The sequence below is a fragment of the Mesorhizobium sp. 01N446 genome (genome assembly GCF_056399285.1).
Map to the genome: position 1 here is coordinate 727,432 of NZ_JBFTRA010000002.1, position 53,415 is coordinate 780,846.

The 53,415-nt window shown below is 63.0% G+C and carries 61 protein-coding genes, 1 tRNA gene, 2 pseudogenes and 1 riboswitch (2 of these 65 cut by a window edge); of the genes and pseudogenes, 31 read left to right on the top strand and 33 right to left on the bottom strand.

From position 1 onward, the window contains the following. Positions 1 to 378: the 3' end of a sensor histidine kinase gene (locus AC1DPX_RS11800; RefSeq protein ID WP_477236742.1), read on the top strand. The gene continues 693 nt to the left of window position 1, outside the view; only the last 378 of its 1,071 coding nucleotides appear in the window; its start codon lies beyond the left edge, outside the window; its stop codon occupies positions 376 to 378. A gap of 6 nt (positions 379 to 384) precedes the next feature. Here AC1DPX_RS11800 and AC1DPX_RS11805 read toward each other — a convergent pair whose 3' ends face one another. The 4 genes from AC1DPX_RS11805 to AC1DPX_RS11820 form a co-directional block, all read right to left on the bottom strand. Next, positions 385 to 870, bottom strand: coding sequence for a pyridoxamine 5'-phosphate oxidase family protein (locus AC1DPX_RS11805; RefSeq protein ID WP_477236743.1), 486 nt, complete (start codon positions 868 to 870; stop codon positions 385 to 387). 447 nt (positions 871 to 1,317) lie between these two features. Next, a complete protein-coding gene (locus AC1DPX_RS11810; protein WP_202359378.1) occupies positions 1,318 to 1,482 on the bottom strand; it encodes a DUF3309 family protein in 165 nt (54 codons plus the stop codon). Between the two features lie 292 nt (positions 1,483 to 1,774). Beyond that, the gene (locus AC1DPX_RS11815; RefSeq protein WP_202358919.1) at positions 1,775 to 2,428 is read right to left on the bottom strand and encodes a hypothetical protein; all 654 of its coding nucleotides are present in this window, start codon (positions 2,426 to 2,428) and stop codon (positions 1,775 to 1,777) included. A gap of 517 nt (positions 2,429 to 2,945) precedes the next feature. Next, complete coding sequence (locus AC1DPX_RS11820; RefSeq protein WP_202358918.1) at positions 2,946 to 3,641, bottom strand: methyltransferase family protein; 696 nt, start codon at positions 3,639 to 3,641, stop codon at positions 2,946 to 2,948. A gap of 208 nt (positions 3,642 to 3,849) precedes the next feature. Here AC1DPX_RS11820 and AC1DPX_RS11825 point away from each other — a divergent pair, with 208 nt between their 5' ends. Continuing rightward, entirely contained in the window at positions 3,850 to 8,634 is a 4,785-nt protein-coding gene (locus AC1DPX_RS11825; RefSeq protein WP_477236745.1) for a tetratricopeptide repeat protein, read from the top strand. Positions 8,635 to 8,676: 42 nt separating this feature from the next. Here the strand turns inward: AC1DPX_RS11825 and AC1DPX_RS11830 are convergent, their stop codons facing one another. The 4 genes from AC1DPX_RS11830 to AC1DPX_RS11845 all read right to left on the bottom strand — a co-directional run bounded on the left by AC1DPX_RS11830 (position 8,677) and on the right by AC1DPX_RS11845 (position 11,920). Beyond that, entirely contained in the window at positions 8,677 to 9,693 is a 1,017-nt protein-coding gene (locus AC1DPX_RS11830) for an ABC transporter substrate-binding protein (protein ID WP_202358916.1), read from the bottom strand. Then, a complete protein-coding gene (locus AC1DPX_RS11835) occupies positions 9,686 to 10,453 on the bottom strand; it encodes an ABC transporter ATP-binding protein (protein ID WP_477236747.1) in 768 nt (255 codons plus the stop codon). Before AC1DPX_RS11835 ends, AC1DPX_RS11830 begins: the two co-directional genes overlap by 8 nt. Continuing rightward, entirely contained in the window at positions 10,450 to 11,268 is an 819-nt protein-coding gene (locus tag AC1DPX_RS11840; RefSeq protein WP_477236749.1) for an ABC transporter permease, read from the bottom strand. Before AC1DPX_RS11840 ends, AC1DPX_RS11835 begins: the two co-directional genes overlap by 4 nt. 43 nt (positions 11,269 to 11,311) lie before the next feature. After that, positions 11,312 to 11,920, bottom strand: coding sequence for a YkoF family thiamine/hydroxymethylpyrimidine-binding protein (locus AC1DPX_RS11845; protein WP_477236751.1), 609 nt, complete (start codon positions 11,918 to 11,920; stop codon positions 11,312 to 11,314). After that, a riboswitch (TPP riboswitch) is annotated at positions 11,911 to 12,024 on the bottom strand. Its footprint overlaps the gene before it by 10 nt. A 195-nt stretch (positions 12,025 to 12,219) precedes the next feature. On the opposite strand from AC1DPX_RS11845, the gene AC1DPX_RS11850 reads away from it, so the two are divergent. After that, on the top strand, positions 12,220 to 12,528 hold the full coding sequence (locus AC1DPX_RS11850; RefSeq protein ID WP_477236753.1) for a hypothetical protein: 309 nt from the start codon (positions 12,220 to 12,222) through the stop codon (positions 12,526 to 12,528). A 218-nt stretch (positions 12,529 to 12,746) separates the two neighbouring features. Here the strand turns inward: AC1DPX_RS11850 and msrA are convergent, their stop codons facing one another. Then, positions 12,747 to 13,265, bottom strand: coding sequence for a peptide-methionine (S)-S-oxide reductase MsrA (gene msrA / locus AC1DPX_RS11855; RefSeq protein WP_477236755.1), 519 nt, complete (start codon positions 13,263 to 13,265; stop codon positions 12,747 to 12,749). Positions 13,266 to 13,440: 175 nt separating this feature from the next. Continuing rightward, positions 13,441 to 14,988, bottom strand: coding sequence for a glycosyltransferase family 39 protein (locus AC1DPX_RS11860; protein ID WP_477236757.1), 1,548 nt, complete (start codon positions 14,986 to 14,988; stop codon positions 13,441 to 13,443). A 198-nt stretch (positions 14,989 to 15,186) separates the two neighbouring features. Between AC1DPX_RS11860 and AC1DPX_RS11865 the strand changes: the two genes are divergently transcribed. Continuing rightward, positions 15,187 to 15,894 carry a hypothetical protein gene (locus tag AC1DPX_RS11865; protein ID WP_477236759.1) on the top strand — a complete coding sequence of 236 codons (708 nt, stop codon included), beginning with the start codon at positions 15,187 to 15,189 and terminating at the stop codon, positions 15,892 to 15,894. A 93-nt stretch (positions 15,895 to 15,987) separates the two neighbouring features. Here the strand turns inward: AC1DPX_RS11865 and AC1DPX_RS11870 are convergent, their stop codons facing one another. Beyond that, on the bottom strand, positions 15,988 to 16,458 hold the full coding sequence (locus AC1DPX_RS11870) for a GNAT family N-acetyltransferase (RefSeq protein ID WP_477236761.1): 471 nt from the start codon (positions 16,456 to 16,458) through the stop codon (positions 15,988 to 15,990). Between the two features lie 846 nt (positions 16,459 to 17,304). On the opposite strand from AC1DPX_RS11870, the gene AC1DPX_RS11875 reads away from it, so the two are divergent. Further along, positions 17,305 to 17,511, top strand: coding sequence for a hypothetical protein (locus AC1DPX_RS11875; protein WP_202358907.1), 207 nt, complete (start codon positions 17,305 to 17,307; stop codon positions 17,509 to 17,511). A gap of 69 nt (positions 17,512 to 17,580) precedes the next feature. Here AC1DPX_RS11875 and AC1DPX_RS11880 read toward each other — a convergent pair whose 3' ends face one another. Both AC1DPX_RS11880 and AC1DPX_RS11885 read right to left on the bottom strand, forming a co-directional pair. After that, positions 17,581 to 17,913: a hypothetical protein gene (locus tag AC1DPX_RS11880; protein ID WP_477236763.1), complete on the bottom strand. Its 333-nt coding sequence runs from the start codon at positions 17,911 to 17,913 to the stop codon at positions 17,581 to 17,583. Continuing rightward, positions 17,906 to 18,301: a hypothetical protein gene (locus AC1DPX_RS11885; protein WP_477236764.1), complete on the bottom strand. Its 396-nt coding sequence runs from the start codon at positions 18,299 to 18,301 to the stop codon at positions 17,906 to 17,908. Before AC1DPX_RS11885 ends, AC1DPX_RS11880 begins: the two co-directional genes overlap by 8 nt. Positions 18,302 to 18,394: 93 nt before the next feature. Between AC1DPX_RS11885 and AC1DPX_RS11890 the strand changes: the two genes are divergently transcribed. The 3 genes from AC1DPX_RS11890 to AC1DPX_RS11900 all read left to right on the top strand — a co-directional run bounded on the left by AC1DPX_RS11890 (position 18,395) and on the right by AC1DPX_RS11900 (position 19,889). Beyond that, positions 18,395 to 18,811 carry a hypothetical protein gene (locus AC1DPX_RS11890; RefSeq protein WP_477236766.1) on the top strand — a complete coding sequence of 139 codons (417 nt, stop codon included), beginning with the start codon at positions 18,395 to 18,397 and terminating at the stop codon, positions 18,809 to 18,811. Positions 18,812 to 19,192: 381 nt separating this feature from the next. Beyond that, positions 19,193 to 19,462, top strand: coding sequence for a hypothetical protein (locus AC1DPX_RS11895; protein ID WP_202358861.1), 270 nt, complete (start codon positions 19,193 to 19,195; stop codon positions 19,460 to 19,462). 121 nt (positions 19,463 to 19,583) lie between these two features. Next, on the top strand, positions 19,584 to 19,889 hold the full coding sequence (locus tag AC1DPX_RS11900; RefSeq protein ID WP_202358860.1) for a hypothetical protein: 306 nt from the start codon (positions 19,584 to 19,586) through the stop codon (positions 19,887 to 19,889). Positions 19,890 to 19,894: 5 nt separating this feature from the next. Here the strand turns inward: AC1DPX_RS11900 and AC1DPX_RS11905 are convergent, their stop codons facing one another. Then, a complete protein-coding gene (locus AC1DPX_RS11905; protein WP_477236768.1) occupies positions 19,895 to 20,320 on the bottom strand; it encodes a DoxX family protein in 426 nt (141 codons plus the stop codon). A 221-nt stretch (positions 20,321 to 20,541) separates the two neighbouring features. On the opposite strand from AC1DPX_RS11905, the gene AC1DPX_RS11910 reads away from it, so the two are divergent. From AC1DPX_RS11910 to AC1DPX_RS11930, 5 genes are all read left to right on the top strand, one after another. Continuing rightward, positions 20,542 to 20,910, top strand: coding sequence for a VOC family protein (locus tag AC1DPX_RS11910; RefSeq protein ID WP_477236770.1), 369 nt, complete (start codon positions 20,542 to 20,544; stop codon positions 20,908 to 20,910). A 585-nt stretch (positions 20,911 to 21,495) separates the two neighbouring features. Next, entirely contained in the window at positions 21,496 to 21,675 is a 180-nt protein-coding gene (locus AC1DPX_RS11915; protein WP_027052489.1) for a DUF3606 domain-containing protein, read from the top strand. A gap of 205 nt (positions 21,676 to 21,880) precedes the next feature. Then, a complete protein-coding gene (locus AC1DPX_RS11920) occupies positions 21,881 to 22,336 on the top strand; it encodes a GFA family protein (RefSeq protein WP_477236772.1) in 456 nt (151 codons plus the stop codon). Between the two features lie 119 nt (positions 22,337 to 22,455). After that, positions 22,456 to 22,692, top strand: a complete 237-nt coding sequence (locus AC1DPX_RS11925) for a DUF982 domain-containing protein (protein ID WP_477236774.1) — start codon at positions 22,456 to 22,458, stop codon at positions 22,690 to 22,692. A 21-nt stretch (positions 22,693 to 22,713) separates the two neighbouring features. Beyond that, on the top strand, positions 22,714 to 22,959 hold the full coding sequence (locus AC1DPX_RS11930; protein ID WP_477236776.1) for a DUF982 domain-containing protein: 246 nt from the start codon (positions 22,714 to 22,716) through the stop codon (positions 22,957 to 22,959). Between the two features lie 49 nt (positions 22,960 to 23,008). Here AC1DPX_RS11930 and AC1DPX_RS11935 read toward each other — a convergent pair whose 3' ends face one another. Then, entirely contained in the window at positions 23,009 to 23,146 is a 138-nt protein-coding gene (locus tag AC1DPX_RS11935; RefSeq protein WP_477236778.1) for a hypothetical protein, read from the bottom strand. A 90-nt stretch (positions 23,147 to 23,236) separates the two neighbouring features. Beyond that, positions 23,237 to 23,533 (bottom strand): hypothetical protein, encoded by a 297-nt coding sequence (locus tag AC1DPX_RS11940; RefSeq protein WP_477236780.1) that lies wholly within the window; start codon positions 23,531 to 23,533, stop codon positions 23,237 to 23,239. A 145-nt stretch (positions 23,534 to 23,678) separates the two neighbouring features. Between AC1DPX_RS11940 and AC1DPX_RS11945 the strand changes: the two genes are divergently transcribed. Then, positions 23,679 to 24,581, top strand: coding sequence for an alpha/beta fold hydrolase (locus tag AC1DPX_RS11945; RefSeq protein ID WP_477236782.1), 903 nt, complete (start codon positions 23,679 to 23,681; stop codon positions 24,579 to 24,581). Here AC1DPX_RS11945 and AC1DPX_RS11950 read toward each other — a convergent pair. Next, complete coding sequence (locus AC1DPX_RS11950; RefSeq protein WP_477236784.1) at positions 24,578 to 25,114, bottom strand: MgtC/SapB family protein; 537 nt, start codon at positions 25,112 to 25,114, stop codon at positions 24,578 to 24,580. The two genes, AC1DPX_RS11945 and AC1DPX_RS11950, sit on opposite strands and share 4 nt — an antisense overlap. A 461-nt stretch (positions 25,115 to 25,575) precedes the next feature. Between AC1DPX_RS11950 and AC1DPX_RS11955 the strand changes: the two genes are divergently transcribed. The 3 genes from AC1DPX_RS11955 to AC1DPX_RS11965 all read left to right on the top strand — a co-directional run bounded on the left by AC1DPX_RS11955 (position 25,576) and on the right by AC1DPX_RS11965 (position 26,871). Continuing rightward, complete coding sequence (locus tag AC1DPX_RS11955; protein ID WP_477236786.1) at positions 25,576 to 25,872, top strand: hypothetical protein; 297 nt, start codon at positions 25,576 to 25,578, stop codon at positions 25,870 to 25,872. Between the two features lie 37 nt (positions 25,873 to 25,909). Beyond that, positions 25,910 to 25,983: transfer RNA gene (locus AC1DPX_RS11960), tRNA-Gln, on the top strand. Positions 25,984 to 26,664: 681 nt separating this feature from the next. Next, positions 26,665 to 26,871, top strand: coding sequence for a hypothetical protein (locus AC1DPX_RS11965; protein ID WP_202358852.1), 207 nt, complete (start codon positions 26,665 to 26,667; stop codon positions 26,869 to 26,871). Between the two features lie 236 nt (positions 26,872 to 27,107). Here the strand turns inward: AC1DPX_RS11965 and AC1DPX_RS11970 are convergent, their stop codons facing one another. Both AC1DPX_RS11970 and AC1DPX_RS11975 read right to left on the bottom strand, forming a co-directional pair. After that, positions 27,108 to 28,277 (bottom strand): sensor histidine kinase, encoded by a 1,170-nt coding sequence (locus AC1DPX_RS11970; RefSeq protein WP_477236788.1) that lies wholly within the window; start codon positions 28,275 to 28,277, stop codon positions 27,108 to 27,110. A 76-nt stretch (positions 28,278 to 28,353) separates the two neighbouring features. Then, the gene (locus AC1DPX_RS11975; RefSeq protein ID WP_202358850.1) at positions 28,354 to 28,593 is read right to left on the bottom strand and encodes a hypothetical protein; all 240 of its coding nucleotides are present in this window, start codon (positions 28,591 to 28,593) and stop codon (positions 28,354 to 28,356) included. 229 nt (positions 28,594 to 28,822) lie between these two features. Between AC1DPX_RS11975 and AC1DPX_RS11980 the strand changes: the two genes are divergently transcribed. The 3 genes and pseudogenes from AC1DPX_RS11980 to AC1DPX_RS11990 form a co-directional block, all read left to right on the top strand. Beyond that, the gene (locus tag AC1DPX_RS11980) at positions 28,823 to 29,170 is read left to right on the top strand and encodes a hypothetical protein (RefSeq protein ID WP_477236790.1); all 348 of its coding nucleotides are present in this window, start codon (positions 28,823 to 28,825) and stop codon (positions 29,168 to 29,170) included. 194 nt (positions 29,171 to 29,364) lie between these two features. Further along, the gene (locus AC1DPX_RS11985; RefSeq protein WP_477236792.1) at positions 29,365 to 30,369 is read left to right on the top strand and encodes an aldo/keto reductase; all 1,005 of its coding nucleotides are present in this window, start codon (positions 29,365 to 29,367) and stop codon (positions 30,367 to 30,369) included. A 169-nt stretch (positions 30,370 to 30,538) separates the two neighbouring features. Beyond that, positions 30,539 to 30,898: pseudogene (locus tag AC1DPX_RS11990) on the top strand (DUF1236 domain-containing protein); the annotation flags it as partial. 216 nt (positions 30,899 to 31,114) lie between these two features. Here AC1DPX_RS11990 and AC1DPX_RS11995 read toward each other — a convergent pair. Next, positions 31,115 to 31,345, bottom strand: a complete 231-nt coding sequence (locus AC1DPX_RS11995; protein ID WP_202358846.1) for a hypothetical protein — start codon at positions 31,343 to 31,345, stop codon at positions 31,115 to 31,117. Positions 31,346 to 31,574: 229 nt separating this feature from the next. Between AC1DPX_RS11995 and AC1DPX_RS12000 the strand changes: the two genes are divergently transcribed. The 4 genes from AC1DPX_RS12000 (at position 31,575) to AC1DPX_RS12015 (ending at position 36,961) form a co-directional block, all read left to right on the top strand. Beyond that, positions 31,575 to 33,725: a caspase family protein gene (locus tag AC1DPX_RS12000; protein ID WP_477237497.1), complete on the top strand. Its 2,151-nt coding sequence runs from the start codon at positions 31,575 to 31,577 to the stop codon at positions 33,723 to 33,725. 84 nt (positions 33,726 to 33,809) lie between these two features. Then, complete coding sequence (locus tag AC1DPX_RS12005) at positions 33,810 to 34,175, top strand: hypothetical protein (protein ID WP_477236794.1); 366 nt, start codon at positions 33,810 to 33,812, stop codon at positions 34,173 to 34,175. Between the two features lie 120 nt (positions 34,176 to 34,295). Then, positions 34,296 to 34,751 carry a hypothetical protein gene (locus AC1DPX_RS12010; RefSeq protein WP_477236796.1) on the top strand — a complete coding sequence of 152 codons (456 nt, stop codon included), beginning with the start codon at positions 34,296 to 34,298 and terminating at the stop codon, positions 34,749 to 34,751. Beyond that, complete coding sequence (locus tag AC1DPX_RS12015; protein ID WP_477236798.1) at positions 34,748 to 36,961, top strand: glycosyltransferase; 2,214 nt, start codon at positions 34,748 to 34,750, stop codon at positions 36,959 to 36,961. Before AC1DPX_RS12010 ends, AC1DPX_RS12015 begins: the two co-directional genes overlap by 4 nt. 43 nt (positions 36,962 to 37,004) lie before the next feature. Here the strand turns inward: AC1DPX_RS12015 and AC1DPX_RS12020 are convergent, their stop codons facing one another. After that, a complete protein-coding gene (locus AC1DPX_RS12020; protein WP_477236800.1) occupies positions 37,005 to 37,421 on the bottom strand; it encodes a phosphotransferase in 417 nt (138 codons plus the stop codon). A 7-nt stretch (positions 37,422 to 37,428) separates the two neighbouring features. After that, positions 37,429 to 37,902, bottom strand: coding sequence for a phosphotransferase (locus AC1DPX_RS12025; RefSeq protein ID WP_477236802.1), 474 nt, complete (start codon positions 37,900 to 37,902; stop codon positions 37,429 to 37,431). 277 nt (positions 37,903 to 38,179) lie between these two features. Between AC1DPX_RS12025 and AC1DPX_RS12030 the strand changes: the two genes are divergently transcribed. Continuing rightward, positions 38,180 to 39,664, top strand: a complete 1,485-nt coding sequence (locus AC1DPX_RS12030; RefSeq protein WP_202358840.1) for a hypothetical protein — start codon at positions 38,180 to 38,182, stop codon at positions 39,662 to 39,664. Positions 39,665 to 39,781: 117 nt separating this feature from the next. Here the strand turns inward: AC1DPX_RS12030 and AC1DPX_RS12035 are convergent, their stop codons facing one another. Continuing rightward, entirely contained in the window at positions 39,782 to 40,258 is a 477-nt protein-coding gene (locus AC1DPX_RS12035; protein ID WP_477237525.1) for a hypothetical protein, read from the bottom strand. On the opposite strand from AC1DPX_RS12035, the gene AC1DPX_RS12040 reads away from it, so the two are divergent. Beyond that, positions 40,192 to 40,572 carry a LysR substrate-binding domain-containing protein gene (locus AC1DPX_RS12040; RefSeq protein ID WP_477236803.1) on the top strand — a complete coding sequence of 127 codons (381 nt, stop codon included), beginning with the start codon at positions 40,192 to 40,194 and terminating at the stop codon, positions 40,570 to 40,572. The two genes, AC1DPX_RS12035 and AC1DPX_RS12040, sit on opposite strands and share 67 nt — an antisense overlap. Positions 40,573 to 40,723: 151 nt before the next feature. Here AC1DPX_RS12040 and AC1DPX_RS12045 read toward each other — a convergent pair whose 3' ends face one another. From AC1DPX_RS12045 to AC1DPX_RS12065, 5 genes are all read right to left on the bottom strand, one after another. Continuing rightward, entirely contained in the window at positions 40,724 to 42,706 is a 1,983-nt protein-coding gene (locus AC1DPX_RS12045; protein ID WP_477236805.1) for an AI-2E family transporter, read from the bottom strand. A gap of 209 nt (positions 42,707 to 42,915) precedes the next feature. Continuing rightward, entirely contained in the window at positions 42,916 to 43,989 is a 1,074-nt protein-coding gene (locus AC1DPX_RS12050; protein WP_477236807.1) for a D-alanine--D-alanine ligase family protein, read from the bottom strand. Positions 43,990 to 44,004: 15 nt separating this feature from the next. Next, complete coding sequence (locus AC1DPX_RS12055; RefSeq protein ID WP_477236809.1) at positions 44,005 to 44,622, bottom strand: C39 family peptidase; 618 nt, start codon at positions 44,620 to 44,622, stop codon at positions 44,005 to 44,007. A 152-nt stretch (positions 44,623 to 44,774) separates the two neighbouring features. Continuing rightward, complete coding sequence (locus AC1DPX_RS12060; protein WP_477237499.1) at positions 44,775 to 45,245, bottom strand: hypothetical protein; 471 nt, start codon at positions 45,243 to 45,245, stop codon at positions 44,775 to 44,777. Positions 45,246 to 45,504: 259 nt separating this feature from the next. Further along, positions 45,505 to 45,933, bottom strand: coding sequence for a VOC family protein (locus AC1DPX_RS12065; RefSeq protein ID WP_477236811.1), 429 nt, complete (start codon positions 45,931 to 45,933; stop codon positions 45,505 to 45,507). 335 nt (positions 45,934 to 46,268) lie between these two features. On the opposite strand from AC1DPX_RS12065, the gene AC1DPX_RS12070 reads away from it, so the two are divergent. Continuing rightward, the gene (locus AC1DPX_RS12070; protein WP_244730820.1) at positions 46,269 to 46,526 is read left to right on the top strand and encodes a hypothetical protein; all 258 of its coding nucleotides are present in this window, start codon (positions 46,269 to 46,271) and stop codon (positions 46,524 to 46,526) included. 24 nt (positions 46,527 to 46,550) lie between these two features. On the opposite strand, the gene AC1DPX_RS12075 is transcribed toward AC1DPX_RS12070, so the two are convergent. The 3 genes from AC1DPX_RS12075 to AC1DPX_RS12085 all read right to left on the bottom strand — a co-directional run bounded on the left by AC1DPX_RS12075 (position 46,551) and on the right by AC1DPX_RS12085 (position 49,205). Continuing rightward, positions 46,551 to 47,750 (bottom strand): aminotransferase-like domain-containing protein, encoded by a 1,200-nt coding sequence (locus AC1DPX_RS12075; RefSeq protein ID WP_202359373.1) that lies wholly within the window; start codon positions 47,748 to 47,750, stop codon positions 46,551 to 46,553. Between the two features lie 133 nt (positions 47,751 to 47,883). After that, a complete protein-coding gene (locus AC1DPX_RS12080; protein ID WP_477236813.1) occupies positions 47,884 to 48,336 on the bottom strand; it encodes an N-acetyltransferase family protein in 453 nt (150 codons plus the stop codon). 116 nt (positions 48,337 to 48,452) lie between these two features. Then, positions 48,453 to 49,205 (bottom strand): pyridoxamine 5'-phosphate oxidase family protein, encoded by a 753-nt coding sequence (locus AC1DPX_RS12085; protein ID WP_477236815.1) that lies wholly within the window; start codon positions 49,203 to 49,205, stop codon positions 48,453 to 48,455. 5 nt (positions 49,206 to 49,210) lie between these two features. Between AC1DPX_RS12085 and pdxR the strand changes: the two genes are divergently transcribed. Beyond that, complete coding sequence (gene pdxR / locus AC1DPX_RS12090) at positions 49,211 to 50,653, top strand: MocR-like pyridoxine biosynthesis transcription factor PdxR (RefSeq protein WP_477236818.1); 1,443 nt, start codon at positions 49,211 to 49,213, stop codon at positions 50,651 to 50,653. A 3-nt stretch (positions 50,654 to 50,656) separates the two neighbouring features. Here the strand turns inward: pdxR and AC1DPX_RS12095 are convergent, their stop codons facing one another. Further along, positions 50,657 to 51,154, bottom strand: coding sequence for a hypothetical protein (locus tag AC1DPX_RS12095; protein WP_477236820.1), 498 nt, complete (start codon positions 51,152 to 51,154; stop codon positions 50,657 to 50,659). 134 nt (positions 51,155 to 51,288) lie between these two features. Here AC1DPX_RS12095 and AC1DPX_RS12100 point away from each other — a divergent pair, with 134 nt between their 5' ends. After that, positions 51,289 to 51,855 (top strand): DUF922 domain-containing Zn-dependent protease, encoded by a 567-nt coding sequence (locus AC1DPX_RS12100; RefSeq protein WP_477237501.1) that lies wholly within the window; start codon positions 51,289 to 51,291, stop codon positions 51,853 to 51,855. 6 nt (positions 51,856 to 51,861) lie between these two features. Here AC1DPX_RS12100 and AC1DPX_RS12105 read toward each other — a convergent pair. Further along, positions 51,862 to 52,394: pseudogene (locus AC1DPX_RS12105) on the bottom strand (RBBP9/YdeN family alpha/beta hydrolase). Positions 52,395 to 52,501: 107 nt separating this feature from the next. Between AC1DPX_RS12105 and AC1DPX_RS12110 the strand changes: the two are divergent. Together AC1DPX_RS12110 and AC1DPX_RS12115 are read left to right on the top strand one after the other, a co-directional pair. Continuing rightward, positions 52,502 to 52,990, top strand: a complete 489-nt coding sequence (locus AC1DPX_RS12110; RefSeq protein ID WP_477236822.1) for an Lrp/AsnC family transcriptional regulator — start codon at positions 52,502 to 52,504, stop codon at positions 52,988 to 52,990. A gap of 289 nt (positions 52,991 to 53,279) precedes the next feature. Further along, positions 53,280 to 53,415: the beginning of a cytochrome-c peroxidase gene (locus AC1DPX_RS12115; RefSeq protein WP_477236824.1), read on the top strand. It continues 1,118 nt past the right edge of the window; the window shows 136 of its 1,254 coding nt (coding positions 1–136); the start codon lies at positions 53,280 to 53,282; its stop codon lies beyond the right edge, outside the window.

Sequence of the window (53,415 nt, forward strand, 5' to 3'; positions counted from 1 at the left end):
ATCGGCGAGACCCAGCCGATCGAGGTCACCGTTGCGGCGGAGGACGGCAGGATTGACTCGCATCGTGCCGTCAGCCTCGGCCTGATCGTCACCGAACTTGTCCTCAACGCCATCAAATATGCCTTCCCGCAGGAGAAGACCGGCGCCCGTATCCAGGTTACCTTCGAGACAGCAGGCAGCGACTGGAAATTGACTGTTTCGGACAACGGCGTCGGCAAGATCGCCAATGACGTGCCGAGCAAGGGGCTTGGAACAGCCATCGTCGAGGCGTTGGTGAGGCAGCTGGATGCCCGGGTGGAAACCATCAGCGACACCGACGGCACAAGCGTCTCGGTCACCCGGGCAACATTCACGTCACGGGTGCCGCGCGCGGCGTAAGAACCGCTACCACGAGGCCTGCCTTCCCGACATCGTCTCGATCCTGATCTGATAGAACGGATGGCTGCCCGAGGGCGCCAGAGTATCGCCGGGCTTCAGTGCTCCCGGCTCCCACCAATTCGCATGCGTGGCAAGAAGCGACCAGGCAAGCTGGCGGTCGCTATCGACCGGAACAGTCATCCTTTCGACACCGGTCATGCCGGCATCCGCATCAGGCGCTTTGGGCAACTCCTCGAACACGCCTTCCACCACGACGCTCTTCCAGCCATTGACACCGCCGACGTCGTCGACCTGAAGGCAGACATGGGGATTGGTCCGCATCCAGTCGACTTTCCTGCCGGGAAGCGAGAAACTGAAAATAGAACTCTCGCCGTAGGCGAAATGGACCGGCACCACATAGGGTTTTTGATCACGCACGCAGGCCAGGCGACCAAGGCGTTGCGTCTTCAAAAGGGCGACGCAGTCCTGCCGCGTCATCTCCTTGATGTTCATCAAATCCTTCTTCCTGTTCAGGCCCCGCGATCGATGCGGCGTATCACTTTGATAGCCTCTGCGTCCGCGATGCCGATCAAGGCCTCTACGCCCTGGGTGGTTTCGATGTGGCCGCGATCCCCCCATGACGTGAAGATCATCGCGAATTTCGCGGACTGTCCTTCTGGACATTGGGCAGCCTTCCGCAAACTCAACTGTCTCGACGCAAGCCGGTTCCCCCGGCTTCAACGCGAAAGCCCGCTCCGGGATGCCGGAGCGGGCCTTGGAGGAGGATGAAGGGGTGGGACCCTCTCCTCTTGTTTCCACGGGGGGTGTGGACCGAAATCACCATATGCGAATCCTGCTGGACACAGGATCACAAGCCGGCGAGCTTTCATCACAATCCGTTGCGCCCCGGCCTCGCCGGGGTCACGAGATCGCGATCACCCCCGACGACTTGCGGGTCAGCTAGATGCGCCCAAGCACGACAAGGATGATGATGATCAGCAGCAAGAGCCCCAGCCCGCCGCCGCCATAGTAACCCGTTCCATAGAACGGTCCGCCGCCGAGGCCGCTGAAGCCGCCAAGCAGCGCAATGACAAGAATGATGATGAGTATCGTGCCTAAGCTCATGGTTCCCGCTCCTGTGGGCGCTTGATCGCCGGTTTGAGCACCGCCGGACGCGGTGTTTCGAAGACGAGAACGTTCGAGCAGCCCTACTGTTCCGCCCGATCGCGGCAGGGCATGCGCGTGGAAAGGAAGTTTGCCGGAAACGAAAAGGCCTGATCGTCCCGGCAGGGTCTCGAAATCACTGAATCCGCAGAAGCCCGCCGACATGGCGGGCTTCCGACCGGCCGGAGGCCAGGAGAGTGCGGTCAGAGCCTCACGGCTGGTTCTGCACTCGCGTTCCTGGCGGTGCTCATCCTCAGCGGCGGGCAATCAGCAGGCAGAGCTGGCGCAGATCGCGATCATAGGTGCCTTCGCTGCTGAGCACGTCGACGCAGCGCTTCTTCATGCGCGCCACCTTGCTGTCCGACATCTGGGCCGCGACTCTCGACAGGTTCGGATGGCTGGGGTTCGAGAGATTGCTCGGGTTGGACGGATTTGACGAATTGCTGGGATTGGTTCCGCCACCGATGCCCAGGCCGACACCGGCGCCGATGCCGCCGGTGCCACCGACATTGGCGCCGAGTCCGGCGCTGATGCCGTTCGAGCCGCCGATATTGGCGCCGGCGCCGGCATTGATGCCACCACTACCTCCGACATTGGCGCCGAGCCCGGCACTGACGCCGCTGGAACCGCCGACGTTGGCGCCTGCGCCGGCATTGATGCCACCACTACCTCCGACATTGGCGCCAAGCCCGGCACTGACGCCGCTGGAACCGCCGACAGAAGCGCCGGCACCAGCGTTGACGCCACCGCTGCCGCCGACCGAAGCGCCGACGCCGGCATTGACGCCGCCGCTGCCGCCCACCGAGGCGCCGACGCTGAGCCCAGCTGCGCTTGCCGGCATGGAAAGAACGAGGACCATTGCACTACCCGCTAACACATTGGCGACTGTTCTGATGGTGAAAGCCATAACACTCTCCTGTTGTCGTTGCGCTAAGGCAGTCGGCGCAAAGCCGATTGCAGATTCAGCTACGTGGCAGGTGAGATTCGGTTTCAAATCGCAGAAGCTTGCTAAAGCGATGGTTTTTGTTGATAAAACTCAAAGACTATTATAGTAATAAAACTATAATACACATGTAAAAGATATTTTCTATTTCAAGACGATATTATCGATATAAATCGTCATTGCCAAACCAAAACCGATTCCTGGGGCCTACTCGCATTGTTGCCGGCATACATCCCCGCCAGCGTCTGGCCCTGAAAATCGGGGAGCATTCACTGCTCAGGATGGGCCGCGCCTGTCAGCAAGCTGAAACACCCAGCGCGCGTCAGCAATTTCAGGAAAACGGGACCAGCTTCACGGGGGGATGTGTCAACACAAGGAGATAAAACGGTCAGGGTTTCTGTGAAGCGGTGACCCGCTCGGGCAAGCTCTGTAGCCAATCCCAAACAGGATCGACCACCCCCGGCTTCTTACCGTGTTGCCCTCAGAATACCCGGTAGAACAGCCTGTAGCGCACACGTTCCATGTAAGCGCGATACTCCGGCTCGGCGGCCAGCAACGCTTCCTCGCGCAGGATACGGTACAGCTGCATATAGGTGATGACCGCATAGACCGCGAGATTATGGAAGGAAAAGGCCGACAGCAGATAAAGCACATGGCCGGCGAGGTAGCCGGCATAGATCGGGTGCCGAACGATCCGGTAGGCGCCGCCCGTCATCACGCCGCGATTGCCAGGCAGGATGGCGAAGGAACGGCCAAGCGATATCTTGCCCCAGATGACAAACAACAGCGCAACGAATTGCAGCGGCGCGGCGAAATAGACGGGAACAAGCGCGATGCCAGGCTGGAGGCTGATCAACGCAACACCGAAACTGGCGGTCACGGAGACGATGACGGTAAGCGGGTTCCAGTCACGCGTCACCGGGCGCCGCGACAGAAGCAGCCAGGTGAAAGTGAGTATCTCGGAAATCGCCACCAGCGCGGCGTTGAGCCTGGTCGGATCCTCCACGAGCTGAGACACGCCGCGATAGACGAACAGCCCCGCGCAGGCCAGCGCACAGAGGCGAAAGAAGCCTTCACGCAGGTCGACCAGTATGTCATGCCTTCGCGCGGCGGAGAAAAATCCGCCCTCATTGTTATGCGATAACGCTTCACTTTTTGACGTGAGCAACGCAAGCACCCCGGTGATCCCTCGAAGGGACCATTGCACGCAACCATTGCCGGGGGGTTAACCGGCAAGATCGGAAAGATGCCAACCGGAATTTGCGTGGAGCATGCATGTTTCGACGGCGCTACAATTTATGCTTGCATTTTTGGAACAAATAAGGAACAATACTCGGATTAACCGCTGAGGCGGACCAGGATTTTTGGGGGGGAGGACCAGCGATATGGCGAGCTGGAGAGGCGCACGGCTGCCTGCCGTCGCGATCGGATTGCCTGTGCCGATCAAGCTTTCGCCCAGCCGGCTGTTGGCTGGGCTCGCGGTCATTCTTGCCCTCAACATATCGGCGCTCGCGGCTGAGAAGGATTATGCTACCTGCATCGGCAAGGACATCGAGCCGGACAAGCGCCTCGCCGCCTGCACGCCGATTGCCGAGGACACCGCGGAGATGACGCGCATCCGCGTCATGGCCTACTTCTATCGAGGCGTCGCCTGGGACGACAGGCAGGATCAAGATCGAGCGATCGCGGACTACAGCGAGGCGATCGCGCTCGATCCAAAACAGGCCTCGCCATACTTCAACCGGGGAGCCGATTGGTACGACAAGGGGGATGACGAGCGGGCTATCGCGGATTTCAACATCGCCATCAGCCTGGAACCATCGTCCAGCGATGCTTATTCCAGCCGCGGCGCCGCCTTCCTGCGCAAAGGCAAGACCGATGCGGCCATTCTCGATTTTCAGCAGGCGATCGAGGCCGATCCCGGCAACGGCAAGGCGCATGCCAGCCTCGGGATCGCCTGGGACAGGAAGAACGACCTGGTGCGCGCCGTCGCCGAATATGACGAGGCGATCCGCATCGATCCGCAGGACGCGATCGTCCATATCAACCGCGGCATTGCCCGCGCCGCCACGGGCGAATTCGATCCCGCCATCGCCGATTATGACGTTGCGCTGGGCCTCGATCCAAATAACGCCGACGCCTATGCCGGCCGCGGTGCCGCCTGGCTTGGCAAGAACAATTGGATACGCGCGATTTCCGACACCAGCAAGGCAATCGAACTCGATGCCGCTGGTAGCGACGGTTACTATTACCGGGCCGTAGCGTGGGCAAGCAAAGGCAACAACGATCGCGCCATAGCCGATTTCGACAGAGCGATCGCTCTTGATGCGAACTATGCCAGGGCCTATTTCGGTCGCTCCCTGGTGCGCACCCGCAGCGGCGACGCCAGCGGCGCGGCCGCCGATTGCCAAAAGGCCGTCGAGCTCGATCCGAAAAAGGCAGGTGGCTGCGACACGGGGCCGGTGGGCGCGAAGGCCGTGCCGCAGACACCCAAGCCTGCCGCGTCCCCTGTGTACGAACCGCTGCAACTATACCCCAACGAGGATCACTCCGAACTCGTTGCCGGGAATCTCAAACGGGGACTGGAACAGCAGGTGCAAGGCGACGTCGCAGGCGCGATAGATTCATTCAGCTTTGCGATCCAGCTGGATCCTTACAACGCCGAGGACTTCTACGACCGGGCGCTTGCCGAGGCATCCCAGGGAAATTACGCCACTGCCGCCACCGACTGCCGGCGCGCCATCGAACTCGACCCGAAGCGCGCAGGCTCTTGCAGCCAACACGCCCCGGGCGAAACAGCTCCGTCGGTTGCCACAGGGAGGGACCCGGCAGCCGCAAAAATCCTGCTCGAACGCGCCGAGGCGCGCCTCGCAAAATATGGCGTCGACGGGGCACTGCTCGATCTCGATAAGGCGATCCGCCTCGATCCCGAGAGCGCTGAAGCCTATTTCAGCCGGGCCGGCGCCAGGACACTGAAGGGCGATATGGTCGGTGCAGCGGCGGATTGCCGCCGCGCCGCCGAACTCGATCCAAAATGGGCGGGAGGCTGCAGTGGACAGGTTGCGGGTAACCACGGCAAACCGCCACCGTTGCCGGACACGCAACAGCCGACGCCGCCAGCCGTCGTTCCCGATCTAACGGCCACGCAGGACACGCTGGCCGCGAGGACCCTGGAGGCGACCGACCCTCAGGCCCTGGAAGCGATCCTTGGGGGCGATGCCTTCCTGGACATGGGCAAGTACGATCAGGCGATCGGCGCCTACAACCACGCGATGGCGCTCGACCCGAACAACCGGTTCGCCTATTTCGGCCGCGGCAAGGCCTGGGCCGCCAAACGCGCCTACCAGCAGGCGATCGCCGACTACGACAAGGTCATCGAACGCGCCCCCAATTTTGCCGCGGCGCATTTTCGCCGGGGTCTCGCCAAGATCGCCCTTGGCGACGTCGATGGCGCTCTCGCCGATTGCGACAGAGCCGCCACGCTCGATCCAAAGGCGCGCGACGCACATTTCTGCAAGGGCATGGCGTGGCAGGCGAAGGGCAACGCTGCCCGTGCGCTCGCCGCTTATTCCGTGGCGATCGAGATCGATCCGAAGGATGGCGCGAGCTATTATGGGCGTGGCATGACCCTAGCCGGCAGGAAGGACTATGACGGCGCCATTGCCGATTTCGACCAGGCGATCAAGCTCGATCCGGCCAATGCCGACTATCTCATCAGCCGCAAGGCGGCGGTGGCAGCGAAAGCCGAGTTGCAGCCCGGCACCGAACCTACGGTTCAGCAGGACGCCGGCAACGATATCAAGTCCGATCGCAAGCTTTTGACCGCCGAGATGGCCGAGCTCATTCAGGCGACCGACCCGCGCGTCCTGGCCGCTGTGCAGCACGGCGACGGCCTGTCGGATGCCGGCAAGTATAACCAGGCGATCGCTACCTATGGCAAGGCGATCGCGCTCGACCCCGACAGCCCCCTTGCCTATTTCGGCCGCGGCAAAGCCTGGCACGCCAAGCGTTCCTACGATCGGGCGATTGACGACTACGACCAGGTGATCAAGCGCCTCCCGAATCTGGTCTCTGCCTATGTTCGCCGGGGCATGGCCAAGGCCACGACCGAAGATGCTGAAGGTGCTCTTGCCGATTGCGGCCGGGCCGCCACGCTCGATCCGAAGGTGCTGGATGCATATTTCTGCATGGGCATGGCCTGGCACGTGAAGGGCGACGCCCAGCGCGCGATCACGGCCTATTCGGCGGCGATCGAGATCGATGCCGAGGATGCCCCCAGCTATTACGGGCGCGGCGTAGAACGGGCCGACAGCAAGGACTATGACGGCGCCATTGCCGACTTCGATCAGGCGATAAGGTTCTATCCGGGCAATACGGACTACGCGGTCGCCCGCAAAGCGGCCGTGGCCGCCCTGAAGAAGGGCGGCGCCGGGCCGGCTGCCGTCGGATCGGATCCCAAGAAATTCAGGGCTTTCATGGATCGCGGCGATGCATTCTACAAAAAGCACAAATACGATCGCGCCATCGCCGAGTACAGCCGCGCCATCGCGCTCGATCCAAAGAAGGCCGCCGCCTATGTCGGACGAGGACTTTCACGTGCCGAGAAGGGTGATTACGATGGCGCTATCGACGATTACGGCAAAGTCATCGAGCTCTATCCAACCTATTTCGACGCTTACCTCGGCCGCGCCATTGCATGGGACAAGAAGAACGAATTGGATCGCGCCATCGCCGACTACAATCGCGCGGTCGAAATCGAACCCGGCTACGCGCCTGCCTATTTCGGGCGTGGCAGCGCCTGGTTCGCCAAGGGCGACTACGACCAAGCCATCGCCGACTTCGACCAGGCGCTCAAGCTCGATCCAAAGCTGGCCATCGCCCGCAAAGGCCGCAAGGTCGCAGTGGCGGCGAAGGCGAAAGCGCCCGCCTCCGCACAGGCCGGTCAGCTTCAAAAGAAGGTGGCCGAAGATGCCATCGAGTCGGGCACGATCTGGCGCTCTCAAAAACAGTTCGACCGGGCCATCGAACAATACGATATCGCAGTTGCTGCCGACCCATCCAACGCCCGCGCCTATAGTTTACGCGGCTTCACCTTCGCGCTGAAGGGCGATCCCGACCGGGCGATGGCGGACCACAACAAGGCAATAGAACTCGACCCGAACTTCATCGACAGCTATTTCTATCGTGCCTCGCTCTGGCAGCAGAGGGGCGACATCGACCGCGCCATCGCGGATCTGAGCACGATCATTTCGATACAGCCCAATAATGCGGACGCCTATATACTGCGCAGCCGCGGCTGGGCCGCCAAACATGATTGCGATCGCATCATTGCCGATTCCACAAAGGCGATCGGCCTGCGGCCGACCGACGCGGAAGCCTGGTACAATCGCGGTTTCTGCTGGAACAAGAAGCGGAAATACGACCGCGCCATCGCCGATCTCGATGAAGCCCTGCGCCTCGACCCAAACTATGCCGATGCCCGCAAGGAGCGCGATGCGGCGGTCGCAAGCAATTCAGCCACCGGTTCGGGCGCATCGCGCAATACCGTTCCGAAGACCGCCAAGGCGTTTTTCACCAAGGGTCAGACGCTGCTTGGGAAGGACGATTATGACGGCGCCATCGTGCAGTTCGACAAGGCGGTTGCCATTGATCCCGCATTCCATGACGCCTATTTCGCCCGCGCCTTGGCCTGGAATGCCAAGCAGGACTACGATCGCTCCATCGCCGACTACAACCAGGCGATCGCGCTCGATCCGACCTATGCCGCGACCTATTACGGCCGCGCCCAGAACTATGCCTTGAAAGAGGATTACGACAGGGCACTTAGCGACTACGACAAGGCCATCGAGCTCGCCCCTACCGAAGCCAAGGTCTATGCCGATCGCGGACTCGTGCGGATGGGAAATCATGACGACGCCCGCGCCTACGGCGATTTCGAAAAGGCGCTAAGCCTCGATCACAATAACGTCTATGGTTACTATGGCCGGGGGGTGATCCGGACAACCAGGGCAAACTACGACGGGGCCATTGCCGACCTCAGCAAGGCCATCAAGCTCGATCCCAACTTTGCCAGTCTCTATGAAGCACGAAGCCGGGCCTGGGAAGCCAAGGGCAACCACAAGCGGGCAGCAGCCGACCGCAAGAAGGCTGCAGCCCTAGACGCAAACTAGCTCGGATGGCTCGCGGAACCTTAGGGCTCGGACCGCAGCAGCCTAGCCCAGCGTTGAATTGCTGAAATACCCCGTGAAATCAGGGCGCTGCGCGAGAACCTTACCATCGGCGTCACGCAAGATGCCTGCTTTGAAGAGATAGTCGCCGATCGCATCCATCTTGGCGGCATCCATCGTGCCGATGGCGCCGTTTTCCGCGCGCAGATAGTGGCCGTCGATCAGCGCCTTCAGCGACGCCTCGATCAATGCCGGATTGGTCAGGGCATCCTTGTTGGCGGCGATCAGCAGCGCGGCGGCTTCCCCGGGATGATCGACGGTGAACTGATAGCCGCGCCGCGTTGCCTGGACAAAGGCCGAGGCCAGTGCCGGGTTTGCCTGGAGATAGGCTTCGCTCGACGAGATCAGCGTCGTGTGCTCATCGGGCACGCCGTAATCGGCATAAACGAAGCCGCGCTGCTTGATGCCTTTGAGTTCGGCCTCGACGCCCTCCCAGGTCGACACCTCGAGTGTGAAGTCGACGGAGCCGTTGGCCAGCGCTTCATAGGCGGAGGTGCCGAGCGTCACCGTCTCAAAATTGCCCTTGCCGCCGTCGTGGCGGATGATGGTCGAGATCAGCGCGTTTTCCCAGGCGCTGCCGAAACCGCCATAGGTCAGGCCGTCAAGATCCCTGGGACTTTTGATCTCGCTGCGCGCCGCGTTGAAGACCACGCGGCCGGTTTCCGACTGCACCACGGCGTAGACGGCCTTCAAATCGGCGCCGGCGGTCTTCTGGGTGAACAGGCTGATGGTGCCGTTTATGCCGAAATCGGCAACGCGGTTGGCGACCAGCGTGCCTGCGCCGGTGTCGCTGTAGGGCAGAATGTCGACCTCGAGGCCGGCCTCACGGTAAAACCCCTTATCGCGCGCCACGAACAGCCCGACGTGGTTCGTGTTGACCGTCCAGTCCAGCGCGACGGTGACTTTTTGCGTTGCCGCGAAGGAGCGGCTCGCTCCGGCGATCAGCGGAACACCGCTGGCAAGCGTGAGCAGCAAAGCCTGCCGGCGCGTCAGGTCAGTCATGGTCATGTCCTTTGGATGGTTGCGGGTTGAGCAAAATGTCGAGGATCTCGGCCTCGAGTGCGCCGGCCTGCCACGCGGCGGCGCCGGTCGGATCGCGCGGGCGCTGCAATGGCACGCTGATTTCACGCAGCACACGGGCCGGGCGCGCCGACAGCACGTAGATGCGGTCGGACAGGAACACGGCCTCGCGCACATCATGCGTGATCAGCAGCGCCGTCCAGTTGTGATGCCGCCACATCCGCTCGAGCCAGCGCTGCATGGCCGCACGGGTCAGTGCGTCGAGCGCACCGAACGGCTCGTCGAGCAAAAGCATGTCGCGCTCCTGCACAACCGTGCGCAGCAGCGCCGCGCGCTGACGCATTCCGCCCGAAAGCTGTGCCGGAAAATGCTGCTCGAAGCCGGCAAGCCCGAACTCGGCAAACAACGGCGCGACACGCGCCCGCGCCGCCCTGCGCCCGATGCCTTGCACTTCGAGCCCGAGCGTCGCGTTGTCGAGGATACGCCGCCACGGCATCAGCGCGTCGCGCTGCGGCATGAACGCGAAATGCCGGCCATGGTCGTCGAGCGGCGTGCCGTCGAAGAACATCTCGCCCTCGCCATGCTCGGCACCGGTCAGAAGCTGGAACAGCGTCGACTTGCCGGCGCCCGAAGGCCCAAGGATCGAGACGAATTCGCCGGCACCGACGCTAAGCGAAATGTCGGCAAGCACGTCGAGCCCGCCAAACGCCTTGCGCACATGCCGCAATTCGAGCCGGCTCATTGCCACGGCCCCTTCCCTGCCGGCTGCCGGTCAGCCCGCTCCCAGGGCATGGCGAGGCGCTGCAAGAGCACCGTCAGCCCAAACAGGATCAGCGTGAGCGCCGCACTGACACCGACCGCGGCAAGCACCAGATCGGGGCGAAAATTGTTCTTGGCGTTGAGCATGTAGATGCCCAGCCCTTTGGCCGCACCGGCATATTCGGCGAAGATGGCGCCGACCACGGCATAGGTGATGGAGATCCTCAAGCCCGCGAAGAAATAGGGTAGTGCCGAAGGGAGCCGCGCCAGCACGAAGAAGCGCCAGCGCCCTGCACCCATGGCGCGCAGCATCTGGCCGATCTCCACCTCGGTCGCCTCATAGCCCTGCACCAGGGCCACCAGCATCGGGAAGAAGGTGACCAGCGCCACCAGCATGATCTTCGGCGCCAAACCGAAGCCGAACCACAGCACCACCAACGGCGCGATCGCCACCAGGGGCAAGGTCTGGCTGATGATGAAGACGGGATACAGCGCGCGCCGCAGCGGCTGGAAGAAGTCGACCAGCATCGACAGCGCGAAGGCGGCCCCCAGCGAGCAGGCAAAGCCGATCAGCGTCGCGCGGATGGTGGGAATGGCGTTGCCGATCAGCGCCTCGCGATTGAGCATCGCCTGCTCGAAGACGCGTGAGGGCGCCGGCAGGATCGTCGGCTTGATGCCGGAATAGGTGGCGTAGAGTTCCCAGGCCACGAGCAGCAGCCCGACCGACATCACGGCTGGTGCCGCCTTGGTGAAGTAGCCCGCGAGCTGCCGCGGGCGGCTGGATGACGATGAGAGCACGATAGAACAACCTTGACGGCCGCGCGAAGAAAACGCGTTCTGTTCAGACAGCGGTGGGGCTGTTGGCGGAAACCGTGACGTCGAGGGTTACGTGACCGGCGCCCGGCCCGAAGCGGCAGAAGGCTTCGTTCAGCGCCGAAAAGATCGCCCCGCTATCGCCGCGCAGTTTGGTGCAGAAATTCTTGGAGCGATCATAGACGCCGGACTGTTTCAGGAAATCGATGCAGCCATAGATCTCGTCCATGTGGTCGCCGGTGCCCATCACATAGAGCGAGAATTGCGCCGCCGCCGGCTGGCCGGTGGTGGCAGCATCTCGCACGGCGGCGATGGCGGCCTCCTTGCGCGGACCGAGCGGCCCGACTGGCCCGCCAAACGCGTCGGACCGGCAGATCGGATCGTCCGGCTCGCCCGGGCAACCGCGCGAAATGGCGGCCGACAGCACACAATGCTTGCCGCTCTGCGACGCCGACACGAACAGGTCGCGCAGCGCCGGGAACAACACTTCAGGTGGCCCGACAAGCAAGGTCGAGATGTCGTCGGTCTCGATCCTCAGCCTGTCCCGGTAGGGATCGAGCGCACCGAGCGCGCCCAAGATGACGCCGACGAAATCGTCGGCCATGGGATATAGGGAAATCTGTGCGCCTGAAAACATCGCCCGCCTCGCTCCGCTGGTATTACCCAGATCAGCTTCTAGGGTCTGTGGGCTTGCCGCCCCCGTCTCAGCCCCGACCGTACGGAGCACCCCTGTGGATGAGCGCGTTAAAGCACCATTCGAACGGAAGGGGAAGCCGTTTTTTCAGCGCACTGGGCCAAAAGTGTTGCACCAGCTCTGACCATTGCGCGGACTCTGACGATGCCGCGCAGTCGCAATTCTATGGGGAATCTTCGCCGAGCCGAGAGGTTGTCCCACCAGTCGCAACACGACGAGTTCACAGAAATGGAGACACAACCATGTTCATGAAAATCCTCGCGGCTTCGGCGTTCACCATTGCGCTTGCCACTTCAGCGATGGCGCAAGGCAACGCCGCAAACGGCATGGATGGGTCGGGCGGCAGCGGCCAGTCGGTGACTGTAGACCCGAGCACGCCAGCTTCGCCCAATTGGGTCGATCCGGCAACAACCAACAGCACGACCATCGCGCCGGGCGATATGAACTCCAATGCGGATCGGAATTGCCCGACCAACCCGCAAGGTGCGCAGACCGATGCAAACGGCAATTTGACGGCGGCCACCGTGAACGACAACAACTGCGGCAAGTAAGTTATTGCCCCAAAAACGAAAAAGCCGCCAGACATCCGGCGGCTTTCGATATCACTCCCAACGATCGCAAAGCGTTGCGCAGCCACTTAGAGCGTTCCACCGTTTCATGGAAACGGCGAACCGCTCCAACCCTTTGTTTTGACGCAATTCCGGACGGAAAACCGCTCACACTTTTCCTGGAATTGCTCTAGACAATCGGCGCGCTGCTTTTGCCAACCTTATGAGACAGCCTTCTCGCGCACCGGCAGCTTCCAGCCCGGCCTGACGAAATGGCAGGTGTAGCCGTTTGGATATTTCTCCAGATAATCCTGGTGCTCGGGCTCGGCTTCCCAGAAGGCGCCGGCCGGCGCGACTTCCGTGACGACCTTCCCCGGCCACAGGCCGGAAGCATCGACATCGGCGATGGTGTCTTCGGCGACGCGCTTTTGCTCGTCGCTTGTATAGTAGATCGCCGAGCGGTAGCTCATCCCGACATCGTTGCCCTGGCGGTTGCGCGTCGTCGGATCATGGATCTGGAAAAAGCGCTCCAGCAGCGTGCGATAGCTGATCACCGCCGGATCGAAATTGATCCCGATGGCTTCGGCATGGGTGCCGTGGTTGCGATAGGTGGCGTTGGCAACGTCGCCGCCACTATAGCCCACACGCGTGGAGCTGACGCCGGGATAGCGCCGTATCAGATCCTGCATGCCCCAGAAACAGCCACCGGCAAGCACTGCGCGTTCGGTCGAAGTCGCCATGTCACGTCTCCTCAAAAGGCAATTCCAACTCATGCGGCGGTTTCCCGCCAGGAATTGCGCAGACAAAATTGGATTTCCCGATAGATGGGCATTCTCGTCCGCTTCGTCCAGTCGCGGGGAAACAACGCGCCGTGAGAGAACGATATCACGACGCGGTCGGGGATCGAGCGGTTTCTCAGTTGCGCCGATGCCGGGTCCGGCTGTCGACGGCAGGCGGCATATACAGCGTGCCGGGTGGAATGGCGGAAAAGCTGATCTGCACAGGCGGCGCCGTACGCGACCAATTGAAGAGAACGGTCTTGACCGGGAGCTTGCCCAGCCATGTCCGCAGTTGCGGCGGCACGCCCTGCCCCGGCCAAACCATCAGCATGCCGTGGTCACGCAAACGCTGCCTTGTGATCCAGGGCGCGAACCGCATATCGAGGTCGGTGAAGATCGACGGCTTGTCATAGGCATTGAGGCCCGCCAGCATGGCCACCTGAGTATCGCCGCCGACAATGTCGAGCCGGCCGGGCGCCGCCGCGTGCCAGACCGCTTCGGCCTCGTCCGAGATCGGCTGCGCCGGCCAGCAGACAGCGTCCAGGCGTCCCCGCAAATTGCAGCCCGTCCAGCGGAGGGTCGCATAGGCGCCCGACATGGTGACGATGCAGAGGAACGCGCAGATCACCAGCCTTCGCATCTCGATGGCGCCGAGCCGGTGGCCGAGGAAGGCGAGCACCGTGACGCCGACAAGATTGTACATCGGCGCCCCCCAGGACTCGCCGGTGCCGGTGAACAACGAGGCCACCATGATCAGGGTCGCCGGCCCAAGCCCCATCCACACGAGATAGACCAGAATGCCGCGTTCGACGGGAGCTTCGGGAGCGGGCGAACGCCGCAGCAGCCCCGATATCGCCAGCACCAGGAGAAAGCCGGAGAGGCCGGCCAGCTGGACGCCGATATAGTAGAGGCGCGCCCGGTGTTCGGTTACCCACGCGTCGCGGTCGGCGAAATAGGTCAGCGGCAGGAAATCGATGCGGTAGAGTGCGATGGCCAGCGGCGCAGCCACCGCTAGAAAAACGGCAAAGCCGAGCCACGGCCAAGGCGTCGCCAGCCGGCTGCGCGCGCGCGCGTCGTACAGCAGCCAGAGCGCGCCGAAGGCGAGCAGCAGGCCGGTGGAGAACTTGGCATAGAGCCCGACGCCCGACACCAGCCCGAGCGCCAGCCACCAGCCAGGCCCGCCACCACGGCCGGCGCGCCAAAGCAGCCAGCAGATGGCCGCCCAGAACGGCATCTGCGCGTAGTCATGATTGAATTGCGGGGTCGGCCAGCCGAAGAAATAGACCGAGGGCATCAAAAGCACGGCAGCCAGCGCCCGGCTTTGTCCGAGCATGTCGCGGGCCAGCAGATAGACCAGGACGAAGGTCGACGAAATCGTCAGCTGGGCGAGCAAATATTGCGGCCAGTGGAATGATCCCGTCAGAAGATGGCTGGTTTCGAGCAGCCAGCCGGGAAGCTGCGGGTGCTTGTAGGTCAAAAGCACCCATTCGCGGCCCCACATGAACCCTTCCACCACATCGCCGGGCGGCGCGGGGTCGATCAATGCCGGCACCACCGTCCAGCACACGATCTGCACCAGGCACAGAAGCGCCAGCAAATACCAGGGATGGCGAAGCAGGCCGGGCCAGACCGATGACGAGTCGAGGCCGGCGGCAGTCGGCCCCGCCGGCGCCCAACCATCCATGGAGTCGTCTATTCCCACCATGCGGCGCTTAAACCACATCGTCCGGTTTGCCGAACAGCCCCAACCTCAAAGCTTACGAAAAAGTATACTTGCAGGCCATTGCAAGACCAAGATTGAGCGGGAGTTTCGGCGCTCCGTTGCCCCTCCCCGGCAGAACAGCCTGCCCATCTGATCCTATCTGAACATCCCGGATATTCGATGCGTCACCAGCATGCCGTCATCCACCACCGCGCGCTCGACTTCTGGCTGGCGCGTGCGGCCGTCCTCGTCATTATCTGTTTGCAGCTCCTGGTGATCAACGATCTCTCGTTTGGGCCCCGCTGGCTGGCGCCGGCGCTGGAGGCCGCCCTGCTCGTGCCTCTGTCGGTCGCCACCGCCTGGACACAGGTCGCCACCCAGAAGGCGGTCGAGCAGGAGCACTGGTATCTGGTCGGCCGGTTTCGCGTCATGATCCGCAGGACGGCGCTGGTGATGACCGGCGTCGTCAGCATCATGAATTGCGGTTCGCTGGTGTTCCTGGTGCGCGCCTTGCTGGCGGGCCATGCCGGGTCCAGCGGCCAGACGCTGCTGATCGACGCGCTCAACATCTGGGTCACCAATGTCATCGTCTTTGCCTTGTGGTTCTGGAGCACCGACCGCGGCGGACCGCCGACCTGCGGCCTCGTCAAACGCGCCCAATCCGATTTCCTGTTCCCGCAAATGACCTTGAACGACCGCGAGATCCGCGACTGGCTGCCAGGCTTCGTCGACTATTTCTTCCTCGCTTTCACCAATGCGACGGCGTTTTCGCCGACCGACACCTTGCCGCTTTCACAACGCGCCAAGCTTTTGATGATGGCTGAGGCGATGATCTCGCTGCTGACGATCGCACTGGTCGCGGCCCGCGCCGTCAACATCCTGGCCTAGGTCAGAAACGCAAAATAGCCCGCCCCGGCGAACCGGAGCGGGCTATTGGATGGTCTGCTAGGGTCCCGAAGCTGGAGCGGGCGGACGATCCCCTCAATCCGTGCCGAGGTCGCGTTCGAAGACCACCTGATCGCGCAACGGAATGCCGTTCACAATCAAACCCTCGGGGTAGCCGGTCGATGGCCCGAACGCATCCTGCACGATGCGCCACATCCGAAAGCCCTGTCTCTGGTAAAATCGCAAATTGCCGATATCGGCCGCCGCTGTCGACACGATCAGGCGCCGGCCGTGGCGCTCGCGGCAGCGGGTGATTGCCGCCGCCACAAGGGCGCGCCCCAACCCTTCGCTCTGCCTTGCCGGACGGACCGCCAGGCTCTTGAGCTCGAAGACACCGCCCTCGCCTGTCTCCATGAGCTGCACGTGGCCGATGATCCTGTTGCCCTCCCGAGCGACCAGCACCTCGCCCTCATCTATATAGCTGGAAACCTGCATGGGAGAATCGTCGGCAAGGGCAAACAGCGGCAACAATATTTCGCGGTCCCCGTCATATCGTTCAATCTGCATCCGTCACCCCGGGCTGGATCAACGCCGCCGCAAGTTCGGCAACCTAGCACCGCGATATAACAGTGGCCGGTCCGAAGCCACAAACGCAAAAAGCCCGCCCCGGCGTGAGCCGAGGCGGGCATTAACTCGATCGAGCCGTCAGGCGCGAATTCTCGGGCGCAGGGCAAGGCCTGGGGCTATTCCTCGGAAGCTGGTCCGGGCTTCCGCAAGCCGCGTGCAATCCGTCATCCAAACCAGCCAAACGTGAGGCTGACCAGCAATACCGCGATCAGGATTGAGAGCGGCACCGCCATGAACAGCCCAGCTTCCAAAAATCGGGTTTCCTTGTCACTGAACATTAGGCCTGCCTCACTAAGCTTCGCTCAGATAGAAGCTGCGAAGCCCGTTTCAGTTCCGAATGCCGGCGACGTGCGATCCACGAGCGGCTGCCTGGAGAGCGAAATCAGTTCGGTTTCCCCAACGATGCCGGCCATCCATTTTGCAATGATACGGGAGGCCGGCGCATCATTCGATTGGCGCTCCATTCCGCCCCAGCAAAGGCGCGGCGGGCCAAATTCTAGTGTTCCTGGAGACGCGACAAAGGAGACTGAGGACGAAAGTGCCCAATACGAAAAGCCCGCCGGCAGGAACCAGCGCGCGTTGCCCTTCCTTCGTTCGCATGTTTCGCTGGTATGAGCAGGGGTGCATATATGTCGCCAGTCGGCGCCGCCATCCTCATGGCCCTGCCGGTCAGGCCCAGTGGCCTTCCGCTGCCAGTCCCCTCTAGCAACCAAGCCGCTGGGCCGCAGGTGACGTGATTTGCGCCACATATGCGGCATGAGGGCGCTGAACAGAAGGTGTTGTTCGATGCTCCGGACAGACAATGGCGCGGCGCTGAGGCTTTCAGATTTTGCCGATCCTAACGATGCTGTAATTGCCGCAATCGAGCTTTATGGGCCGGAAGCGCAAACCGCGGCGGCCTACTGTGCCATGGAAGCACACTTCGCCGGGCGACCGGCCGATTTCCACCTCTGGTGCGAAGTCTTTCGCGTCTTCAAAACCAGATTCCATTGAGAGGCATCTAGATCGGGGCCTAAGGCCGCCACGGCCATCAGCAATACAGAGGCCGGCCTGTCCGGCCTTTCAGTCTTCCGTCGCCGGCCTGAATTTCCGCACGATCAGCTCGAACAGAATATCCGAAAAGGCATCCAGATGGTTGATGGCGACATCGAAATCCCTCGGCAGCACCGACAGCACGATCTTCAGATACTGGTCCGGCTTGTCGGCCCGCACCTCGGCAATGACGCCGGCGCCATATGCGCGGAAGTCCGCACGCACGGCAGCCAGGAAATCATCGCCCAGTGTCTTCTTAGTCCGCTTCGGACGGGGTTTTCGCGCAACCGCCTCGCGGGCAGGCTTACGCCTTGCCGGCCCTGCCTTGCGGCGCGCCGGCTGGTCAGAAGTGCCGTCAGCCATCGATCTGGCCCATCGTCTGTGCAGCGGCTTCGCTGGCCGCCCTGCCTGCCTTCAGCATCAATCCGGCCGGTTTCTTCGAGCGGGTTCTCTTCTTCGCCCGCTTGGCGCGCTTCGGCTTTGCCGCCGCGGCGGGTTTTGCGGCACCATTGCGTTTTGCCGCCTGCGCCTTGAGCCGCGCCAAGACGAGACCGATGGCCTGCCCGCCGATGCCGGCTTGCGGAAAACCAAAGCCGCCGGCGGCGTCCCGCACCATGCCGATCAGCACGCCGGGCGCGACCAACTCGACCCGGCCCAAACGCGGCTCGGGTGCCGCGCCCTCGAATTCGCCAACGGCGCTGACGATTTCGCGGCCGACATCGTCGGTGATGATCGTGGCATAGCGTGTCATGGTTAGTCTCTTGAAGGCTCGGACAATATGGTTCAATCACAAGGGGGCAGCGTTGCCATGGCCAAGTGCCAAGCCGGATAGAAAGCGGACCGATTGACTCGATACCATCCCATCAGCGTGACACCGGAAATAGATTGCGTTCAAAGCGACCTGCGCGAACTGCGCTGGACGGATGACGCGGTCGTCGCTGACTTCATAATCCCCGGCGACGAACACCACGTCTTGCGTGTGCTGTTCAAGAATCATTCGGTGATCGTCCGCATTCTCGATGAAATGCCGTTGAGCACGGAAAGTGAGAGCACGCCCAAGGAAGGGCTGGTTTCCAACCACTTCGCCTATAGGGTCGAAGGATCCACCTTTGAGACGACGCAGTCAGAGACGTGGAAGTTCACGCAGCACCCGGCGACACATTATCGCTTCGTGACCGGTTGGACTTGCCTTAACGTTCTGTCGGCCAAGGAACCGACCTTTAAGGTCGTCAAGCGAATACCGATTTCGACCTTCGACTGACGACCGGAAACGTCTCCAAAATACGGAAGCACCACGCAAAAACACAAAACCCGCCTCGGCGGCGGGTCGTTGGCGCAAATCAGCACCATGGACAAATATGTAGCATGGCTGCCCTCACCCGGTCAAGGATTTCTAAGAAAAAATTCCTATCGGCATCGCTCAGGGAGCGCGCTGAAAAACAAAACCGCCTCGCGGCGGGTCATCGGCGCAAATCGGCACCATGGGCAAAATCATAGCACAACTGCCGACAACCGCGGCAGCACCATCCGGCGGCCCGAAAGCCCGCATTGGCTAGCCGGCTTTTCATCAGCCGGCAGCTGTGGGACCATCAGTTGAAGCTCATGGAATGATTCGCGTCGTACGGCCTTGTAGGAGAGGACGATGGACAGGCCAGCCATGGCATCCGTATTCAGGATGCGGCATGCTCCAGCCACGGTGTCCGGTGTGCGCAGCACCGGTCAGGGCCAGGCTGATCCGATTATCCGCGTGAACTCGCTCGGCGACGCGATCCGCTTCGTCGCCAACGCCTACCCCAACTATGACATCGACGCCGTCACCGTCACCTGCGGCGATCCGTCGATCCCGCGCCTCGGCAGCCTGGAGGTCAAGGCGGTGTGGCGCGAATATGGCGAGCGGCTGACCCAGGAATAGGCCGCGGGCACGAGCCGGCGCCTTGCCCGGCATCCCCGGCCGGAACCGGCTCCGCGTCCGGCTTCGGATCGGAAACGCCGCTGGCGCGTTTCCCCTTTGGTCAATGGAGGGAGCAATCACCATGAACGTCGCCAATCTGCAACTCGAAGGCCTGCTGATGGCTGTCGCGTCGATCAACCATGTGCTCGTTCGCAAGGGGGTGCTGACATCGGAGGAGATCGATATCGCTCTGCGGAAGGCCGAGGCCGGCGAGACCGGCGAGGAGCGGTCCAATGGCATGTCGGCGTCGAGCCGCGACGCCGTCAATTTTCCGATCCGGCTGCTCGAACTCGCCAACCAGTGCCAGCCGGAGGCCGACATGCCGTCCTTCTCGAAACTGGCCCGCATGGTCGGCCAGATGAAGGAGCCTTACAACGATCAGATGTGAGGTTCTCACGCCCTGCCCGGCCAGCCCAAATTCAGCGCCAGCACCCTGCCCGGCCCGTGCACGGCGGCGAACAGCAGTCCGGCCATGAAGGAAAAATGGTCGACGAAGAAGCCGAACTCGGCCTGGTTGCCGGCCCAGTGGCTGGGGCCGTGGAAGGCAAAGCCCAGGAACAGCACATAGCCGGCCGCGACGAGAGCCGCCTGGGTGAAGAAGGCGCCGCTCAGGAAACACAGCACCAGCGCCACCTCCAGGATCGCCGCGCACCAGGCGAGGAAGAGCGGGAAGGGAAAGCCGGCGGCGGCGATGAAGCCGGCGGTGGCGCCCATGCCCATGAACTTGAACGTCACCGCCATCAGGAAGACGGCGGCGAAGATCAGGCGGGCAATGAGAAGGGCCGCGGTCTGCCACGGCGATTGAATGATGTCCGGCATGCTGTCTCTCCAGGGTTGCGATGGATATCGACCCAAGGACGGGCGATGCCGCGCGGTTCCGACACCGGCCTGAAATTTTTGTCCTGCAAGTGCTGCCGCGAGGGACGCCGGCAGCGGTCCGGCGCTCACCGGCAGGACGCCGTCGCCGGCCTTCAGGCTTGCCGCGACCTGCCCCGAAAGCTACCCTCACAATGGGTGCTTGATCAGAGGAGAGCCAGCCTATGGCGACGGTCCGGTATCTCGTCAGCGATGTCGCGTTGGCGACGGAATTTTACACCAGGCATCTTGGTTTCGCCCTGCGGCAGCAGTTCGGCCCGGCGATGGCCATCCTGAGGCGCGACGACCTGACGTTCTGGCTCGCCGGCCCGATGGCGTCGGCGGCGAGACCGATGCCGGATGGCCGCACGCCGGAGCCTGGCGGCTGGAACCGCATCGCGATCGAGGTGCAGGACCTGCCGGCGCTCGCCGCCCGGATGCGCGAGGCGGGCGTGCCGTTCCGCAACGACATCGTCGAGGGCCCCGGCGGCCGCCAGATCCTTTGTGAAGATCCGTCCGGCAATCTGGTCGAGCTTTTTGAACCAAAGGCATGATCCCTCCCGAAATCCGTTCGGGATCATGGCAGCAGGATTGCCGGCCCCGGCCTTCGCCAGGCGTCTGAAGCCGGCTTGAGGGCGAAGAGCCAGGCCGCCAAGCCGGCATTCACCAACAATTAACGACCCCGAAACTTGTCCGTAACCCGCAACGTGGTATCGTAAGCTGGGGCTAATACACCGGCATGTCCGGTGATCTATTGGGGGTGGGTTGAGTCGTGGGCGCGAGCGTCAGGTTCAGGACGAAGTCCTATCTGGTCCGGTCACCGGTCCTTGAGTGTAACGGCTGTGGCGGCACCGGGCAGGTTTTCCAATGCCCGCGCTGGACAAGCTCCAACGGCCTTTGCTGTCCCGCCGGCACGCACCAGCGCGGCTGTCCCGGGGCCAGCGCGCCTTGCGCCGAGTGCGCCGAGTCCGAACCCCATGCCGCGGGTCCCGCCTCCGCATCGGCCTGACGGGCTGCGATCCGCGTCGGGCTTCTGTCCGCCATGGAACCGGCAGCCCCGATCGCTGTTATGTCTGACCACGGCATCCTATATACGGATGTCCGCGTGATCATGCGCCTGACAGGAAACGAGGCCCGACATGCCCGACGACAAATCGAAGATCAAACAGGACCGCAAGCTGGTTTCAAGCGAGGAGACCTACGAGGTCGCCGCCTTCGCGCGCAAATACGGCATCCCGCAGAGCGAAGCCCAGACCATCATCAAGCGCTATGGCCCGTCGCGCAAGAAGCTCGACAACCACATGGCCGCACGCGGATAGCCGGCGGCGAGCCGCAACCATTTTGCCGGCCTTGCGTTGAAGGATGCTGCGGGCCGCATCGCCCGGGTTGGTAGCCCAATCCCGGCGGGCGGTGCGATGAACGGCATGTCTTGTCCCGGCCAACAAAATGGCCAACGTGCATCTGTGCCGCCCGGCCCGCAACGTGCCAGACTGACGAAAGCCAGACCGAGGGAGGGCCGCGATCATGTCCGACACCACACGCAGAACCGGCAGTTGCCTGTGCGGCGGCGTGCATTTCGTCGCCACGGGCCAGCCGATACGCGTCGGCCTTTGCCACTGCAAGGACTGCCGCAAGGCCGGCGGCTCGGCCTATTCGGCCTTCGCCATATGGCCACGCGATGCCTTCGAAACATCCGGCGAAGTCGCCTCCTATGGCACGCGCAGCTTCTGCCCGACCTGCGGCGGCCGCGTCGCCTGGGTCGGCGACGATGAAGTCGAGGTGATGCTCGGCAGCCTCGACGTCGCGCCGACCGACCTGGAGCCGCAATACGAATTGTGGATCAGCCGCCGCGAGACCTGGCTGCATGCCTTGCCCGGCGCCGAACAGTTCGACCACGACCGGCCCGTCGACGTGCCTACGCCGGAAGGCGCCGCTCCGCCGGCGCCACGACCTCTGTCGGACGCCGTCATGCACGATTGAAAATTGATCTTTCGGGCCTGGAACCCTCCCTTGCCGGCGGCGTTATCCGGCGCCCCTCATGAGTGCCGACGTTCCAAAAACCACGGTCACTGTCGGGCGACCTGCCACGGAGAATTTAGTTGAACGACAAGATGTTTCCCCGACCGATCCGTCTGAAATTCGCCCCCGAGCGCGAGCGCGTGGTGCGCAGTGCCTGGGAGGGCCTGGAATGCCTGGGCGACTGGCCGGCCGGCCGGGGCCGGCGATACCACGCGGCGCTGCGCTGCTGCCGCGACGCGCTGGACGGCTGGACGCCGCCGGAAAAGGCGATGCGGGCGATGATCGACGCCGCACGCGAAGCCCGCATCCTCCAATAGCGGAAACCAGAGGCGGGAAAAATGACCGATGTGATGCTTTCGACACCGGTGCGGATCAAGCCACATGCCTCGGACACGATCCGTGAGGTGGCGACCCTCCAGGACGCCAGTGAAATCCTGATCGACTGGCCGCATGCCAGCCGTGGTCCCTTCTACCAGGCCGCGCGCGAAAAGATCGAGGCGGCGCTGGAAGACAAGGACGCCACGGCACAGGCGCAGGAAGCCTTTACGGCGCTGTGCGACCATGCCGGCGTGCTGGTTCGCTAGGTTTCACACAACAAAAAAGCAGGAGATGCCCCTTCGCCTGCTTTTGCCCCTATTTTTGCGCCGGCAGATCGCCATTCACGATCGGATGAGAGGTCTCGAACCCAAAATTCTTCGGCGCCATCAGCACCAAGGCGATCACGATGGCGATAGAGGCAATAAATGTGGCCGTGCTGACAATATCTCTCAAGGCCCCGTCCTTTCAAAATTGAATTCTTGAAAGAAACGTTTCCCGCGATACGAGGTTCCGTCTTGCGGAATAATGCCGCCAGCCCGTCTTCTACTGAGCTGGCAGCTGAGGCGGCACTTGGCCCGGCTTGATCACTGGTGTCTTGCCCTCGTCGGGCGCCGGCGTGGCCATGCCCTGGTCACCGGTGGCCGGCGGCTTCAGCACCCCGCCGCAATCATTGAGCTTTTCGGTCAGATTGCCGCTTTCCGGCTGCTGCTTGCCTTGATCCGGCTGGATCCGGCATTTGTCGGCCTGCGGGGTGGGGTTGTTGGTACCCTGCTGATCCGTCTGTGCCGCCGCCGGCACCGCCAGGGCCAGCATCAGCGACGCGATGGCCAGAGGTTTCATCTGAGCCTCCTTTTGCTTTGACGGCCGCCCGCGGCGGCCCTCCTCGCAGGGACAACGCCCGACTGCCCGAAAGGTTGGCCAACAAAGATGGGCGCCCCGGCAACCAAATCCGCCCTCCGGCCGTTGCCGGAAAGGAGGCGCCAGCATGTTCCGCGACTTTCAGACGATGGAGATCGATACCGGCGAGGCCGTCCTGTTCATCCGCCGCGCGGGCAACGGCCCGGCGCTGCTGCTCCTGCATGGTTTCCCGCAGACCCATCTGATGTGGCGCGACGTGGCGCTTGAATTGGCGAGGCGGTTTACCGTCATATGCGCCGACCTGCGCGGCTACGGCGCCAGCTCGTGCCCGCCGTCGGACAGCGCTCACGCCCCTTATGCCAAACGGACCATGGCCGCCGACATGACGGCCCTGATGTCCAAACTCGGCTTCGGCAGTTTCATGGTCGCCGGCCATGATCGCGGTGGCAGGGTTGCGTACCGCATGGCGCTCGATCATCCCGACCGCGTTGAAAAGCTTGCGGTGCTGGACATCGTCGCGACGGCCGACGCGTGGGATCGGGCCGACGCCAGACTGGCTCAGGGCTACTGGCCCTGGTCGCTGCTGGCCCAGCCCGAGCCCTTGCCGGAGTTGATGCTGCGGGGATCCGCCGAGGCGGTCGTCGACAATGCGCTCCAAGGCTGGGGGTCGTCGCCCTCGGCGTTTCCGCCCGACGTACGCCAGGCCTATGTCGATGCTTTGCGCGATCCCGCCCACATCCACGCCATCTGCGAGGAATACCGCGCGGCGGCGACGCTCGACCGCGAGCACGACCATGCCGACTGGGCCGCCGGCCGGCGCATCCGCTGCCCGGTTCTGGCGCTGTGGAGCGGGCAAGGCGCGCTTGCCGATTGGTATGCGGGCGAAGGCGGGCCGCTGGCTCTTTGGCGAGGCTGGGCCGATGATGTCCGCGGCCATTCCGTGCCCGGTGGCCATTTCTTCCCCGAGGAGGCGCCAGCACAAACCTCGCGGGCATTGGAGGATTTCTTCGGCCAACCGGACCGGGTCTAGCGGTCGACCTTGCCCGCGCGGCCGCTCGAGGGTGGAGATGCCGAATGGCGTTCGCCCTTTACGCCCTGCATGCGTGGTCCGAGCCGATAGACAAGCCCAGCGACGATCAGCACGATCAGCGTGGCAAGGCCGGCCACTTGCCAGAGGCCAAGGCCGCAAGCGACGCCGATCGCGCCGGCGAGCCACATGCCGGCGCCTGTCGTCAGCCCGTGCACTTCCCCGCGCGAAAACAGGATCGACCCGGCGGCGAGGAAGGCGACGCCGGCGGTCACCGCCTCGACCACGCGGATCGGATCGACCTTGACGGCACCCTGCGCGAACATCGGCGCATGGACAATCTCGATGGTCAGGATACCGAAGGTGGCGGCGGCCACGCACACCAGTATATGCGTTCGCAGCCCGGCGGGACGATTGCGCCATTCGCGCTCGAAGCCGATCACCGCGCCGTAAAGCGCCGCCAGCAGCAGCCGCGCCGCGATGACCGGAAACGAGGTATAGGTCGGATGGCCAAATTCCTCGACGAGTTGTTCCATGATTTTCTCCGAAGGCCTGCCGGCGACAACGTGGCCGACGGACGGCGGTTCCCTGGCCTGGCGGTCGACGTCGTTGCTTATGACCTGCGAAGCGGTCAAACGGTGGCCGGGCTATCCCGCTCCCGCCAAACGGGCCCGGTCAGCGAGGTTTCTCCGTATCGTCCTTGGATGGGGCCGCAGGCGGATCGGCCCTTTGCGGGCACTCCTCATAGCGGTGGTCGCGGCCGCCGCAGAAGGAACAGCACATGGCTTCGCGGCCCTCGTTTCCGGGCCACCATTGCGGCGTTTCGTTGGGCTGCCTGCTGTCCATGCCCAGCAATGCGCGACGCCTGATTTGGTTGCGCCGGCGGCCCCGCGCAGCGCCTTGGCACCCGCAATGCGCGGCCCGTCGCGGAACCGGCGGACACATCATGGGTTTTATGGGACTATGCATGCTGCACCCGAACCAAAGAGAAGCCGCCATGTCCGCTCGCCTTCCTGTCCTGTTGATCACCTTGGGCGCCGTGCTCGCGGCAACTGCTGCCGCTGAAGCCCGACCCGACAGCCGCGGCATGAGCTGCACCGAGATACGGGCCATGATCCAGAGCCGCCGTGCCGTGGTGTTGACCACGGGACCGGACACCTATGACCGCTATGTCAGGCAGTTCGGCAATGAATGCGACTGGCCGGAAGTGCCGATGTCGGCCTACATCCCGGCGCGCGACGGGCACTGCCCGGTCTATCGCTGCGAGGAGCCTGTCAATAACTTCCCGAATTGACGCTTCGCCTTACTGACGGCATAAGCATCCGAGCTTCTCCCGCTTCGTCTAATGGTAGGACAGCGCCCTTTGAAGGCGTGAATCGTGGTTCGAGCCCATGAGCGGGAACCAGCCACAATCAGATCGTTGGCTTTATCGAACGTCCGCCGGACGTCTCTGTGACGCCTGCCCCGCGCGTGCCTTCCGTGATCACACCATAGGCTAAAGCCGACACGCGGTTCACAGTATAACCACAAGCGGTCGATTCCTTTGGGATGTAGCCACTCCAAAAGCCCGCTGCAGGTCGCTCCTGTGGCGGGCTTTTCCCATGGGGACCAAGGTCCCAACCACCTCGCGCAAAGGTCTGACGTAACCGCTTTGGTTCCGGTATCGTCCATTGGACGTTCCGCTACTTTATCCAATCGCGATATACACCTCCTTCATTCGAATGCTTTCTATATATTAGCCATGCCGCATATATAGCCAGCCGGCAGCCGCCCCACGCCGGTTAGGCCCGGCACATTATCATCCCAACCAGGTGTGCCGGGCCGCCGCCCCGTTCTGTCGGCTCGAAGAAGCCCGCGCTCTCGGCCAGAGGCGCGCGGGCCGATCGGAGAACCGATCTTCAGCAGGGGATGCCCCCACCCTGCCGACTACAGAAACTATTAGAAAGAACTAATGTTCCATCAAACCGGTACATCGGTTGCCGATTGCCCGTGGAAGCAATTGTCGACAGCCCCGGGCCGGTTCTCCTGAAACCATTTTATCGCCACGGCGTTGACGTCCGGGGTCTGCCAGAGACAGGAGAGATCCGTGACCGTAAACTGCCGCATATCCATCGACAACCGGCCGGACGCCACCGACGCCATTTTCCAGGCTGTTCCGCGCATTGGAGAAAGCGTTTCGCTGTCGGTCGACGGAAGTCAGCAGGACCTGAGAGTATCGCGCGTCGTGCATGTCCCCGACGGCACATTGGATGGCGCCGCGATCATCGTCGAGGTCACAACCAATATCCTCTGACGCGAATTCCGACGATTTGCTTCAGCGGGATGGCCGCATGGGTTCCAGGCCGGTGGTGGTTTCGGTCGGTGTGGCCGGCGCCACCTACAACGTGTCCAACACACAGCAAGCTATCGAATTGTTGACGACACTGGCGCGACGCCGGAGCCTGAAACATCAGTCCGCCCTGCGTCGCCTGCCGCCAGGAGACGTGCCTCCCGATACGGTTGCGGATGACACCAATCTTCCCGGGGCGTTCAGATGCCGAAGCCCAGCGCTGCGCCGTCGTCGGCATCAATGCCGGCTTGCGGCACGATGATCGATGCCAGCGGCGCACTGAGGCGCCAGCTGAGACGGCCGGGCGAGCGCTCCAGTTGGGCCGAACCACCCAGCGACTGCGGCGCCACCCGCTGCAGCACGACGGTGCCGAACCCCTTGCGCGCGCTCTCCTCGCGATTGTCGCCGGGGCGGGGCGTGGATGTCTCGGTCCAGAACAGCTGGAATTCGCGTCCGCCCGATGCACCGGCACTCCTGGTGGCCGAGTCCTTGGCGCCCAAGTCCTTGGCGCCCAAGTCTTGGGTGCCGGAGCCCTGGGCACTTGAGCCGATTGTCCAGGTGATCTCGACCTGGCCGTCGTCGCTGCCCAGCGCACCGTATTTGGAGGAATTCGTGCCGAGTTCGTGGAAAGCCATGCCGAGATTCTGCACCGCATTTGACTGCAGCGTCAGGACCGGGCCGGAAAGCAGGATCTGCTCCTCGCGGCCGAAAGGCTTCAGATGTTCCTGGATCAGGTCGAACAGGCTGGCGCCGGCCCACTCCGAGGTGACGAGCAGATCATGCGAACGCGACAGCGCCATGATGCGGGCGCGGATCAGTTCCTCGAACTCCTGCGGGTCGCTCGAGCGCTTGCTCGTCTCCCTGACCATCGACAGGATGACCGCGAACTGGTTCTTGACGCGATGGTTGACCTCCCGCATCAAAAGCCTGATGCGGCGCTCGCTCTCCTTTGCGGCGGAAATGTCGCGGGCGATCTTGGAGGCGCCGACGATCTCGCCATTGGCGTTCTTGATCGGTGAAACCGTCAGCGAGACGGAGATGAGCGCGCCGTCCTTGCGCCTTCGCGTCGTCTCGTAACTCGCCACGCGGTGGCCGCCGCGAACCCTGCTGATGATCTCGGTCTCCTCGCCCTTGAGGTGATCGGGAATGAGCATGAGGATCGACTGGCCGACGGCTTCCTCGGCGCTGTAGCCGAACATGCGTTCGGCTGCCAGGTTCCAGCTGGTGATGATGCTGGTCAGATCCTTGCTGATGATGGCATCGAAAGAGGAATCGACGATGGCCGCGAGGCGTGCATCGGCGGTCGCGTCCTGTTTTTGGTTGTCCGTTGCGATGTCCGCCGTCGCCGCCACGATTTCACTCATTGTCATGAGGTAGCGCGCAAGCGGAGCAAGGCAATCTCCCCTGCCCGCAATTCGCATGGGCGCGCCGCGAACGAAGCCAGCTTCACTCCGAAGGCCGATCGCTGGTCTTGCCGTCGCCGTCGGGCAGCACGCCGAACTCCTGCGACTTGACGCCCTGCTCGGCCATCAGGAATCCGTCCGAGGCCAGGCCGCGCCGCAGCAGCTCGCGGACCGCCGCCGAGCGGCTTGGCATGCGCTTTTCGAAGCGCCAGTTTTCCAGCGCCGCCAATTCATCCGTGGTGAGCATGATCTGCAGGCGTTCAGGGCGTTCCAGTTCAGCCATGTCCGCACTCCTCGCTCAGGACTAAAAACACGGTGAGTTAGTATCTAGCTCATTCAGCTTATAATTATGGTAACCCCCATTACGCGTCAAGACCGGCCAGTGAGCCCTCCCCACATCCAACTCATGATGCTCATCGAACGCTTGACGCACATTCCTGTAACTATCCTAACTAGCTGATTTTATTTGGATATTTTTAATATTTCGCTTGCCAGTCCGTCGCTCCGGGCGCATGCTTCAGCCCGAACAGAAGACCGTTCCCCTATGGGAGGTTTCAATGCGGTACGAATACTCCACGCGCCTGCACGACGACGTCAATTCAGCGGTCGAGAAGGCATTCAAGACGGCGGGCATTGTCAACATCTCGGTGACGGCCGAACAGATAAGGGTCAGGAATCTGGCCGAGAATGTCGCTCTCGAGGACATTGAGTATTTGGTGCTGCAGGCTGCCCAACTGCTGGGCGCGGCAATCGAATTCGACGCCTTGGGCAATGGGTTGGCTTTGTTTGGAAACGACGTCGATGGCGACGAAGCCGCAATCGGCTCACACGGTTTTTCGCAGTCGGTGCCGATCCAATAATGTCGACCTGATGGGCGCCCACCTCTGAGCCGCCGCTTCACGATGTGAATGAACGCCGTAAGGCTTCCCAGGCCTGGCCCGGTTTGGCGCCTCACGTCTTGATCACAAGTCGATTGAGCCGGCGTCGAATACCTTGGGGAATGGAGCGCGCGTTCTATATTGTGCGGCAGCATCCAAACCGGAGAACCGCGGCCATGACCCTCGCCACACGAAAACTCGGTAGCCAGGGACTGAAAGTCTCGGCAATCGGCCTCGGCTGCATGGGCATGAGCCAGTCCTACGGCCCGGCCGACGAAGCCGAGTCCATCGCCACGCTGCATCGCGCCATCGAACTGGGCTGCACCTTCCTGGATACCGCCGAGGTCTATGGCCCGCACACCAACGAAGCATTGCTTGGCCGGGCGCTGAAGGGCAAACGCGACCAGGTGACGATCGCAACCAAATTCGGCTTCCGCATCGAAAACGGCAAGCAGCTCAGCGGCGTCGACAGCCGCCCCGAGCATATCCGTGAAGTCGTGGAAGCCTCGCTCGGCCGGCTTGCCACCGATCATATCGACCTGCTCTACCAGCATCGTGTCGACCCTAACGTTCCGATGGAGGATGTCGCCGGCGCGGTCGGCAGACTTGTGGCCGAGGGCAAGGTGCGCTTTTTCGGCCTGTCGGAGGCCGGTATCGCGAACATCCGCCGGGCGCATGCCGTCTTTCCCGTCTCGGCGCTGCAGAGTGAATACTCGTTGTGGGAGCGCAATCTGGAGCCGCAGATCATCCCGCTGCTCAGGGAACTCGGCATCGGCCTGGTGCCCTTCTCGCCGCTCGGCCGCGGCTTCCTCACCGGCAACGTCAAGCGCGCCGAGGATTATCCGGAAGGCGACTACCGCCGCAACGACCCGCGCTACCGGGGCGAAAACTACGACGCCAATGTCGAGGCAGCGAGCACGGTGCGCGACATCGCGGCGGTCCGGGGCGTCAAGCCAGGCCAGATCGCGCTGGCCTGGCTGCTCGGCAAGGGCATTGGCTTCGGCATCGATATCGTGCCGATCCCCGGCACCAAGCGCAGGAAATATCTCGAGGAGAACATCGCCGCCGCCTCGCTGCAGCTCGACGCCGCCGAAATGGCCGCGCTGGATGAGGCGCTGGCGCCAGGAAAAATCGCCGGCCCGCGCTATGGTGAGCGCGGCATGGCGATGGTCGATCGGTAGGACCGCGACCGGTAACGCGTGCAAACAAGGACCGCCCTTCGCTCGCGGTCGAGAAGATGCCACGCGACGACCATATGCAGCGACGGATCGGCGGGGCCCGAACCTGCCGCCATCGAGCACTCCGACAAGACGCTTACCCTGACCGCTGACGATTGCCAGCCGTCCATGTTCGGTCGACCAGCAGGCTCAAGGGAAACCCAAGACCCAGACCGATGAGCAGGCTCAGGGCAAGACCTCAACACAGACGGACCAGGGGGCGACTGCTTCCATCAGCAATGTGACGGTGGAGCAGAAAACCCAGATCACCCAGGTCATCAAGGAGACCAAGGTCGAGCCGGTGTCGAATGTCGATTTCGACATTTCGGTCGGCATCGAGGTTCCCAGGCACAAGATCCGGTTGCATCGTTTGCCCGCGCGTATCGTCAAGATCGTGCCAGCCTACGAAAGCTACGAGTATTTCGTATTGGCCGACGGTCGGATCATCATCGTCGATCCGGATACGTTCAAGATCGTCCTTATCCTGACCTGACTTTGGGACGATGCTCTGAAACGCCCGCCACATCCAGGTGGCGGGCGTTTCCCTGAGATCTGCCGTTTGATCAATCGTGGGCGAACGCGGGATGGCTTTCCGCGTCGTGGAAGCAGCGCACAACCATCGAAATCCCGGCTGACGGGAACCCTGCGTCTTTCGCCGTCTTTGCGGAGGCCGGCATGTGGTAAGGCCTGGGATTTGGCAGTCAGGGCGTCAAAGCTGGATCTCAGCGCCTGCCTGTTCGTCGAACAAGACCGGGCAGCCTCGTGCCAGCGCTACCGTGGAAAGGGCGTTTGCCACCACATCGTCCGGTGACACGAAATCGCCGGTCAGCACCCGCAACTCTTCCACGCCCTCAGCCATCGAGATGAAATTCCCGACCACTCGATCGCGCTTGCAGGCCTCGACCACGTAAAGCAGATCGACCATTTCGAAGCTGCGCATGTTCAGCCTCCAACAAAATCGTCCCTTGCGGAACATGAAACGCATTGGCTGAACATTGTGTTCCGGCGCACTTGAGTTACCCCATCGCCGCTACGGCCGGCGCCTTCCTAGAGCACCCACGGCCGACACGTGCGACGCCGAGGATGCGCGGCGCCTGCGGGCGTGGAATTTTCCCGTTGTTTGGGTTATGATGGCTGGATGCTTCCCTCTGGAAAGTGGCGGTGAGAGCATGTTGCAAAAGAGCCTTTCCAGTTATTCGAGGCAAGGCTTCCTGCTCGCGTTCGTGGCCATGTTCAGCGTGCTTTGGCTCGCCCAGGCTCACGCAGAGCGGCGCGCGGCCATTGTCGTCGGCAACAGCGAATATCCGTTTGCCCCGCTGACCAATCCCCGCAACGACGCCAAGCTCATCGCCAATACCTTGACCGAGCTCAAATTCGACGTCCTGCTCTTTTACGATGTCAAGAAATCGGCGGAGAAAGACCTGAACGACGCGATACGCGCGCATCTCGTCGGCGCCGACATGGCGGTCTTCTATTACGCCGGCCATGCCTTGCAGTATAACGGCCAGAACCTCCTGCTTCCTGTCGATACGCGGATCTCGTCAGCCAAGGAGGTCGCGGCCGACGCCATGAAACTCAATGATCTGATCGACATCGTGAAGAACGATCCGGTCGGCGTGAAAATCTTCATCCTCGATGCCTGCCGCAACAATCCGGCGGCCAAGGAGAAGGGGCTGCAGCAGGGCCTGGCCTACACCGAGGCCGGCAGCGGCCAGGTGCTGGTCGCCTTTGCCACCGGTGCCGGTGAGGTCGCCTATGACGGGACGGGCATCAACAGCCCCTATTCGTCGGCACTCGCCAACGCCCTGGTCATGCCCAATCTCGATGTCTACGATACGTTCCGCACGGTGCGAGGCGACGTTCGCCAGGCGACCGGCGGCTCGCAAATTCCCTGGATCACCGGCTCGATCGAAACGAAATTCGTCTTCCGGCAGGGTGACGCCGGCAAGCAGGTTGCGCAAGACGAGCACGCCGCCGAAGCCAATGGCGGTCTGACCATCGATGAGGTGTTGTGGTCCTTCATCAGCGACAGCCAGAATCCGGAGGACTTCGAGCGCTTTGTAAGGGTCTTTCCGAACAGCCGCTACGCGGCCGAGGCGACGGAGAAGAGCCGCTTCAAGGTGGCTGCGTTGACCAAGCGTGGGCTCTATGTCAACGGCAATCTGGTCTCTACCTCGATCGCGGCCGCGGCGCCGGTCGAGGTGGGTGACAAGGCGCGGAGCGAGGAGTTCGTGTTCCAGCAGGCCGGCGAGCGCGCCGTCAGCGAGACCTTTCGTATTTGGCCGAGCAACCTGCCCGACACGCAGCGTGGCATGCGCACGATGGTCACCGATTGCGATCTCTACGCTGCCGATCCCAACGATCCACAGCGCGCCGTGCCTGGCGTCACCAACGGGCTCGTCAACGTTCGGGACGCGTTGCGCGCTTGCGCTTTTGCGCTAGCGGCCGACGCCGACAACCCGCGCCTGCAGTTCCAGTTCGGCCGTGTTCTGGAAATCGCCAGGCGCTATAGCTGGGCGGAGCATTTCTACGAACTGGCCGGCAAGCAGCAGTACAGCGCCGCGCTCATCAACATGGGTTACATGGCACGTGTCGGCATGGGGCGCGAGATCGACTACGGCCGTGCGTTCGATTTTTACGTTCGGGCCGCCGCCCTTGGCAATCTCCGAGCCAGGACCGACATCGGCTCCGCCTATATTGCCGGTCAGGGCGTGCCAAAGCTGCCGGAGGAAGGCGTTCTTTGGTATCGCCTGGCTGCATCAAGTGGCTGGGCGAATGCGATCACCGCGCTCGGCGACGCGTACCGCCTCGGCACTGGCGTCAAGCAGGACTACGTCCAGGCGGCCTCCTTGTATTCAGCGGCAGCCGATACCGGCCAGATCGATGCGATGGCGAATCTGGGACAGGCGTATCTGGCGGGCGAAGGCGTGAAAAAGGACGTGCCACGAGGACTCGAACTGTTGCAGCGCGCAACCGACATGGGCAACAGGTATGCGCCCTATTTTGTCGCGCAGCTCTATCTGAAGGGCGACCGCAAGCTGGCTGCCGATCCTCGCCGCGCCCTGACCCTGCTTGAGCTTTCCGCAAACCGGGGAAATGAGTACGCCTATGTCCGCCTCGCGTGGGGGTATCGCGACGGTGCATTCACGGGAGGCAAGCCTGACCTGCGACGCGCTTACTTCGACGCCTCGCTCGCCGCGAGGCTTCGGGCCGATCAGGGAGAACAGACAAAGGCGGAGATAGCCGCGAAAATACCCCCCGAGACACGACAGGAAATAGACGGAGAAGTTGATCTATACATCAAGCAGAATGGCCCGTAACGCGTGACCATCAGCGGCCAAAGACCGCCGCTCAGGCGGCGCCGGCAACTGGCGTCGGACGAGGCGGTGGATCAATATTGAGAATTGCCGCGCTTCGCCTTCGATTTGTCGCCTCGCGGCGCACTCACCTTGGTGACCTTGGCGCATCGTCCGTCCTTCAGCGAAAGGCCGAAATCGCAGAAAATGGGCCTTCCCGCGATCGTCCAGCATCCGCTCAATATGACTGAGGTCGAAACCAAGGCGGCGGCCGAAGCCATCCTTGCCAGCAGCAATCTTGCCATTTGCGTCGCTCCAGCCTCAGCCCAAAACAGCCGCGGCATCGCATCAGGACTTTCAACGTCACGCCGTACAAGAAAATACGCCAACTGCCCTGTAGTCAAGGGCAAGGCGGGCGAATGTGCCAGCCTTGCCGACTGCGAACCGCCAAGTGAGTTTGGCGAAGGCATGTAACCGGATTTTGCCGCCGTTGCGGGGCGTTCATCACGCGGCGCGCTGGCGTCGGCCTGAACGTTTGACAGGTACAAATCGCCATTGGTAAATTCCCGCATCCCTCATGTGAGCCCCATTCAGATGAGAAAGCTCAAGGAAATCTTCCTTGGAAAGGATAAACCAAATCCGGGAGTTGAAGACCCTGGAAATATTTTTGTGTACAAATCTAAAGAAGACATTTCGACTATTATTGTTACGATTCTAGGCGTGAATCCTGATTTTCTCGAAGAGATCATCGTCACGACCAAGCGCAAGCTTCCAGGAAAGAGCGATCGGCTCATCTACCTGACCGACAATCCGGACTTCACGATATTCCGCCGTCACGGCGTGATTTTCGAGTATTTGCCCCCATTGGTGGAGCAGCGGCTGCACGCGGCCGACATGCCCTGGCAGGCTTATTTGCGGGAGCGCTGGGGGCTCCTTCTGGCCAAATGGCGCCCCCGCCGTGTCCTGGCTTACGGCACGACCATCGACAGTTTCCTGGCGGCAGCACCGACGGCATCCGTCCGCAAGACGCCGGATGTACCCAGATCATGAAGCTGGACATTCTCTTTGTCGCCGATGTCCGCTTCGAAGGCGGCACCTCCACCGCGCTCGCCGTGGAGATCCGGGCGGCGGCCCGCACGGGTTTCAAGACCGGCTTGCTGGCCGTGAAGGGACCATTGCTGCGTCACCCCTACCCGATGCATCCCGACTTGCGGGCACTGGTTGATGGCGGCGCGACGGAACGGATCGACCCGGACACCAAGGTCGACGCCGATCTCGTCCTGGTGCACCATCCGACGATAATGTCCAACCGCTTCACCAGGCGGACCGGCATCCGGACCGAACGCCTGGTCATGGTTCTCCATCATCCCATGGTCGACCGGCTGGGCAAGCTACAGTACGACCTGGCGCGCATCATAAGCAATTGCCATTGGGCGTTTGGCATCAAGGTTTGGCTCGCCCCTGTCAGCGCCGTCGTTCGGGATGCTTTGCCCCGCCGTTTGCCCGCGGGCGCGGAACTCTTGCCCGAGAACTGGACCAATCTGATCGATCTCGACGACTGGCCTCGCAGGCCGGACAGCCCGCCGCACAATCCGGTCGTCATCGGCCGCCATGCTCGCCCGGATAAGTTGAAATGGCCGAGGAAAGCCGCCGACGCGTTGCGCATCTATCCTGCTGACGCGGCCCGCTACAGCATCAGGATCCTGGGCGGCGGTTCCTTCCTCCAGGAGCTCTACGGTCCGCTGCCGGGCAACTGGGAAATACTGCCCTTTGCATGGACCGGCATTCCCGAGTTTCTCCACGGCCTCGATTTCTATGTCTACTACCATAGCAATTCCTGGTCGGAGGCGTTTGGCCGCACGATCCTCGAAGCGCTCGCGGTCGGTCTCGTCACGATTCTCCCCGAGCACTTCCAGCCATTGTTCGGCGACGCGGCAATCTATGCGGCGCCGCGAGATGTCGAGCACGTCATCGGCATGTTCGTCACCGACGCAGACGCCTACGCACGGCAATCGGCCTTGGCCAGGGAGTTCGTTGCCCGGCACCACGCGGCGAAGCTCTTCCCGCAACGCCTCGAGAGGCTGTTCAACATTTCCAAACCACGCGATTCGGCGGCCGTGCGAGCGACGATCCAGCCTTTGCCGATACGTCAGGTGTTGTTTGCATCGTCCAACGGCATCGGAATGGGGCATCTCGCGCAGCAGATGGCTGTCGCCCAGCGACTGCCGCAAGGGCTGAAGCCCGTCTTTGCGACAATGTCCTACGCCATGAAAATTGCAACCGACGAGGGTTATCACGCCCACTTCCTGACCCATCACCGCGGCATCGATGCCGCGCCCGAGGACTGGAATGACGTGCTTGCCGAAGAACTGTTCGATCTGATCAGTCATCTGCGTCCCGCGGTCTTTGCCTATGACGCCACGGCTGTCTTCGAGGGTGTCGCCGCGGCTCTGGCCATGGACCCCAACCTGTTCTCGATCTGGGTCCGTCGACCGATGTGGCGGGAAGCGCACCGCCCGTTCCTGGAGATGGCGGAGGCTTTCGACGCCGTCATAGAGCCTGGCGAACTGGCCGATGAATTCGATCACGGCCCGACGTCTGAAGTGCGCGACAAGGTTCTGTTGGTTCCGCCGGTGCTGTTGCTGGGGCCAAATGAGCGCCTGGAAAGAGCCGCCGCGCGCAACTTCCTCGAAATCCCCGATGGCATGACCGTCGTGGCCCTGCAACTCGGCTCTGGCAGCAATTTCGACATGCGCGGCGTCCGCAACGGTGTTCTCAAAGCCCTGCTTGACCGTCCCGATACGCTGGTACTGGATATCCGCTCGCCGATCCGCGCCGATTTCGGTTCAGACGAGCCGGTCGGCCCGAGGCATCGGATCGTCGAGCTGTTCCCGAGCTTCCGCTACAGCCGCGCGTTCGACGCCGCGGTCGTCGCGCCCGGCTACAATACGTTCCATGAGAACATCCTCGGCGCGGTGCCGACCTTGTTCGTGCCCAACGAGAGCGACGAGATGGACCTGCAGCTCAACCGCGCCCGCTGGGCGGAGCTTGGCGGTTTTGGCTTGCTGATGCGGCGCGACCACGACCTCCCCCATGTCGACCGCTTCATCGAAGAACTGCTCGACCCCGCCGAGCGCGAAGCCATGGCCGCACGCTGCGGGGCGATCCCCTGGACCAACGGCGCCGACGTCATCGCGAACTATATCGAAGACCACGCCAGGATTGTCCGGACTGACTGGGACATCACCAGGGATGCCTGAGCGCTGCACGCCGCGGCGTGCCCGGCGCGCCGGCTACCACGGCTCAGATGTCCGGATCGTCGAGAATGCGGGAGAGCGTGCTGCGCCCCAGCGCACTCATGGCGGGGTTGGTGCGGCGGTAATACCAGACGAGCCCCATGGCCTGCTGGAACGCCCAGGCAGCACCGCGCTTCCACGAGAGGTCATCGACTTGAAGGCCGCTCCGAAAGGTCGCCCTTCGCTTGGCGTCGAGAAGATGCCAGGCCACCACCAGATCCAGCGACGGATCGGCTGGTCCGAAACTGCCGCCATCAAGCACCCCGACAAGACGTTCGCCCTGCACGAGAAGGTTTGCCGGGATAAGGTCCTTGTGGCTCATCACGACCGGTCCTGCGACGGGCAACTCCCGGAACCGGGCCCACAGATCGCGCAGTCGAGCCACATCGAGAAGGCCCTGGCTGTTTTCAAGGCAAACAGCCATCCAATGGTCATGATCGGGGAGATGTCCACCACGTCCCCCGCCCGTCGAAGCCTCGGCCCCGTGTGTCCGCCCGGCGCAACGATCCCACGAGGTGTGCAAGGTCGAGGGCGAAAATCGTCGATCCGCTGAGCCCGTGCGGCGTGGCGACCTCGCCTTCGATCCACGTTTGCAATGCCCATGGCATTGGATATCGGGGACCGGGCGCGCCGAGCCCGATCGGCTGCGGCGTCGGAAACGAGCAATATTCGCCAATCTCGACCATGGCAGCGGCCTCCGACCGAAGCATATCAGCGCATTCGGTCGGATTCATCGCGCGCAACGGGAAGCGCGCAGCGCTCTTTGAGCCAATGCGGAAGATGGCATTGACGGTTCCCGGCGATCCAACCGAGGCGATGTCCTCATGGCGATACTGGGGAAACTGATCGCGGATCATCCGGCGGGCGATATCGATGTCGATATTCACCTGATCGTCATGCATCATGAATTTTCGTCCTGCCGGGCTCGACATGAAGGGCAAAAACGCCGAACTTCAAGAGCTGACGTCAAGGTTGATGTAGGTGTCGACCAGATCCCACGCACCCTTCTGTCATTGCGAGCAGGTCACTCGGCGGAAACAGGCGACAAGAACACCGCTGATATTGTAAAAAGAGCCTATGGCATATTGTCTTGGAGGCGCAACACCAGGCCCACAAGATATGTTCGAGTTTATTTAACTTAGCAGCTGTGTGAATCCCATTACCTGGAGGGGGCGACAGACCATGCCGAACGACCAAACCATAATTGACCCAAGCGCAACCGAAACGCAGCACGGCCCGAGTGTATCGGTGCAAGTCAACCCCGAGGATTCCGTGCCTTTCCGGCCGGAGCCGGTGTTCATCTCGCTTGGCCTGAAACGGGATGTTTTCGTGGGTTTCTCAGGCGGCAATGCGGCACCGCCCCCCGATCCGATGGGAATCCCGCCGGTCGACCTGAAGACCGAGGCGGGACTGCTGAAGGCCTTTCTGCTGCTCGGATTCGAACCAGGCCCGGACACAACCCCATTCGGGTTCTCGACGCCGGCGATCTTCCGCGCTTCGGCCGCGTTCAGAGAAACCGTCTCACTGCCCGGCCTCGATGTTCCCATGCCTCCGGCTGTCATCGGTCAGCAACCTCCAATCATCAAGCCGGGCATGATTCAAAATTACATGGCTCTCCAGGCCAATTTCTTTCAAATGTCGCTGGCTCCGCTTCAGGCGAAGCTCAGGGAGGCGCGCGTTCCGTTCACGCTGGGAGGCATACCCGCGCCGGAGGACCTTCGGCCACAGCTCTTCCTGGTCGAGCAATATCAGCTTGCGAGCTTCCGCGGAGATCTGGCGCGGGATGATCTGGTCGACTCCATCAGCCTGTCGCCCGGCGGATCGATGACCTACAAGGTGATCATCAAGAAGCGAACATCGACGAGCAACGAGCTGACCTCCACCGTGTTGGACAGTCAGGACCGGGAGGCGGTAGACAATTTCAACAAGCAGCTCAAGGATACCGCCGACAAAAGGTCCGGCACGAACAACTATGATTACGGATTCGACGGGAGTTTCCACGGGGAAGCGTCGGTCGAAATCGGCGGCGGCAGCGCGGACGCCCAGGTTCATGCGCGCGGATCGACCAATGAGGTCCGGCAGGATTTTGCGGAATCGACCACATCCGCCATCGATTCCCAAGTGTCGGAGACGAACCGTTCCCGCAAGCAGAGCATAGAAACCGGCCGGGAAGACACCCAGACCGACGAGCAGACCGAGAGTGTCAAGGAGAAGACGGCGCAGAACCCGACCGCGCAGCCCGTGAATGTCGGAATCTTCCTGCTCAAGGAAGAGTTCGTTTCCGTTCTCAGCCTGGTCGATGTCGAGATCGCCTATCGCAATGGCGATCCGAACCAGGACCGTCAGGTGCCGCTGCGCAAGCTTGGCGAACTGCTGGATGCCGTGGTCGAGCGCCCCGAGGATCGCACGGAGATTGCCGCGACAATCAACGCGCTCCTTCAGGGTATCGCCGACTACCAGGATGAAATTCGCAGCATCGTCAAGCCGGACCCGAGCAGTCCGTTTGGCTTCAGCCGCGATGCGCAACTGAGATCGGAGTATCGGCTCCTGAAGTCGGACGGGACCTTGCGGCGGATTTTTTCGGTGAAAGGGATCCCGATACGCGGCTGCGAAAGGTCCTTGCGCCGGCCGAATGTCACGGTTGAGCTGCCGATAACCGGAATATGATCCGCCGGCAGGCAGAAGCTTGCAGGTCGACGCCGACAAGGTCCATTTTTGCGGAGATGCTGCCAGCGCCGAACGTGCCCGCGGTCGTCCGGCTTTTCGCGCAGGGACTTGCGGAGCTCACTTCGTCTTGCGGCGCAAGACCAGCAATCCTGCTGTCACAATCAAGACCATGCCCGAGACTGAAGCTACGGTGGGCGCTATCCCGAAGAACATGATGTCCCAAACCGCAACAAATACCAGATAGCAGTACTCGAAGGTCGAAACGATGGAAGGCGGCGCAGCCTGATAGGCACCCGCCAGCAACATGCCATTTACAATCGCAAATCCTGCCAGCAGCGTGAGGACAAGCCAATCGGTCAGGCCCACATTTGACCAAGCGCCAAAGATGTACGGATAGGCATTCGCAACCGCTCCATGCGGTTGGACCCAAACCATGGGCGACGTGCTGGCGCCCGCCATGATCGCCATCCGCGTCACTCCTCCAATCAAGTCGGCCTTCTTTGCATCACCCTCATACGTCCAGACCCATGGTGTCCCTAAAAGATCCTCGTGACCTGCTGAACCATCAATGCATTCGGCAGAGGCTACCGGCATCGGCAGTCCTGCGAGAGTGGTGGGTTCTGGAAGACGGTCAAGACAAGCGACTTGATCCACCTGCGCGGCTGATTTTCGATTCCGCCGGAGGGGTCATTCAAGCGGCATGCGATGGACACGGCGTTGGTTGGTCCACGCGGGTGACGCTGGAAGATCATTTCAGCAGGGGTGATCTGGAGCCGCTCCCTGAGCCATACGTCAAAGACCTGCCGCCATTTTACATCTACTATCCCGAGCAAAACAAAAGGGTTGAATGTCTCAAGCTGCTGGTGGAATTTCTAAGATCGAAGTTGAGGAAACCACCCGAAAACTGACTTTGGTGGCCGCGGGGTAGATCAAAACGGATCGAAGCGGGGAGGCCCGCATTGCACAAGTCGTCCGCTCGGAGACAAGAGCGGCTCCTCTGTCACCCGGGAGAGTCCGCTTTGATCAAACTCGGTCGCTCGCAGCGATCGAGCTGAGCCCCTAACCCGCCACCGCGGCCACCGCCTTCCTTGGCGCGGCGCGCGGCCGGCGCCGTTTGGCGACGAGCTTCAGCGCCACCGGCGGCTCGTTCGACAGCGCGCCCGTCACGGCGTCGGCCATGCCATGGGCGACGAAATCCGCGTTGATGTCCTGGGCGAGCTTGGCCGCTGCTTCCTTGTCGTCGTTGCCGGTTTCCGACCAGAACACGATGCCCACCCGAAGTGCCGCCTTCGCCCGCTTCAACCGCCGGACCAGGAAGCGCGCGTGCTTGACGGAATCGCGGTTGAGAAAGCCGACCACCACCGTGTCGACGGTTTCGAGCTCGAGATTGCGGATGCTGGCGGGTTCCATGTCGGCAAAGCCCGCCCTCGAAGCGGTTGCACCCTGGACTTCCAGCACCTGCGCCAGCATCGCCGCCCCGGCATCGTCGAGTTCCCCTCGCCCGCCGGCGCAAAGCACCGACATGCCCGTGCCATCGGGCAGCTCGGCCGCGTCCTCGGCGCCGCCAGGCTCGCTTGCCTCGCCGGCCTCCGCGGCGACGTGCGGGGCATCCTCCTCACCCGCTTCCTCCTTCGCATCGTCTTCGAGATTGGCCACCAGCGCGAGCGCGCTGGCCGCCACTTGCCGTCTCTGCTGGTCGCCCATGACGCCGCGCGCACGGTCGCGCTCGCCCAGCAGAAGCGCCGGAATGGCCACCTTGTCGTAGAATTCGACCAGGTATTTTTCTTCCAGCATCTCCTCGGCGTGGTCGGTGGCTTCGTCCGGGTCGCCGGCCAAAAGCCGCTGGTAGAGGCGCGCATGCGGTTCCAGCACCGGCTCGTTGCCGAACAGCACGTCGAGGAATTCAAACTGCGGCACGTGCCTGCCCAGCACCACGAGACAGACGGTGAGCGGCGTCGACAGCACCAGTCCGAGCGGCCCCCACAGCCACGTCCAGAAGATCGCCGCGACGATGATGGCGAGCGGCGACAGCCCGGTTCGCGACCCGTACAGCCAGGGCTCGACGACATTGCCGGTGACCAGTTCCATCACCACGAACAGGGCCGCGGTCCACAGCACCAGCGACCAGCCGGGCGCCACGGCCAGCGCCAGGAACAGCGGCAAGAGCATGCCGATGGCCGGGCCTATATAGGGAACGAAACGCAGCGCCAGCGCCAGCAGCCCCCACAGCAAGGCATTGGGAATGCCGAGGATCCACAGCCCGATCGCGATCGGTATGGCGTAGACGATGTTGACCACCAATTGCATGAGCAGATAGAGGCCGACGCGCTTGCCGGCATCGCGCAGCGCCTCGGTGGTGCGGTGAAGGTCGCCATAGCCGACAAGCCGGATAAAGCGGTCGCGCAGATCCTCCCGCTCCAGCAGCATGAAGATGACGACGACGATGATCAGACCCGCCGATCCGAGCGGGCTGATCAGCGGGCCGACGATGTTCTGCAGGACTTCGAGCGGCCTTTCGCGCGCAACGATCTCGACCGGCACCGGCTCGCGCCGCGGCTTGTCGGGAGTGGCGGCCGGCAGCGACGCATCCTGCTTGTCGATCTCCTGGCCGACACGCTCGACCACGTTGCTCAATCTGGCGATGATCCCGCCCCCGACGCCGGTTTCCTTGAGCGAGCGGATCTTGGCCAGGATGTTGGTCTGATAGACCGGAATGTTCTGCGCCAGTTCGCTGACCTGCGTGGCGACGATGAAGCTGAACAGCGCAAGGGCCGCGAATGCGCCGAGCACGCTGGCGATCACAGCGGCGATCCGGGGAATGCCGATCCGTTTGAGCGCCGAAACCAAAGGCGCCAGCGCGAAGGTCAAAAGCAGCGCGATGGCGATCGGCAGGAACACCTCGCGGCCGAAATACAGCGCCGCCACCGTAGTGACGGTGGTCGCCACATTGGGCAACACGGTTCGCGGATGGGGCGCGGCGGCCGCAAGAATGCTATCCAGCCCATGCGCCTCGGACGCCGTCCCGTTTCGACGATTGGCCACTCTTGATCTCTCCCCATGCCGATTAGCATGGTCTGATATATTGAGCCGGCGCGCAACCTTGGCCGATGGACCGCAGGTTACCGTTCAATTCCGAATAGCTCAGTAGGTTCCCTGCGGTCTGTGGTCAGGGGGAGAAGTGACTTTATCCGCCCGTCGAGATTCACGTCCAAGGCCGGCGGCAGGCTTGGCGTGACGCTTCGCACGGCGGCTCAGCGTGCCGCATATCTCGCCAGCGCGTGCTCAATCAGCACGTCGATCACCGTACTGTAGCCGATGCCAATCGCCGCCAGCGCCTTGGCGTACATCGAGATGTCGGTGAAGCCGGGCAGCGTGTTGACCTCGTTGACCAGCAGCGAGCCGTCGGGGCGCAGGAAGAAGTCGACGCGCGCCAGGGCCTCGCAGCCAAGCGCCCGGAAGGCCCGCGCCGCCATGTCCTTGGCCCTGTCGGCGACATCGGCCGGGACATCGGCGGGCACCTTGACCAGCGCGCCGTCGGCGTCGAGATATTTGGCCTCATAGGTGTAGAAGCCATGCTTGCCGGCCGGAATGATCTCGCCCGGCAGCGACACCGTCAGCGAACCGTCGGCCCGCTCCAGCACCGAGCACTCGATCTCGCGGCCGTCGACGAACTCTTCGATCAGCGCCTTGCTGTCATAGCGCAAAGCCGTTTCGACGGCCTGCTCGAAGCCGTCCCTGTCATGCACCTTGCTCACTCCGAAGGAGGAGCCCTGGCGCGCCGGCTTGGCGAAGAAAGGCAGCCCAATCGCTCCGGCAATTTCCTGGAACGAACCGACATCGCCTCTCGGCACGGTGACTGAGCGGGCAACCGCCAGCCCCGCCTCGCGCAGCAGCCGCTTGGCGACATCCTTGTCCATGGCGGCGGCGGAAGCCAGGATGCCGCAGCCGACATAGGCAACGTCGGCGACCTCGGCATAGCCCTGCACCGAACCATCCTCGCCGAACGGCCCATGCAAAACGGGAAAGACGACATCGACAGGGTCAGGCTGCTCGCCATTCCTGGTGAGAGCCACCAGCCGGCCCTTGCCGCCGGGCAACAGGGCGACTTCGATGCCATCCTCCGACACCGCAGCCCCTGCCCCGTCGGCGCCAGCTTCGGACGACGATTGCAACAGCCATTTGCCGTCCCTGGTAATGGCGATCGGCACCACCTCGTAGCGCGTCCGGTCGATCGCCTTCAGCACATTGGCCGCCGACAGCCGCGACACGTCATGCTCTGCCGAGCGCCCGCCATAGAGGATGGCGACCCTGGTCTTATCAGTCATTGAAGTCCCTCGAAATCAAATGGTGACGGCAATGCCGCGATTGGCAAAGAAACGATCGAAATCGGCTGGCGCCAACACTGCGTTGGCCTGTGTGGCGCTGGTATGGCCGGATGGATTGTGGAAGCGAAAACCCTCATCCGATGCCGCCGTCACCAGCACCAGATGGCCGCCCTTCGACGGCGGTTCGCGCTCAGGCCAGCGGATCGAACTGCTGACCGAAGCGATGAAGAAGCGCGACTGCCTGAGGATCGCCGGAATGTCCGACGTCGCGACATTGGTCATCACCTGCGCCCCCAGGCCGAATTCCGCCTGCACGAAGGTGACGAAGGGTGCGTAGATCAGGCCCTTGATCGAGCCGTCATTGACGACATAGCCGCCATATACGGTGCAGCGCCTTGCCAGTTCGATCGTCGGCACGATCTCGCCGCGCGTCGCCAGGATCATTTTCAGGCACGCCATGCCGCAGATGTTGGCGGCCCAGACCGCGTACTCGTCGAGCGTTTCGGCGCCCGATCCCTGCCACAGCGGATCGCGCCTGAGCGCTGCCTCGGCGCCATCGGCAAGCACGGCCAGCGTCATGTCTGGCGTTTCCCACTGGCTGAAAAACGGCACGGTTTCAGGCAATGGGTTCACAGGGTTTCCCGGGCAGCATTTATCAGTCTCGTACACGAGACTACGAGACTACGAGACTGATAAAAAGCGACTTAACGCTGATAGACAATATGCCTAGGCGAGCAACGAAAACGGGTCACCTGTCCCTGTACGACGCGGCCGCAGGCCCCCGCTTACTCGGCCTTCGTCCAGCCGAACACCAGCCAGGCGTATTTCGATTTTTCGTCGGGTTCGGCGGTGTAGGTCATCTGGATATCGCCGTCCTTGGCGTAGATGTCGAGCCGGGGCGCCGTGTCGAGCTTGAGCCACAGCGAGCTCTTGCTGAAGGACCAGGTCCCGCACCACACGCAAGATCCAGACGTCGGGTCGCCCGGCTGATGGAAATTGTAGCGGCCGTCCGCCGTGATCTCGAGATAGTCGATCGCGCCGTAGAACGCGGTTACCGTCTGCTGGAATTCGGCGGCGGCCGCTTCCTGTTCCGGCGTCGGCGCATCCTTCATGTCACGCGGCGGCCGGATGGCCGAGCCGCTGAGTTTCCATTTGCCGACAAAGTCATTCTTGGTCGGGAGATATTCCTCCTGAGCCTGCGCCGATGAAATATCAGAAACTGATAATATGCTTGCCGGCAACATGGCTTCGCTCATAAGTACAAGCGTTGCAGCGCAGATTGCCTTGGTCGATTTATGCATGAAATATATTTCTCCACGATGGGGAAAGGATGCCTCTATCCGGCGAAAATTTGCCGCGTACCTTGCTTCGACGCCGATTCCCGCCGTCTTTGCACGGTTAGCATTGGGGCCAGCAATCTGGCAACGACAGGAACGCCATCCATCCCGCAAGCCGTTGGGCCAGCGCGTGGAGAACGTCATGGGTTGCGGCCGCAGCCGCGTTCCCTGAAAGTCCCTACAAGGTGATCTTCACCGAAGCGGCGCTGCGCGTGTGCGCACCGTGATGGACGGCCTCGATGTTGTTGCCGTCCGGGTCGAGCAGGAAGGCGGCGTAGTAGCCGGGATGATAAGGCCGCTCGCCCGGTGCGCCATTGCCCTTGCCGCCGGCCGCCAGCCCGGCCTTGTAGAAGGCATCGACCATCGCATGGTCCTTCGCCTGGAAGGCCAGATGATGACGGCCGGTGAGTTTTCCCAGGGCTGCCTGGCTGTCGGCGCTGGAGATGAACAGTTCGTCGGACCAGAAATAATCTTCGCCGGTCCCGCCGATCGGCACGCCGAGTACCTGGAAGATCGCTTCATAGAAACGCCGGCTGGCGGCGAGATCCCGCACCACCAATTGGATGTGGTCGATAAGCCGGCCGCGATGCAGTTCCTGGGTCTTCATAAATTCCTCCTCGCGATGTTTCGACTTTAAATTCGCTTGGAGCGCCGTCAACGCGGGTGGGCGCAGGCTACTGACAGGCGTTGCCTTCCGGCGCTGTCGCCGAAAATCTCGCCCTTCGGTCCTTCGCAAACGAAAAAGCCCGCCGGAGAGGGGGAAACCGGCGGGCTTTTGGAAAGCCTCGTTGAAAAGGCTTTCAGATGTCTGCGGGGGGTCAGACACCTAGGAACACCTGTGCGCCGAAGAGGTTCCACGCGGATCGCTTTTCAGGAGAAATTCTCCTGACGGGAACTTTCCGATCAAAGCGGAGTTTCGTGGCGCGGCGGGAGGAACCACGATTGGATTGTTTTCAGAGGCTGGAGGCGCTGCTCGACAGCGCCGGGGTCGACGATGTCGAGGAGGCAACCGCCTTGCTGCGACGCTTCAAAGGCAACAAGTCGCCGGCGGTCACCGCGGCGATCGACGAGTTCATGCTCGACTTCATGACATTGGTCTTCGTCGTCGAGACCGGCGAGGAAGGCTTTGAAAAACCGCTCCGCAAGCTGGTGCGCACCAGACTTGCGATCCTCAAGCATCTGGTCGCGGTGAAGGCTTAGGAATACCGCCTTCCGTGATCCGCCTTACCCCTTCAGCAGCGCGGCCAGCCGTGGAATGCCTTCTGTGACCGCGCGCCGATCGGCGAGCGTGAAGGACAGCCGCAGCGTGTTGCGCCCGGTGCCGTCGGCGTAGAAAGCGTTGCCGGGCACGAAAGCGACGCGCGCTTCCTTCACCGACCGCGCCAGGAGTTCGGTGGCGTCAGCCCCTTCCGGCAGCGTCGCCCAGACGAACATGCCGCCTTCCGGGCGGCTCCAGGTCACGCCGTCGGGCATGTGGGCTTCCAGCGCGCCAAGCAGCCCGTCGCGGCGCTCGCGATAGGCGCCGATGAGCTTGTCGACCTGGCCGTCGAACACGGATTCGGCGACGCGGTGCATCACCAGCTGGTTGATCGACGGGCTGTGCAGGTCGGAAGCCTGCTTCATCAGCACCAGCTTTTCCACCACATGGCGCGGCGCGCAGACCCAGCCGACGCGCATTCCCGGCGACAGGATTTTCGAGAACGAGCCGCAATAGAGCGTGCGCGCCTTGTCGATGCCGCCGGAGCGCGCGCAATCGAGCGCCAGGATCGGCGGCACGCCCTCGCCGTCATAACGCAGCGCCCGATAGGCGGCGTCCTCGATGACGGCGATGTCGAGTTCGCCGGCAAGATCGAGCACCGCCTCGCGCTGTTTCTTGTCCAGCGTGTTGCCGGTCGGGTTGGCGAAGTCAGGCACCAGATAGGCGAACTTGACCTTGCCGCCATTTGCGGCGGCCGCCGCGCGATAGGCATCCGGCGTCATGTTGCCGCCTTCGGGCCGCAGCCGGTCATAGCGCGGTTCATAGGCGTTGAAGGCCTGCAGCGCGCCAAGATAAGTCGGCCATGTCACCAGCGCGGTATCGCCGGGCGACAGGAACAGCTTGCCCAGATAATCCAGCGCCTGCTGCGAGCCGGAGGTGATGAAGATGTTGGCCTCGTCGCAGGCGACGCCGAGCTTGCCCATCTGCCCGGCGATCCAGCGCCGCAGCGGCAGATAGCCTTCCGAGACCTGATACTGCAGCGCCGCCCCCGCCTCCGCACCGCCCAGCACCTCGGCATAGGCATCGCGGATCGCCTCAGCCGGAAACAGCGCCGGATCGGGAATGCCGCCGGCGAACGAGATGATGTCAGGCTGGTCGAGCAGCTTCAGCAGCTCACGGATTTCGGAGGCCTTCATGCGCGACGAGCGCGAAGCCAACAGGTTCATAAGGGTCAAGTCACGCCTCCCCGGACGTTTCGAATATAGGTCAACTTAGCTGACCTATATCCGCTTTGTCAGGCAATTTGAATAGTGCCTGAAGCCCTTGCGGTATACGCCAGTGGCGGCCGGGGCGGAACGCCTACAAGGTTTTCTTGTAACCGACATGGCTGCCGACGAAGCCGAGGCTGTCATAGAAACGGTGCGCGTCCGCCCGCCCCTTGTCGGTGGTCAACTGCACGAGGCTGCATTTGCGCGCCCGGCACTGATCGATCGCCCATTCGAACATCAACCGGCCGATGCCGCCCGAGCGCCGGTGGCCGGCGACCCGCACCGCCTCGATCTGCCCACGCCAGGCGCCCTTGCGCGACAGCCCGGCAAGGAAGGTGATCTGCAGCGTGCCGACCACCTCCGCCCCGTCCACGGCCACCGCCAGCAACTGGTTGGGATCGGCGTCGATGGCGTCGAAGGCATCGAGATAGCCCCGCGCCGGCGGCAAGGAGGCATCCTCACGCGCAGCACCCAACGGATCGTCGGCCAGCATGGCAACGATGGCCGGCAGGTCGGAGGCTTGCGCCTTGCGGAAGGTGATCATGGTGCCGGGATAGCGCGAGGTGATGGTGGCGGCAATATTGTATTGAGATGCGAACTTGGCCAGCTAAGCTCGCCGGCGATAAAATTGGCGAAAGCAGGCGCCGCCAGCCTCGCAGGTTACACCTCGCCCTCATACACCCTCTGCGCCTGCATCAGCGCAGCATCCAGCCTCTCCCCCTCCGCATAACCAGCCAGGTTCGCCGGCCGCTCTATCCCGGGCAGGATCCTCGGGCAGGGCTCGGCCGCGCCAATCACTGTCCGCACCGGGATGACGCCGGCCCAGACCGGATGGCCGTAATCCTCCTCGTCATCGGCGACGCCCTTGGCGCGCACTTTCGCCGATGCTTCCTCGATGCGCATGCCGATCACCATCGTCGCCTTGGCTTCCTGCGCCGAGATCGGCCGCAAGGTCTCGCTGCGGCCGGGATAGAAGCGGTCGACGACGCCCGCCAGCGCCTTCATCTTCTCCTCCGGCTCGTCGACGATCCGCGCGGTGCCAAAGCACATCGCCGAGCGGTAGTTGGCCGAATGATTGAAGCCGGTGCGCGCCAGCACCAGCCCGTCGAGATGCGATACGGTGAGACAGGCCGGCGTGCCGCCGGAGAGCTGGCGCAGCATGCGGCTGGCGGACGAGCCGTGCCAGTAGAGCATGTCGCCCTCGCGCCAGTGGATGGTCGGCGTGCAATAGGGCTGGCCGTCGAACGTGTAGGCGACGTGGCAGAGCAGCCCGGCATCCAGCACCGCGAAGACGGCCGCATGGTCGTAGCTGCCGCGCTCATGCAGGCGCTTGACCCGGTTGCGGCTGGTGGTCGGAAAGCTGGCGGCGACGTCGTTCACGGCTTGCATCCTCACTTGTTGTCTGCCAACCATGCGCCATGACATTGGTCGAGAAAAGAACCAATCCGAGCAACAAAATTCAGACCAATCTGCCGGATTGGTCGGCGCTGATCCCGGTGCTACCGGGCGACGGCCCGCGCAGCCGCGAGCTTTACGCCGCGCTCCGCCGGTTGATCGAGACCGGCGCGCTGGCCGCCGGCGCCAAGCTGCCGACCACCCGCGACCTTGCGCAACGTTTCGGCCTGTCGCGCTCGGCGGCGGTCGCCTGTTTCGAAATGCTGGTCTCGGAAGGCTTTGCCGTCGCCAAGGTCGGCGCCGGCACCTTCGTCGCGCCCGACGTGCCGCATCTGCCGACAACGCTCGTCAAGCCACGCCCGCCGGAGATCGACGCCGCCACGTCACTGCCTTGCGGCCTTGGAGTGGCGGTGTCCGATCCGCGCACGCTCAATTTGTTCCGCATCCTGCTGTCGCGCCACCTCGCCCGCCCCGGCCCCGAACATTTCCGCTACGGCGATCCGCGCGGCGGTCTTCCGCTGCGCACCGCGATATCAGCGTATCTCAGGACCGCGCGCGGCGTGCGCTGCGACTCCGGCCAGATCGTACTGACCTCGGGCACGCAGCAGGGGCTCGACCTGCTGGCGCGCGCGGCCCTTCGCCCCGGCGACGCCGTCTGGCTGGAAAATCCCTGCTATCCCATGGCGCACGCCGCGCTGGCCGGCAGCGGCGCCGGGATTGTCGCCGTGCCGGTCGATGCCGAAGGGCTCGATCCCGAGATCGGCGAGCGTCTCTGCCCACAGGCCCGCGCGGCCTATGTCACGCCCTCGCATCAATATCCGCTCGGCGTGACCATGACGATGCGCCGCCGCCTCGCCCTGCTCGACTGGGCGCGGCGCAACGATGCCTGGATCCTCGAGGACGATTACGACAGCGAGTTCCGCTACGCCGGCCCGCCGCTGACCTCGCTGCAAGGCATGGATGGCGCCAACCGCGTCGCCTATCTCGGCACCTTCTCGAAAGTGCTCTTCCCCGGCCTGCGCATCGGCTATGTCGTGGTGCCGGAGCCCCTGCTCGATGCCGTCATGGCGATCAGGGCGCGTTCCGACCGTTACCCCTCGACGCTGGCCGAGGGTGCGCTGACCGACCTTTTAAACGAAGGCCATTTTGCCGCCCATCTCAGGCGGGTGCGCCGCCGCGTGCAAGCCGCCCGCGACGTGCTGGTGGCGGGCCTCCAGGCGCGTTGCGGCGATGCGCTTGATGTGACCGTGCCCCAACAGGGGCTGCATCTGATGGCGATGCTGAGGGGTGGCGGACCGGACACGGCGATCGTCGAAGCGGCAAAGGCGGTGGGCGTCGGCGCGCGTGCCCTGTCCGCGATGTTCATCGACGGCACGCCGAGGCACGGGCTGGTGCTGGGTTTCTCCGGGTTTTCGGATGAGGATTTGATGGGAGCGACGGTGCGATTGGGTGGGGTGCTGCGGTGACCCTCAATCCGCATCGCCGGCGGGCTTGGCCTTGCCGCACTGCGCCAGAACCTTGCCGATCGCCCCGCGCGACCCCTTCAGCGGAAAGCTTACCGCGCCAAATTTGGCAGCGCTGACCGTCACATCGCCCTTCGAACGCAAGAGGTCGAGCAGCGGATCGGCCTTCGCCAGATTGACCACGAAGTAATTATACATTTCCTCCAGCTGCAGCGTCTTGGTCACCGTCTTGCCGTCCGCCTTGAAATCGAACGCGCCGCTGACGCCAGGCTCCGTCTGCTGGCCGCTGGAGCCCAGATCGTAGCTCAGCACAGGCGTTTCGAAACAGGTCAGCATCAGATAGGCATCGCCCTTCGGCCCGCCGCACACCGAGGCGGTCAGCACGCTGCCGCCCTCGTCCTCCTCCATCTTGGCGCTCCAGCCGCTGCACGACGCGGCTAAGGCCGGCTGCGCGGCCTGCAATGCGGCCACGGCACCAGCGACGACGAGATAACGAACCCTCATGACTTCCCCTCCGACAATTGCAGCACCCGTCGGCAGCATATAGGAAAAGCGATCCCGTGACATTGCCCGTTGCGGCAAAGTCGTGTGGTTTGGAGAGAACGGTGTTGAGAGCCTGCGTTCGTCTGTGCGTTTTGATGGCGGCCCTGGTTACTTTGCCTCTGGCTGCCCATGCGCAGTGGAAGCCGGTCGAGAAGGTCGAAACCTACGCCATTTCAGGCCAGTCCGGGCCGGAGCTCTACCGCTCGATCGGCGAGAACGGGCCTAATGTCGGCGTTGCCCGCGCCATCGCCCACACCAATTTCAAGCTGACCTGGACCAGGGATTATCAGGCGCGGGCCGGCGCCTGCGTGCTGGCGTCGGCCAAGCCGAAGCTGATCATCACCTACACCTTGCCCAGCCCCTCCTCGCCCTTGCCGTCCGCCGTCCAGAAGAACTGGGAGGTTTTCCTCGCCGGTGTCAGCGCCCATGAAAAGGTGCATGGCGCGACCATTGTCGACATGGTGCGCAAGATCGAGGCGGCGACCGTCGGCCTCACGGTTGCCGACGATCCCAGATGCAGCAAGATCCGGACCGAGATGACCAAGCGCCTGTCCGCACTCTCGCAGGCGCAGCGCCAGGCGAGCCGCGATTTCGACCGCGTCGAACTCGGCCCGGGCGGCAATCTGCAAAAACTCATCCTTGCCCTGGTGAATGGCGGCTGAGCGCCTTCAGGCCTCGGACACCAGCCCGTCGAGCAGCGCCAAACCTTCCGGCCAATCGCCCAGCCGCTTTCGGCATTGATGTGGCCGAACGGGCCGATCACGGCCAGGCGGCTGCCCCATTGCGTCGCGCGCGCCTGCGCATAGTCCGCCGAGCCATAAGGGTCGTTCGTACTGGTCACCACCAGCGAGGCAAGGCGCAGCTTGCCTTGCGGAATTTTGGCGAAAGCCATGCCATATCCGGGAAAGACCGCGGACGCCGGATCGGGAACGCCGACCAGCAGGGCCGCCTTGACCGGCCGTTGCGAAATCTTCTGCCAGTGTGCGATCAGCAGGCAGGACAGGCTGTGCGCGACCAGCACCGGCGGCTCGGGCGCCGCGATCACGGCGGCCTCCAGTGCCGCCAGCCAGTCGGTGAAATCGGGCAGCTCCCAGCTTGAAGGCTGGAAGCGCCGCATCGCGCGATTGGCGCTTTCCCAGCGCGACTGCCAATGCGCCGGCCCGGACCCGCCGCTGCCCGGCAGGATGATGAAATGCGTCATGTCGCCTTGCTCCTATCGATCGAGGTGCATGGTGACGTCTTGCGCTGGCACCGGGAATGGGAAACCATCGGAGAAATCATTTCCTCGCCGATGGATTCAAGGTGACCATGAACACCAGCAATGAGCGCGCGCTGCTCGACCCGACCGACATCGCCATTGTCGAGGCCATGCAGGAGAACGGCCGCATCGGCATATCGGAGCTTGGCCGGCGGGTCGGCCTGTCGCAGCCGGCGACCTCCGAGCGCGTGAAGCGGCTGGAGGAGCGCGGCATCATTGCCGGCTACACCGCGGTGATCGATCCGGCGGCGCTGGGCCTCGGCATGATGGCGATCATCCGTGTGCGCACCACGCATGAACACATCCGCCCCTGCCTGAAGCAGTTCGCCGCAATGCCCGAGATTACCGAAGTGCACCGGCTGACCGGCGAGGACTGCTTCATCCTCAAGGTGGTCGTGCCCTCGCCAGCTCACCTTGAAACCATCGTCGACGCCGTGGCGCGCCACGGCGCGGTCACCACCGCGCTGGTGCTGCGGAGCGAAACGCCGAAGCCGATCGGCCGCGAGCTGATCCGCAGGTCAGGCGGTTTGAAGGTTTGAGACGTTTGCCCCTCCCAACAAGGCAGGGAGGAAAGGCGCCTGTCTGAACCGGATAGATAGATAACGGAATGGACCGATAGCATGGGTGACAGTTTCCGCCGGAGGACCGGCGATGGTTTGGCGAGAGACTGGCATCATGGACGAGCGGCTTCGATTTGTTGTGGACTGCCTTGCCTGAGAATACGGTTTCATGAAGAACGGGGGCGGTCATCAATCCCTGGCAGTGCGAACCTAACCGCGGAGCGAAATGGACCTGGAACCGATGACGACAGGACGAGGCAGACGCCTGATGATTGCGGCCGCCGCCGCATCGTTGTTCGGCCTTGCCGCTATTTTGCCGGCAACCTTCGTCCGTGCCGGAACCGGCAGCGTCCACCCCGGCCCGCTGTCGCGCGCCGATGCCTTCGCGCGGGCGCAGGCGCTGA

What these genes read in the sequence shown, in the direction of transcription:
- AC1DPX_RS11870 (WP_477236761.1), bottom strand. Translation starts at nt 16,458, where the DNA reads ATGCAGATTGAACGATATGACGGGGACCGCGAAATATTGTTGCCGCTG.
- pdxR (WP_477236818.1), top strand. Translation starts at nt 49,211, where the DNA reads ATGACATTGGTCGAGAAAAGAACCAATCCGAGCAACAAAATTCAGACC.
- AC1DPX_RS11815 (WP_202358919.1), bottom strand. Translation starts at nt 2,428, where the DNA reads ATGGCTTTCACCATCAGAACAGTCGCCAATGTGTTAGCGGGTAGTGCA.
- AC1DPX_RS11850 (WP_477236753.1), top strand. Translation starts at nt 12,220, where the DNA reads ATGTTCATGAAAATCCTCGCGGCTTCGGCGTTCACCATTGCGCTTGCC.
- AC1DPX_RS11905 (WP_477236768.1), bottom strand. Translation starts at nt 20,320, where the DNA reads ATGCCGGACATCATTCAATCGCCGTGGCAGACCGCGGCCCTTCTCATT.
- AC1DPX_RS12060 (WP_477237499.1), bottom strand. Translation starts at nt 45,245, where the DNA reads ATGAGCGAAGCCATGTTGCCGGCAAGCATATTATCAGTTTCTGATATT.
- AC1DPX_RS11865 (WP_477236759.1), top strand. Translation starts at nt 15,187, where the DNA reads ATGCGTCACCAGCATGCCGTCATCCACCACCGCGCGCTCGACTTCTGG.
- AC1DPX_RS11805 (WP_477236743.1), bottom strand. Translation starts at nt 870, where the DNA reads ATGAACATCAAGGAGATGACGCGGCAGGACTGCGTCGCCCTTTTGAAG.
- AC1DPX_RS12035 (WP_477237525.1), bottom strand. Translation starts at nt 40,258, where the DNA reads ATGCCGGTAGCCTCTGCCGAATGCATTGATGGTTCAGCAGGTCACGAG.
- msrA (WP_477236755.1), bottom strand. Translation starts at nt 13,265, where the DNA reads ATGGCGACTTCGACCGAACGCGCAGTGCTTGCCGGTGGCTGTTTCTGG.
- AC1DPX_RS11995 (WP_202358846.1), bottom strand. Translation starts at nt 31,345, where the DNA reads ATGCGCAGCTTCGAAATGGTCGATCTGCTTTACGTGGTCGAGGCCTGC.
- AC1DPX_RS11825 (WP_477236745.1), top strand. Translation starts at nt 3,850, where the DNA reads ATGGCGAGCTGGAGAGGCGCACGGCTGCCTGCCGTCGCGATCGGATTG.
- AC1DPX_RS12085 (WP_477236815.1), bottom strand. Translation starts at nt 49,205, where the DNA reads ATGGTTGGCAGACAACAAGTGAGGATGCAAGCCGTGAACGACGTCGCC.
- AC1DPX_RS11945 (WP_477236782.1), top strand. Translation starts at nt 23,679, where the DNA reads ATGTTCCGCGACTTTCAGACGATGGAGATCGATACCGGCGAGGCCGTC.
- AC1DPX_RS11940 (WP_477236780.1), bottom strand. Translation starts at nt 23,533, where the DNA reads ATGAAACCTCTGGCCATCGCGTCGCTGATGCTGGCCCTGGCGGTGCCG.
- AC1DPX_RS11955 (WP_477236786.1), top strand. Translation starts at nt 25,576, where the DNA reads ATGTCCGCTCGCCTTCCTGTCCTGTTGATCACCTTGGGCGCCGTGCTC.
- AC1DPX_RS12080 (WP_477236813.1), bottom strand. Translation starts at nt 48,336, where the DNA reads ATGATCACCTTCCGCAAGGCGCAAGCCTCCGACCTGCCGGCCATCGTT.
- AC1DPX_RS11920 (WP_477236772.1), top strand. Translation starts at nt 21,881, where the DNA reads ATGTCCGACACCACACGCAGAACCGGCAGTTGCCTGTGCGGCGGCGTG.
- AC1DPX_RS11950 (WP_477236784.1), bottom strand. Translation starts at nt 25,114, where the DNA reads ATGGAACAACTCGTCGAGGAATTTGGCCATCCGACCTATACCTCGTTT.
- AC1DPX_RS11915 (WP_027052489.1), top strand. Translation starts at nt 21,496, where the DNA reads ATGCCCGACGACAAATCGAAGATCAAACAGGACCGCAAGCTGGTTTCA.
- AC1DPX_RS11970 (WP_477236788.1), bottom strand. Translation starts at nt 28,277, where the DNA reads ATGACAATGAGTGAAATCGTGGCGGCGACGGCGGACATCGCAACGGAC.
- AC1DPX_RS12065 (WP_477236811.1), bottom strand. Translation starts at nt 45,933, where the DNA reads ATGAAGACCCAGGAACTGCATCGCGGCCGGCTTATCGACCACATCCAA.
- AC1DPX_RS12010 (WP_477236796.1), top strand. Translation starts at nt 34,296, where the DNA reads ATGAGAAAGCTCAAGGAAATCTTCCTTGGAAAGGATAAACCAAATCCG.
- AC1DPX_RS12025 (WP_477236802.1), bottom strand. Translation starts at nt 37,902, where the DNA reads ATGATGCATGACGATCAGGTGAATATCGACATCGATATCGCCCGCCGG.
- AC1DPX_RS12015 (WP_477236798.1), top strand. Translation starts at nt 34,748, where the DNA reads ATGAAGCTGGACATTCTCTTTGTCGCCGATGTCCGCTTCGAAGGCGGC.
- AC1DPX_RS12075 (WP_202359373.1), bottom strand. Translation starts at nt 47,750, where the DNA reads ATGAACCTGTTGGCTTCGCGCTCGTCGCGCATGAAGGCCTCCGAAATC.
- AC1DPX_RS12110 (WP_477236822.1), top strand. Translation starts at nt 52,502, where the DNA reads ATGAACACCAGCAATGAGCGCGCGCTGCTCGACCCGACCGACATCGCC.
- AC1DPX_RS12040 (WP_477236803.1), top strand. Translation starts at nt 40,192, where the DNA reads ATGGTGTCCCTAAAAGATCCTCGTGACCTGCTGAACCATCAATGCATT.
- AC1DPX_RS11835 (WP_477236747.1), bottom strand. Translation starts at nt 10,453, where the DNA reads ATGAGCCGGCTCGAATTGCGGCATGTGCGCAAGGCGTTTGGCGGGCTC.
- AC1DPX_RS11975 (WP_202358850.1), bottom strand. Translation starts at nt 28,593, where the DNA reads ATGGCTGAACTGGAACGCCCTGAACGCCTGCAGATCATGCTCACCACG.
- AC1DPX_RS11895 (WP_202358861.1), top strand. Translation starts at nt 19,193, where the DNA reads ATGGACAGGCCAGCCATGGCATCCGTATTCAGGATGCGGCATGCTCCA.
- AC1DPX_RS11845 (WP_477236751.1), bottom strand. Translation starts at nt 11,920, where the DNA reads ATGTTTTCAGGCGCACAGATTTCCCTATATCCCATGGCCGACGATTTC.
- AC1DPX_RS11930 (WP_477236776.1), top strand. Translation starts at nt 22,714, where the DNA reads ATGACCGATGTGATGCTTTCGACACCGGTGCGGATCAAGCCACATGCC.
- AC1DPX_RS12100 (WP_477237501.1), top strand. Translation starts at nt 51,289, where the DNA reads ATGGCGGCCCTGGTTACTTTGCCTCTGGCTGCCCATGCGCAGTGGAAG.
- AC1DPX_RS12095 (WP_477236820.1), bottom strand. Translation starts at nt 51,154, where the DNA reads ATGAGGGTTCGTTATCTCGTCGTCGCTGGTGCCGTGGCCGCATTGCAG.
- AC1DPX_RS11810 (WP_202359378.1), bottom strand. Translation starts at nt 1,482, where the DNA reads ATGAGCTTAGGCACGATACTCATCATCATTCTTGTCATTGCGCTGCTT.
- AC1DPX_RS11900 (WP_202358860.1), top strand. Translation starts at nt 19,584, where the DNA reads ATGAACGTCGCCAATCTGCAACTCGAAGGCCTGCTGATGGCTGTCGCG.
- AC1DPX_RS12050 (WP_477236807.1), bottom strand. Translation starts at nt 43,989, where the DNA reads ATGACTGATAAGACCAGGGTCGCCATCCTCTATGGCGGGCGCTCGGCA.
- AC1DPX_RS11880 (WP_477236763.1), bottom strand. Translation starts at nt 17,913, where the DNA reads ATGGCTGACGGCACTTCTGACCAGCCGGCGCGCCGCAAGGCAGGGCCG.
- AC1DPX_RS12030 (WP_202358840.1), top strand. Translation starts at nt 38,180, where the DNA reads ATGCCGAACGACCAAACCATAATTGACCCAAGCGCAACCGAAACGCAG.
- AC1DPX_RS11875 (WP_202358907.1), top strand. Translation starts at nt 17,305, where the DNA reads ATGCTCCGGACAGACAATGGCGCGGCGCTGAGGCTTTCAGATTTTGCC.
- AC1DPX_RS12000 (WP_477237497.1), top strand. Translation starts at nt 31,575, where the DNA reads ATGTTGCAAAAGAGCCTTTCCAGTTATTCGAGGCAAGGCTTCCTGCTC.
- AC1DPX_RS11830 (WP_202358916.1), bottom strand. Translation starts at nt 9,693, where the DNA reads ATGACTGACCTGACGCGCCGGCAGGCTTTGCTGCTCACGCTTGCCAGC.
- AC1DPX_RS11860 (WP_477236757.1), bottom strand. Translation starts at nt 14,988, where the DNA reads ATGGATGGTTGGGCGCCGGCGGGGCCGACTGCCGCCGGCCTCGACTCG.
- AC1DPX_RS11910 (WP_477236770.1), top strand. Translation starts at nt 20,542, where the DNA reads ATGGCGACGGTCCGGTATCTCGTCAGCGATGTCGCGTTGGCGACGGAA.
- AC1DPX_RS11985 (WP_477236792.1), top strand. Translation starts at nt 29,365, where the DNA reads ATGACCCTCGCCACACGAAAACTCGGTAGCCAGGGACTGAAAGTCTCG.
- AC1DPX_RS11980 (WP_477236790.1), top strand. Translation starts at nt 28,823, where the DNA reads ATGCTTCAGCCCGAACAGAAGACCGTTCCCCTATGGGAGGTTTCAATG.
- AC1DPX_RS11885 (WP_477236764.1), bottom strand. Translation starts at nt 18,301, where the DNA reads ATGACACGCTATGCCACGATCATCACCGACGATGTCGGCCGCGAAATC.
- AC1DPX_RS12020 (WP_477236800.1), bottom strand. Translation starts at nt 37,421, where the DNA reads ATGGCTGTTTGCCTTGAAAACAGCCAGGGCCTTCTCGATGTGGCTCGA.